This window comes from Arthrobacter sp. NPDC055585, assembly GCF_053619115.1.
In genome coordinates this window covers 1-56,584 of the sequence record NZ_JBSHIT010000012.1, presented here as the reverse complement: position 1 = coordinate 56,584, position 56,584 = coordinate 1, and the positions used below count along the sequence as shown (strand labels likewise).

Here is a 56,584-nt window from a genome sequence, read left to right as displayed (position 1 = left end):
CACGAAGGTCCGCCCGGCATCGCCGCCGGTCAGGGTGCTGGTGAAACCGCGGCGGTTCAGGTGGTAGCCGGCTGAAAGTCCTGCCTGTCCGGCACCGATGACGACGACGCCGGCCCGGCGGACCGGGTGGTGCCCCGTATTGGTGCCGTGCTGCGGCGGAGCGGAATGCATTCGCGGGCCTCCTGGGCTATCAGTATCACTGCGTAAATGCCTGGATGCATGGGTTCATTCCCTCCGTAGGGGCTGCCGGGCTTCGGCGGCCGTCAGCGTGCCGGCATTCCTAAATGGGTGCGCAGTGCCGCAGCAGCATCCTCCAGGTTGGCGAGCTGCTCAGGCGTAAACGCGTCGATGAAGATTTCCTTGATTGCAGCGAGGTGGGGGATGGTGCTGCCCCGATAGGCGCGGGCACCCTCCTCGGTAAGGATGACGAGTGAACCCCGCGCATCCTCCGGGCTCGGTTCTCGGCGCAGCAGGCCCCGTTTCTCCATTCGTCCCAGCTGGCCGGAGACCCGGCTGCGCTCCCACTCCAGATGTGCGGCCAGCTGCGAGGAACGCATCGACTTCCCCTCAGCCTCGCTGAGGGCGATCAGAACCCGGTAATCGCCGCCCGAAAGCCCGGAGTCCCTGCGCATCCGTGACTCGATGCGGGAGCGGGCGATTTCGACGGCCTCGTGATGGGCGCGCCAGACGGCAAGTTCCCCGCTGGTGGGGAGCTTTCTGCGCTTCCCTGCATCCATCGAATCTCCTAAGTAGTTGACATGTGAATCATATAGGAGATGATTCACATGTCAACTACATTTCGAATCCCTACCGCGTACTGTGTCTTGGAACCGGTCCTTCCGGCCGGCGAACAGCAGCAGACCGCAGCAAAGGACAGTCCCATGACTCAGGAACTCACCGACAGCACCGGAGCATCAGTAACCGTCACAGCCGCACCAGAAGGGCCTCTGGGGGCCTACATTGTGTCCGTGGACGGAGTACGTGCGGGAAGAGCTGACTTCCTCGATCCCTCCGGTGCGAAAGACGAACGCATCGTTTTCCACACCGAGGTGGATGAACAGTTCGCCGGACGCGGCCTTGCCGGTCTGCTGCTCCGCGAGGTGCTGGCGGACGTCACCCGCAGGAATCTCACCCTCGTTCCCGTCTGCCCGCTGTTCGGCCGGCATTTGAAGAAACACGGCGACGAATTCCGGGCCGGCGGCGGTGTGTTCCGGCTGCCGACTCCGGCAGACTTCGCCCTGGTGGCCCAGGCAGCCCGGGGCGGCGAGTGAGCGCCGGCTCACGAACACAGGAGGGGGAGCGGTAATGCGTTCAGTCGTACACGACTACCTGACGGAGGTGCTGGCCGGCCTCGCAGCGGACGCCTCGGGAGAACTTGCGGGATACATTCCCGAACTTGCCGGAGCGGATCCCAACCGTCTGGGGGCAGTCTTCGCCACGGTCGACGGCGAGGTCTACGGCGCCGGAGATGCCGACGTCGAATTCACCATCCAGTCAATCTCCAAGCCATTCGCCTACGCCCTTGCGCTCTCAGACCGCGGCTTCGATTCAGTGCTGGCCAAGGTCGGAGTTGAACCGTCAGGAGAAGCGTTCAACGAGATCTCCCTGGAACACGAAACCGGGCGGCCGCGCAATCCCATGATCAACGCCGGAGCGATCACCACTCACTCACTGGTCGGTCCTGAGCATATGTCGCCCGACGAGCGGGTTGACCGTGGTCCGGGGACTTTCGGTGTTTGCCGGCCGCCGGCTGGAAGTCGATGAGACGGTCTGCATCTCGGAGATGGACAACGCCCACAGGAACCTGGCCAGCGCACACATGCTGCGAAGCCACAACATCCTCACCGGGGATCCGCGCTCCGTTGTTGAGGGGTACATCCGCCAGTGTTCCGTGCTGGTCACGGCGCGGGACCTGGCCGTGATGGCCGCGACGCTGGCCAACCAGGGCGTCAATCCTCTCACCGGCGAGCGGGTCGTTGATGGTCCGGTGGTCCGGCAGGTGCTCAGCGTCATGTCTACCTGCGGGATGTACGACGCCGCCGGGGACTGGGCAACCCAGGTCGGCATCCCTGCCAAGAGCGGGGTGGCCGGCGGCATGATCGGCTCCCTTCCCGGCCAGCTTGGCATTGCCACGTTTTCCCCCGGCTGGATGGGCACGGCAACAGTGTGCGCGGAGTGTCACTGTTTGAACGGTTCTCCTCTGACATGGGGCTGCATGTCATGGAGGTCCCGCCGGCCGCGCTCGCCGTCGTACGGTCAAGCCACGTTCTTGGGCAGGGAACCTCCGCAGTCCGCGTTCTCCAGGCCCAGGGCGGGATCCGCTTCGCCGGAGCTGAGCGAATTGTCCGGGAGTTTGTGGGTACAGATATCGGAGAGAGCACAGTGGTACTTGATTTTGCGCTGGTTTCCTCAATCGATGACGTGGCACGGCGTATGCTGCTCGAACTCGCACGCCGGCTTATGCTCGAAGGCCGCGGGGTCTATTTCGTGGACCCGGAAATGATCATCCCGGATCCTGACCGCGGCGACGGCGTCCTTGTTCCCGTCATAACGGATGCTGAACTCCTCGTCGAGGGGCCGGTGCGTAACGGAAACGGGATGTTTGCTGTGGACCCGTAGACTCTGCCGGGACGCGGAAAGGGGTTCGAGATGCCGTGGAGCACACGTGAACTGGCAGACCTGGCGGGTACCACGGTGAACACTGTCCGCCATTATCACCGGTTGGGGCTGCTTGAGCAGCCGGACCGCCGTTACAACGGCTACAAGCAGTACGAGGTGCGGCATCTGGTGAGCCTGCTGCGGATACGGCGGCTCGCGGTGCTGGGCATTCCGCTCTCCCAGCTGCACAGTGTCACGGAGGCGGCCCAGGGATCGCCGGAGGTGCTGCGTGAGGTGGACGCCGAACTGAAGGCACGCATCGAATCTCTCGAGCAGGCACGCACACACATCGCGGCCATCATCCAGCATCAGGTTCCGGCGGACGTCCCGGCGGGATTCGAAGCGGTTGCTGCCCGCCTGTCGGAGAGCGACCGTTCGATCGTTCACCTTATGACCCGGTTCTATGACGATGACGCGCTGGAAGACATCCGGGAAATGTCCGCGGATGAAACGGATGACACGGGTCCGGATATTGAGAACCTGCCCGCCGACGCCGATGAGCAGACACGGGAGGCGCTGGCCCAGAGGGTCGCGGAAGTCATAGTGAAGCACCTCGCCAACTATCCCTGGCTAAGGGATCCCGCCGGCCACCTGCCCAGGGGAAGCCAGGTCAGCATGCAGACTTTCGGGGATGCGCTGACTGAGCTGTACAACGACGCCCAGCTGGACGTGCTGTTCCGCGCAAACAGGATCGCGGAAGAAATGATGGGGGCCATGGCAGACCAAAGCGAGGAGCGGATTCCCGGAACACCTGGCTGAACTTCGGCTCTTCCCCGGCATGGGCAGAATTAGTCGCCTCCGCCGAACAGGCCACCGTCAAGCAGCCAGTTATAGCGCAGCCGCAGTGCCCGTTCCGTGCTGGCGGCCAGGCCGCCCAGCAGAAGTGTCGTGTTCGCCCATGCGGGAAGCAGAATCGGACTGGCGAACGTGCCGAGGCTCTCCGCCAGCGGCGGAAATTCGGTGACCGTCTGCAGAAGCTGCGGCACGCCGAGCGCGAGGCTCACGAGGAGCACCAGTGCGGACGCCGCCCCGATAAGCCGGCTCAGTCCTGGCCGCGTCCGGTCTAGGTGGGCGCGGCGCCCCTCGGCGGACGAGGCATCCGGCGTCAGCTGCTGTACGGTGCCGTCATGGGCGAGGTAGTCAGCCTGCCTCAGTCCATAGGTGCTCACAGCCACGCGGATGGTCCCTCCCGGGAGGGGGAATGAGACAGGCGGCCGAAGGCGGGCCCTGCGCATGCCATCGCGGTAGAGCTGTACATACACCTCGCCCTCTTCATCGCCTCCGTGCCGGACATCGACGGACCATGTCTCGGGGATTCCGTTCAGGCCCTGGACCCGAAGATGGAAAAGGGAGCGGGAAAACGCCTGCCACCAGCGAAACGGCTGCAGTGCGTCAGCGTCGCCCGGTTTCACTTGTTCCAACATGTCTGCCTCCCAAACCGAGTCCGCCCTGGATGGGCGGTACCTGATTCAGACAGCAGACACTATGTTCCCGGAACAGGGTCAACCCCTGCTTCACCTGCCGCTGCAGCGAGCTACGCGACTACCAGGTCCTGCCCATCGGGCTTATGGTTGGCGAGCGCCGTGCTTTGGACCGCCGGGTCTTCGTAGGTGTTCCAGTAGTAGGTCATCGTCTTGGCGGAAAAGAGTCCGGTGTAGATCGTTTTCTCGAAGGCACCGTCCCCCATGGCTGCGCTGCCCTCCACCATGGCAACCTGCTGCAGCGTGTGGAAGGCACGGCTGACGTTGTCCGCCTCGGTTGTCTTCTGCGGATAGTGCGCGTGGACATAGGCTGCCCGCACGAAGCGCGACGGCGAGTAGTAGTCCCCGGGAATGCCGCGCATCAGCGAGCCCGAACCGAACGGGGTCAGGTGCGCCTGGTTGAGAACGACTTCCTGGGGGAACTCGGGGGACAGGTTGAGGTAATTGCGCAGGTTCTCGTGGTGCCAGTTAAAACCGGGCTGGTTGGTGAGCACATCGACGTCGTCGTGGAAGACCTCCATGCCCGCGCTGGTGTACTCCACCACGATGGCACGCTTCGCGTCACCGATGATCCAGTGCAGCATTGAGCTCGGGTACTTGTCATTGATGGGCCGGTCCACGATGGCGACGCTGCCCAGCGCTGCCTCGACTTCGTCCACACTGGCGAACTGCGAAGCCACCCAGAGCGGGAACTCGAACGCGGGAACATTGACCGCACCCGTGACCTGGTCCGGTGCGTAGTGGGCGTATCCCGGGAAGTTCAGTCCGGCTACGGCCAGCCCAACGTCGTTGCCGCAGTCGAAGTACAGCGGCGTGTCTTCCTCCACAATCCCCATGCCGATGACAGCGTGTTTGATTTCCTGTACGGCGCCAAACGGTGATTTCGGCGTGTATCCGGTGGGTGTCACCACCACCCGTTCGCCGTAACCGTTGGTCCAGTCCAGGTTGCGGGCGAGATAAAGGTTGCCGCTGCCGTCTGTGTACCTGATACCTGTGCACATGTTGATGCTCCCTGTTCCTGGGAAGTCGCTGTTCCTCCCGCGGTCTTCAGGTTAGGCCTGTGACGCGGGTCTGCGGCAGGTGCCCCGGCCAAACGGGAAGCTGCGTGCACAGATCGGTTCGGGAGCCTGCGGACGGTTGCCTCGCCCGCGTCTTTTTTTGGGGGGTTGACTTGGTTCCGGGAACACAGTTTCTACTGCTTCCACTACCCGAGGGACAGGCCCTCGTGCAGGAGACAAGGAACCAGTTCGATGAACCCCACCCAGGAACTCGTCCACAACTTTCAGGAGCTTCTAGGCCAGGTGCCTGAGCTCCTTCAGCCCTTCATCCTCATGCTCGCAGCCGCTATTCCGTTCCTTGAGGGTGAAGCAGGCGCAATAATCGGCGTCGTCGGCGGGCTGAATCCCGTCCTCGCGGCCGTCGCGGCCGCCATCGGCAACTTTGCCAGCGTGGCGCTGGTGGTGTTTGTTACCTCGCGGGCGCGGACCGCCGTCACCACCCGGGTTGACGCCCGGGCCGAGGCAGCAGCTGCGGCAGCGGGCGGCACGACGCTTGTTGCGGCCCGTACCGCCAAGCCGGAGTCCAAGGGGCGCATCCGCTTCAAGCGCTGGCTTGTCCGCTTCGGTGTCCCGGGAGCAAGCATCCTGGGCCCGCTGGCCATTCCCACGCAGTTCACGGCGTCGATCCTCGTCGCAGGCGGAACCTCCCGCCGCTGGGTCCTGCTCTGGCAGGGCGTGGCGATCATTATTTGGACCACCATTTCCACGGTTCTCATCTGGAGTGCGCTCACGTTCGTCGTAGGGGTCTAGGACCCCATGGCGGCCACATCGCCGGCCACCGCGTTCATCCGGTCCTCGAACTGGTGTCCCCCGGAGTCATGGCGGCGGATCACCGCACCAGGCAGCAGCCCTTCGAACCGTTCAAGGTGTTCGAAGGGCACTGTGCGGTCGTCGCGGCAGTGGTGCAGGAACACCGGCAGACCCGGAGGCAACGTGAAATCCTCAGGCAGCGCATATTCAGCCTGCCAGCCCTCCGATCCCCAGAACGGGGTTGCCAGCAGCACCATCCCCCGGGGCAGGGGGTCCGGGCGTGCAGCTGCGAGACGAAGCAGGGCCATAGACGCTCCGAACGAATGCCCGACGATCACAGTCTCCGGCTCCATTGCCTCATCGATACCGCTCAGCCAGGAACCGGCAGTCATGTCTTCGTCAGGGAAACGGGGCATCGCCACCGGGACCCGCAGCCGGGAACGCAGTTCCTCCGCGATCGGCTGATCATCCGTCCATCCGCCTGCTCCATGCAGAAACAGAACTTCCACTGCCTGCCACCGCCTTCCTGTTGATCTCCCTCCACTCTCCCGCAGCGGCAGGGCTGCCAACAGGGGAGAACCCAAGTGTCCGCGTTCGGGCTGTGCCTGCCCGAACGGATGCGTCTGCTGCTGACGGGGAGGAACCGGCGCTGCTAGCGTTCATCCTCCGGCGGGAGTTCTCCTGCCGGTTCCGGCCTGCAGGGACAGGAGCCCGACATGCCCGCAGAACAGCTGAACGTGATCATTCACGGGGCCGGGGGAGCGATCGGCGGGGCCGTGGCAGAGGAATTCGCCCGCCGCGGAGCGCGGCTGTTCCTCGCCGGGCATGGTGAGTCCTCCGTACACGCCACGGCGGATAAAGTCCGGGCGCTGGGCGGGGACGCGCACACCAGCCGGGTTGATGCCTACAGCCGGGTTGAAGTGGACGCACACACCAACGCGGTGGCCGATACCGCGGGACGAATCGACGTGATGTTCAACGCTGTGGAGATTCCCCGGGTCCAGGGTATTCCGCTGGTGGAGATGGACGCAGACGACGTCGTTGCTCCCGCCGCCGCATGGCTGCGTACCCAGTTCCTCACCGCCCGGTCCGCCGCCGGCTACATGGTGCCTCAGGGCAGCGGGACCATTCTGATGCTCTCAGCGTCTCCCGCCAGACTGGCACTTGCCGGTGTCGGGGGCTTCGCCGCGGCCTGCGCCGCCGTCGAAGCACTGACCCGTACCTTTGCCGCTGAAACCGGAGCAGCCGGAGTCCGGACGGTCTGCCTGCGTCCGCACCGGATCCGGGAGACGATCGGCAGCACACCGGACCTGCCCATGGAGCTGGAGGAGTTCACCCGGTTCCTGGAATCCCTGACCACCAGCGGCACCCTCCCCACGCTCGGGGACGTTGCCCGGGCCGCCGTCTTCGCGGCCACGGGAGGGGCAGCCAGCATGAACGGCACGGTGCTGAACCTAACCGGCGGCATGAGCCCGGACTAAGGGCGCCCACCCTGCCCGTAGAGCCGTGCCGTTGGCTACACTGCCTGCACATGCAGGGGATCGCGGATCACTTTCCGCCGGTGAGCATTGTTGGCGGCGGTGTCATTGGACTGACGACGGCGGTGATCCTCGCCGAACGGGGACACCGGGTCGAGGTCACGGCAGCCGCATACGGGGAGGGTACGGCTTCCTATGCCGCGGCAGCGCTGATCGGGCCCGCAGTGCCGGTGTTCGGAGAGCAGGTCACAGCGTGGACGGAGACCGGGATGGCAGCGTTCAGTGCGCTGGCCCGTGGCCAGGCACCCGGTGTGCGGATGCAGACCGGCCGGCTGGTCAGCTCCATGACCGAGGAGCCGCCGGACTGGGCGGCCCGGGTGCCCGGTTTCCGCCCCTGCGGCAGGGACGAAGCAGCCGGCTACCCCACGGCCTTCTGGGCTGAGCTGCCAGTCGTGGATATGCCGCCGTACCTGCAGTACCTCCGGCACCGGGTTCAGGCTGCCGGCGGAACGCTGCGCACCGGTGAGGTAACGGATCTGACCAGCCACTCTTTGTCCGGGAGTGTAGTCGTCAACTGTGCCGGTGCCGGTGCCCGGGCGCTCGCAGAGGATCCGGACGTTAGTGCTGTGCAGGGACTAAGTGTGATGGTCCCCAACCCCGGACTGGACAGCTTCTTCTACGAAGCCGGGCCCGGGGACTGGGTGTCCTGGTTCTGCCACGGTGACCTGCTCAGCCTGGGCGGTGTTGCCCGAACGGAGGCCATTGCGGACCAGGCTGCCGCCGCGGCGGAGATTATCGCCCGGTGTGCGGCCGTGGAACCACGGCTGGCTTCCCTGCAGCAGCGGGAGGTCCGTGCCGGTGCGCGGCCGGTGCGGCCCGTGCCCCGCCTGGAGTGGGACACCTCCGGTCCAGTGCCGGTACTCCACCACTACGGCCACGGCAGCGTGGGCGTCACCGTTTCCTGGGGAGCCTCCTACGACGCGGCTGAACTGGTCGGCCGGCTGCTCAGGTGAGGACTGCGTCACAATTCATCAATTTGGACGGTGTCCAGCATTATGAACTGGTGACGAACACAGACCTTATCCCGGCAGACGGTGCCGCGGCCGCGGAACCCGTTCCCCAGCGCCGCGCGCGCATTCGAACCTACGTGGCGCTCTTCGCCGGCGTGCTCATTGCCAATGCAGCGCTCTTCGGCTGGGGCCTCGCGGAGGGGTGGTGGCATCCGCACGCCTCCAGCCTGCAGGTCATCGCCGCCATCTCGCAGATCAACATCCTGTTCTCGATCCTGCCGCGCCAGCACTGGATGGTGAACCTGCTGTCCTTCCTGGCCACCAGGGCACCCACGTCCTGGCCGCTCCGGCTGCGCTGGCGGCTGGCTCAGTACTACCACGTGGGCGGACTGCACGTGGGCGGCGCGATTGCGGGAACGCTCTGGTACGTGGTCTACGTCGCCGAGCTGGCGCCCGCTTGGGCGGACGGGGAGGCAGGGTACGACGACGCTTCCCTGGCCATTGCAATTACGGTCGCACTGGTGCTCCTCACTATCTGCGCCCTTGCCGCGCCAGGGTTCCGCACCCGCCACCATGACGTCTTTGAGGCTTCGCACCGGTTCGGCACCTGGACCGTTCTGGTCCTGGGCTGGGCGAACACGCTGATCCTCGCCCATCTGCAGACGCCGGACCGCACGTTTGGCGAGGCGCTGCTGGCGTCGCCGATTTTCTGGATGCTTGTGGTTTCCACCGGACTTGCGCTCTGGCCCTGGCTGCTGCTGCGGAAGGTGCCCATCACCACCGAGCGGCCCTCGAACCACACCATCATTGTCCGGCTGGACCACGGCTTTGTTCCGCCCGTTGGCACTACCCGGGCGATCAGCCGGCACCCGCTGCTGGGCTGGCATCCCTTTGCCTGCATTCCGGCTGCACCGGGGGAGAGCGGCTACCGGATGGTCATTTCCCGTGCAGGCGGCTGGACCAGCGAATTCATTGAAAACCCACCGCGCCATGTCTGGGTCCGCGGCATCCCGACCGTCGGCGTCGCCAATGCCAAGCGTCTTTTCAACCGTGTGCTCTACATTGCCACGGGCAGCGGCATCGGCCCCGCCCTGGGGCACCTGCTCACGGACACCCAGGGCGCCAGGCTCGTCTGGGTGACAAAGACCCCGCGCGCCACCTACGGTGACGGCCTGGTCACCGAGGTGGAGAAGGCACAGCCGGAGGCGGTCATCTGGAACACCAGCGAGCAGGGCAAGCCGGATGTTTTCGAACTGTCCTACGAAACCTTCAAAGCATCTGGTGCCGACGCCGTGATCATCGTGTCCAACAAGGCCGTGACCGGGCGCGTGGTCAGCGAATTCGAACGCCGCGGCATCCCCGCCTTCGGACCCATCTGGGATTCCTGACCCCGGCAGGCATGGAGGCACCGAATGTGAACTGGTAGCTTCGGCTTCCACGAACTGAGGAGTGCACAGTCATGGGCAGAGGGCAGCACGGACGCCGCAGCGGCACCGCTGCGGCGGTGGCAACGGCGGCCGTGCTGGCCCTGTCCGCCTGCAGTGCCGGGCCCGGACAGGAACAGCGCGCACCGGGGACGTTGGTGTCCACAGCGGCGCTCTCCGAACCGGAGACCATCAGCACCGGGCTCGCGTCGCCGTGGTCCATCGCGTTCCTGGACAGCACGCCGCTGGTCAGTGAACGGGATTCGGGCCGGATCCTGGAGCTCGACGGCGACGGGAACCAGCGTGAAGTGGGCCTGATCGACGCGCAGGGACGCGGCGAGGGCGGTCTGCTGGGCATCGCGGTCCGGGACGGCTACCTTTACAGCTACCTGACGGCAGGTGACGAGAACCGGATCGAGCGCCGTGAACTGAGCGGAGCGCCCGGGGCGCTCACCCTGGGGAAGCCCGAGCATGTGCTCTCCGGCATCCCCGCGGGTCCGGTGCACAACGGCGGACGCCTGGCCTTCGGCCCGGACGGGATGCTGTACGCAACCGCCGGCGACGCCGGGAACCGGGCCAGCGCCCAGGACACAGGATCACTGGCGGGAAAGATCCTGCGGCTGGCGCCCGACGGCGGTGTGCCCGGGGACAATCCATTCCCCGGATCGCCGGTGTACAGCTACGGGCACAGGAACCCGCAGGGCATCGCCTGGGACAGCGAAAGAACGCTCTACGCCAGCGAGTTCGGCCAGGACACCTGGGACGAACTGAACGTGATTGAACCCGGCGGCAACTACGGCTGGCCCGACGCCGAGGGGATCGCGGACCGGGAGGGGTTCGTCGACCCCGTGCAGCAGTGGGAACCCGCCGCCGCCAGCCCCAGCGGCATCGCCGTGCTGGGGAACTCGCTGTTCATCGCGAACCTGCGCGGGGAACGCCTGCGGGAAGTGCCGCTGGAAGAGACAGGCAGCGCCGTCGAACATCTGGCCGGCGAAGGCCGGCTCCGCGACGCAGTGGCCGCTCCGGACGGCAGCCTCTGGGTACTGACCGGCAACACGGACGGGAGAGGCACTCCGGGAGCGCAGGATGACCGCATCCTGCGCCTGGAGCTTCAGCCCTGACCGCTGCCCTCAACATTTCCTCGGCAAGGACGTACGATATCCGGCACCGCCATGACATCCGCCTGACCTGTAAGGGGACATCCGTGCCAGAAGTAATCGTTGCCGGCGCCGGACCGACGGGGATTTTCCTGGCCAGTGAGCTGCGCCTGCACGGCGTGGACGTGGTGGTCCTGGACCGGGAACCGGAACCGAACACCATCATCCGTGCCCTGGGCCTGCACTCCCGCAGCATCGAAATCATGGACCAGCGCGGGCTGGGGGAGCACTTTGCTGCCGCCGGGACACGGTATCCGCTGGACGGGTTCTTCGCGGGCATCCTCCGAAGCGCGCCGGAACTGGACACCACCCACCCCTACGTCCTGGGGATACCGCAGACGGAGACCGAGACCCTGCTCACCCGGCGCGCGCTCGAACTTGGGGTCCAGATCCGGCGCGGCAGTGAAGTTGCCGGCCTGGCACAGGACGATTCCGGTGTTCTGGCCACGCTGACGGACGGGACCGGGATCCGGGCCCGGTACCTCGTGGGCTGCGACGGCGGCCGCAGCACTGTCCGGTCCCTGGCCGGGATCGGTTTTCCGGGGGAGCCGAGCAGACGGGAGTTCCTGCTGGGCGAGGTCGAGCTCGCGGCGCCGCCGGAAGAAGTGGCTCAGGTTTCAGCCCGGGTCCGCGAAACCCACCGCGACTTCGGCGCCGGGCCCGTGGAAGGCGGCGCCTTCCGGGTAGTAGTTCCGGCTGAAGGCGTTGCCGAAGACCGCAGCGTGCCGCCTGCCCTGGAGGAACTGAAGCAGCAGCTGCGCACTTACGCCGGCACGGACTTTGGTGCCCATTCAGCGCGGTGGATCTCCCGTTTTGGGGACGCCGTCCGGCTGGCCGATTCCTACCGTGCCGGGAGGGTGTTCCTGGCCGGCGACGCAGCGCACGTTCATCCGCCCTTCGGCGGCCAGGGGCTGAATCTTGGCCTGCAGGACGCGCTGAACCTTGGCTGGAAGCTCGCTGCCGCCGTGAACGGCTGGGCACCCGAAGACCTGCTGGACACCTACTTCACCGAACGGCACCCGGTGGCGGCCGACGTCCTGAACATCACCCGCGCCCAGTCCGAACTGGTTTCCACCGAGCCCGGGCCGCGTGCGGTGCGCAAGCTGCTCACGGAACTGATGGAGTTCGACGCCGTCAACCGGCACCTGATCGGCAAAATCACGGCGCTGGACATCCGCTATGACTTCGGACCGGGTCCGGCCCAGCTCGGCCGCCGGCAGCGGGATATCCGGCTGGGCCAGGGCACACTCTATGATCGGATGCACACCGGACGCGGAGTCCTGCTGGCCCGGACGGGAGAGCTGCTGCTGGAAGGCTGGGAAGACCGGGTGGACCAGATCGTGGAACCGGAATGGGAACCGCAGACGCCGTCACTGCTGCTGCGACCGGACGGACATGTGGCCTGGCTGGAAAGCGAGCCTGACGACGACGGCGGGCCCTCGTCCGGCAGCCAGGCGGACCTGGTGGATGCGCTGGAGACCTGGTTCGGGCCGCCGAGCCTGCCAAGCATGGTGCAGCTGGCCAACCTGACCTGAAAAAGACTCAGCGCGGCAGAGCCCGCCCAAGATGAAGGATCCGCCATGACCGACGGAATACTCGCATTCGGGATCTCCCTCAACGTTCCCGACCCGGCCGCCTCAGCTGCCTTCCTTGCCCGGAACTTCGGGTTCCTTACCGAAATGCAGGATGAGGGTTTCGTTTCGCTGAAACATCCCGACGGCGGGCCGAACGTCGTCTTCCTGCGCACCGGCCTTCCCACCTTCAAACCCGCAGAGATTGCCGGGCGTGCGCGCGACGGCCTGCTCCTGGTGCTGGTGGTCGCTGACCTGGACGAGCGCCACGGTCGTCTGGCAGCCGCGGGCGCCGACGTCGTTACCCCGCCGGAAACCGAGCCATGGGGCGAACGCTACGCCCAGTACCGGGACCCGAACGGCCTGATCATTCAGCTGGTGCAGTGGGTCTGACGGCGGCACTGGATCCCTCCCGGGCGTCGAGCCGGAACACGCGGATACCGTCGACCACCTGTGAATCGGCGAGCGAGGGACGGGCAGCCTGCGGTCAAAGGGCAATGCCCGAGCCGGCACCGGTGAGGCGGGAAGCACGGTACGGCCGGGAGCGGATGCCGCTGCGCATGATGTTGGGCGGATCCCCTAATCAGCCCATGTCAGCTGCCGGTGGAGGACAAACGGGTGTCCGCTGGAAGCGCTGCGCGACGGGGAGGAAATCCCCTGTGCCGCAGACGCCCCATAACAGGTAGGCTAAGACAGCCGGTAAGGCACGAACGGTAAGCGAGTGTACACATGGCCAGCCGCCGCAATGGCAGCATGGCCGGTTCTTTTTGGGGAGGAAACACCATGGCGGGCGAGGAATACAACGCCGCACGAGCGGACGATCAGCGTGGCTTCAGCGCGGAGGACACGACGTCGATCAGCCTTCCGCCTCTCTCCGATGCCACGTCCATCGAACCGAAGCTCAGCGCTGACGAGCGCGCCGCCGTCGCTGCGCTTCCGTCAGGCTCTGCACTGCTGATTGCGCACACCGGACCGAACGCCGGAGCCCGTTTCCTGCTGGACCAGGATGTGACGACGGCCGGACGCCACCCCAACGCGGATGTCTTCCTGGACGATGTCACGGTTTCCCGCAAGCATGTGGAGTTCCGCCGCACCCCGGAAGGATTCCGTGTGGTGGATTCAATGAGCCTGAACGGCACCTACGTCAACAACGACCGCGTGGACAATCTGCTGCTGCGCACCGGAAACGAAGTCCAGATCGGCAAGTTCCGGCTCACCTTCTACGCTGCTCGCCCGGCTGCCGGCACGGCTTAAAGGCGGGACGCGGATGCCAGGACCAGATGCTGCGCGGCGGGCCATCGGCTCTGCCGCGGAGCGTTCGCGCCCGCTGGTACTGAACATCGGGCAGGTCCTGGCGGACCTGAGTGCCGAGTTTCCGGGGATCAGCGCCTCCAAAATCAGGTTTCTGGAGGAGAAGGGCCTGGTATCCCCGCAGCGCACCGCTGCGGGCTACCGGAAATACACCTCGCAGGACGTTGAGCGGCTGCGCTTTGTCCTGGCCCTGCAGCGCGACCAGTACCTGCCGCTGAAAGTCATCAAGGATTACCTCGATGCCGTGGACCGGGGGGAGCGTCCGGAATCGCTGCCCGGCGGCATCAGCCTGGCGCCCCGGGCAGTGTCCGACCAGCTGGCCGAGGAACTCGCGGCCCGTTCCCGTGCACGCCTGCTGTCCTTCGATGAGCTGGTGGCTGAGTCCGGTGCCTCGGCGGAGCTTGTCCGCAGCCTGATCAGTTTTGGTCTTATCAGCGCTGAAGCCCAGCAGTATGATGAACACGCCCTGAAGGTCGCCAAAGCGTGCCGCCAGCTCGAAGCCCACGGCATCGAACCACGGCACCTGCGGCCCTTCCGGGCGGCAGCGGACCGGGAAATCGGACTGGTGGAACGGGCCATTGCCCCCGTTGCCTCACGACGGGACGTTGCCTCGCAGGCACGGGCTGCCGAGACAGCCCGGGAGATCAGCGACCTCTGCCTGAGCCTGCACAGTGCCCTGGTCCACGGACAAATAGCCCGGATGGAGAGCTGACGCAGATGCAGGAAGTCGAAGTGGTGGGCGTTCGGATCGAGCTGCCCTCCAACCAGCCCCTGGTCCTGCTGAAGGAAGCTGAGGGAGAGCGGCACCTGCCGATCTGGATCGGCGCTCCCGAAGCCAGCGCCATCGCGTTTGTGCAGCAGGGGATTGTTCCGCCGCGCCCCATGACCCATGACCTGATGGTCAGCGTCATCAAAGCCCTGGGCCGCCGGGTTACCGAAGTCCGCCTCGTTTCAGTGGAAGATACCGTCTTCCACGCCGAACTGGTGTTCGACGACGGCACGAGGGTGGGCTCGCGCGCCTCCGACGCGATCGCCGTCGCACTGCGGGTACCGTGCCCGATCATGTGCGCGGAGACCGTCCTGGAGGAAGCCGGGGTCCGGATCACGGAGTCCGACGCCGATGACGATGAAGACGAGGCAGAGAACGCAGAGCAGGAACTGCGGCAGTTCCGTGAGTTCCTGGCCGACGTCGAACCCGAGGATTTTGAGCGCTGAAGAATTCGACACGCTCCAAAAAAACCGGCTACATCTTTGACCTAGCCTGCGCACGGATCTAACGTCGAAGCATAGAGTTCCCATTGCGCCAATGGGTTACCGGAGACACACTAGTGAGACCGCGGGCATACATGCCGGCAGGAACCATGTCCAGCTGCACGCTGGCGGTCCCTCTCCCTCCGGCAGCCGTGCGGCTACAGACTTCGCGGGGACCGTTACTAGGAGGAACAGTGAGTCCGAAAGGCGATGCCGGCGAACACCGCGCCGCAGCACCCGGAAAGGTTCTGCCGGCAAGTGCCCAGGGACTGCTGTTCACGGAAGACCTTCCCGTCCTCGATGAAGACGCAGGGTACCGCGGTCCCACGGCCTGCAAGGCTGCAGGCATCACCTACCGGCAGCTCGACTACTGGGCACGCACCGGACTGGTCGAGCCCGCCGTGCGCGGTGCCTCCGGCTCCGGAACCCAGCGCCTGTACAGCTTCCGGGACATCCTCGTCCTGAAGGTCGTCAAGCGGCTCCTGGACACCGGGGTTTCGCTGCAGCAGATCCGCACCGCGGTTGAGCACCTGCGCGAACGCGGAGTTGAGGATCTTGCCCAGATCACTCTGATGAGCGACGGCGCCAGCGTCTACGAGTGCACCTCCGCTGACGAGGTCATCGACCTGGTACAGGGCGGACAGGGCGTCTTTGGCATCGCTGTCGGCCGCGTCTGGCGCGAAGTTGAAGGCAGCCTCGCCCAGCTTCCCAGCGAGCACGCAGATGACCACTCCTACCCGGAGGATGAACTCAGCCGCCGCCGTGCGGCCCGCAAGATCAGCTAGTTTTCACACCTGGACAAAAGGCCGCTTCCCTTCAGGGGAAGCGGCCTTTTGCGGTTTCGAAGTCCTAGCCGGCGTGTCGGCGCATCACCCGGTTGCGTACGCTGCCGGTCTGCACCAGGTTCTTCAGAAGTGCGTCAAAGGAGCTGGCCGCCTGCTTGGCGGAATCTCCCGGCCAGTGGTGCACGGAATGGGCAGCACCCTGGATCTGCTGCCAGTTGGCATGTTCGGCAATGTTCGGTTCCATCAAAAGGTCACCGAACATCTGCTTCATTTCGGCCAGCCGGAACGTGTGTTCGTTGGAGGTGGGACGGACACGGTTGGCCACGATTCCGGCCGGTGCAAGGTTGGGGGCGAATTCCTGCCGGAACAGATCCAGGGCCCGCATGGTCCGTTCGGTTCCGGCAACGGAAAAGAGGCCCGGTTCGGCGACCAGCAGTACACGGTTGCTGGCGCTCCATGCCATCCGGGTCAGCCCGTTCAGCGACGGCGGGCAGTCGATCAGCACCAGGCCGTACCCGCTGACCTTGCCCAGCAGGGTTGAAAGCCTGCGCAGGTCGCGCTTGCCGAGGTCCGGGCGGTCATAGATGCCGGAATAGGCCGAACCCATGGCGACGTCCAGTACAGGGCGGCGGTTCGGATCACTGCCGGGCTGCTTGGCGGCGGTTTCAACCCAGCCGCTGGGAACCACGTTCGCTGCCAGATCGGCACGCCGGGCGCTGCGCAGCATGTCTCCGATACCGAGGTTGTCCCCGGGAGAGACGGCCAGGCCCGTGGTGGCATCGGCATGCGGATCCAGATCCACTACGAGGGTAGGGATGCCGGCAGCCAGAGCGGCTGATGCCAGGCCCAGCGTCACGGAGGTCTTGCCGACGCCGCCCTTCAGGCTGCTGATGCTCACTACTTGCACTTGTTGAACCAATACCTAACGTGTCGAGGGATCACGGGCGCCGGGTCCGTGCCAGGGAACCGTAATCATTCTATGTGACGCAACCCGACAGTCCCGGCAAGTGGGAGTTTGCACATTGGCGCCGTGCACTGAACTATGTTCGATGTGATGTGTCTTACGCATGCTTGCCGTTTGTGCAGGCCGTGCCGAGACTAAAAGCTAGCCCAACGGTCCGTTCCACCACCGCAACGACGCAGGAGTGCAATGTTCTCGAAGATCCTGGTAGCCAACCGTGGCGAAATTGCCATCCGTGCCTTCCGCGCGGCCTACGAACTCGGCGCCAAGACAGTCGCCGTGTTCCCGCATGAGGACCGCAACTCCATCCACCGGCAGAAGGCTGATGAGGCTTACCTGATCGGAAGCGAAGGGCACCCGGTCCGCGCCTACCTGGATGTGGATGAGATCATCCGCGTAGCCAGGGAAGCCGGCTGCGACGCGATCTACCCCGGCTACGGGTTCCTTTCCGAGAACCCCCAGCTGGCACGCGCGGCCAAGGAAGCCGGGATCACCTTCATCGGCCCGGACGCGGACATCCTGGAACTGGCCGGACACAAGGTCCACGCGCTGAACGCCGCCCGGGAGGCCGGCATCCCCGTACTGCGCTCAACGGCACCCAGCGCCGACGCCGATGAACTGCTGGCAGAAGCCGAGGAAATCGGCTTCCCCATTTTCGTCAAGGCCGTCGCAGGCGGCGGCGGGCGCGGTATGCGGCGGGTGGACACCGCCCGTGACCTGCCTGAAGCGCTGCAGGCCGCCATGCGCGAAGCGGATTCAGCCTTTGGTGATCCGACGGTCTTCCTGGAGCAGGCCGTCCTGCGGCCGCGCCACATTGAGGTGCAGATCCTCGCTGACAACGAGGGCAACGTCATCCACCTCTTCGAGCGTGACTGCTCCCTGCAGCGCCGGCACCAGAAGGTCATCGAAATCGCTCCGGCGCCGAACCTGGATGAGAACATCCGCCAGGCGCTTTACCGCGACGCCGTGACCTTCGCGAAGTCCCTGAACTACGTCAACGCGGGAACGGTGGAGTTCCTGGTGGACACCATCGGTGAGCGCGCCGGACAGCACGTCTTCATCGAAATGAACCCGCGTATCCAGGTGGAGCACACCGTCACCGAAGAGATCACCGACGTTGACCTGGTCCAGTCGCAGATGCGCATCGCCGCAGGCGAGAACCTGGCGGACCTGGGACTGGTGCAGGACGAACTGCAGATCCGCGGAGCCGCCCTTCAGTGCCGCATCACCACCGAGGATCCAGCCAACGGCTTCCGTCCCGACGTCGGAAAGATCAGTGCCTACCGCTCCGCCGGCGGCGCAGGCGTGCGCCTGGACGGCGGCACCGTCTACGCCGGCGCGGACATCAGCCCCCACTTCGACTCGATGCTGGTCAAGCTCACTTGCCGCGGCCGGAACTACCCTGCCGCCGTCAACCGTGCCCGGCGCGCACTGGCCGAGTTCCGCATCCGCGGTGTTTCCAGCAACATCTCCTTCCTGCAGGCCGTCCTGGAGGATCCCGACTTCGTGGCCGGCGACGTCGCGACGTCCTTCATCGAGGAGCGTCCGGAACTGCTGAGCGCCCGCGGACCGGCTGACCGCGGCACCAAGCTGCTGAACTGGCTGGCGGACGTGACTGTCCACAAGCCAAACGGTGACCTGCCGGCGCACATCGATCCGCGGGAGAAGCTGCCCACTGACCTTCCCGAGCCCAGGCCCGGATCCCGCCAGCGGCTCCAGGAACTCGGCCCCGAAAAGTTCGCCGCCGAGCTTCGGGCCCAGCAGGCGCTGGCCGTCACGGACACCACCTTCCGCGACGCCCACCAGTCCCTGCTCGCGACCCGCGTCCGAACCCGGGACCTGGTCGGCGCTGCTCCCGCCGTGGCTGCCCTGACACCAGAACTGCTTTCCGTTGAGGCCTGGGGCGGTGCCACGTACGACGTCGCACTCCGCTTCCTCGGCGAGGACCCCTGGGAGCGCCTGGACGCGCTGCGCCAGGCGCTGCCCAACATCTGCATCCAGATGCTGCTCCGCGGACGTAACACGGTTGGCTACACGCCGTACCCCACCGAGGTTACTGACGCGTTCGTTGAGGAGGCAGCGGCCGCCGGTGTCGATATCTTCCGTATCTTCGACGCCCTGAACGACGTCAGCCAGATGGCCCCGGCCATCGAAGCGGTCCGCCGCACCGGAACAGCCGTCGCCGAAGTGGCACTCTGCTACACGGCTGACATGCTCGATCCGCAGGAGAAGCTCTACACCCTGGACTACTACCTGGACCTCGCCCAGAAGATGGTCGACGCCGGGGCGCACATCCTGGCCATCAAGGACATGGCAGGCCTGCTCCGTCCCGCCGCAGCCGCCAAGCTGGTTGCCGCGCTGCGCGAGCGCTTTGACCTGCCGGTCCACCTGCACACCCATGACACCGCAGGCGGCCAGCTGGCAACGCTGCTCGCCGCCGCAGAAGCAGGCGTGGACGCAGTGGACGTTGCCAGCGCAACCCTGGCCGGCACCACCAGCCAGCCCTCGGCGTCGTCACTGGTGGCAGCACTTGCCCACACGGAGCGGGACACCGGCCTGGACCTGGCCGCCGTCAGCTCGCTCGAACCGTACTGGGAAGCCGTCCGCCGGGTCTACGCTCCGTTCGAGTCCGGGCTTGCCGGTCCCACCGGGCGAGTCTACCGGCACGAAATTCCCGGCGGGCAGCTTTCCAACCTGCGCCAGCAGGCGATCGCGCTGGGCCTGGGGGAGCGCTTCGAAGCGATCGAGGACATGTACACCGCGGCGGACCGCATGCTGGGCCGCCTGGTTAAGGTCACGCCGTCCTCCAAGGTGGTTGGGGACCTTGCCCTGCAGCTCGTCGGCAGCAACGTTGCACCGGATGACTTCGAAGAGAACCCGCAGAATTACGACATCCCGGATTCCGTGATCGGGTTCCTCAGCGGTGAACTGGGAGATCCCCCCGGCGGCTGGCCGGAGCCCTTCCGCACCAAGGCACTGCAGGGCCGCAAGCCCAAACCCCGCCACGTGGATCTGACCGAGGTGGACCAGCAGGGCCTGCGCGGGGACTCAGCCACCCGACGCGAGACGCTGAACCGGCTGCTCTTCGCCGGCCCCGCCCGCGAGTTCGCCACCACCCGGGAAACCTACGGCGACCTCTCCGTCCTGGACACCCGCGACTACCTCTTCGGTTTGCGCCCGGGCGTGGAGCACGTGGTGGAACTCGAAAAGGGCGTCCGGCTGATCGCCACCCTGGAAGCCGTCTCGGAGCCGGATGAAAAGGGCATGCGCACCGTCATGACCACCCTGAACGGACAGATGCGTCCGGTCATGGTGCGCGACCGCAGCGTCACCACCGATGCCAAGGTTGCTGAACGCGCCGATCCGGCCCAGCCCGGACACGTTGCTGCTCCCTTTGCCGGCGCCGTCACAGTCACCGTAGAGGAAGGCGCGCAGGTCGGTGCCGGAGAAACGGTGGCCACGATCGAGGCCATGAAGATGGAAGCGTCCATCACCGCGCCGGTGGCCGGCACGGTCAAGCGCCTGGCCGTCAGCGGTGTGCAGCAGGTGGACGGCGGGGACCTGCTGGTGGTCATCGAGCAGGCGTAAGCCACCGCACAGGAACTGAATACGCCGGAGCCGGCGCCGATAGACTGGCAGAGTGACTCACTACGATCTCGCCATCATCGGCTCCGGCTCCGGCAATTCCCTGATTACCCCCGATTGGGACAACCGCAAGGTGGCCGTTATTGACGGCGGCACCTTCGGAGGGACCTGCCTGAACGTCGGCTGTATCCCCACAAAGATGTTCGTCTATCCGGCCCAGCTGGCAGCCTCGGCGGCCGAGGCCGGACGGCTTGGAGTGGACCAGCGGGTGGAGAAAGTCCGCTGGCGCGAAATCCGGGACAGGATCTTCGGCCGGATTGACGCCATCTCCGAAGGCGGGCGGCGCTACCGGGCCGAGGAACTGGAGAACGTAACGCTCTACAGTGAATACGTCCGTTTCACCTCCCCGCACCGCCTTGAGACCGCCTCCGGCCAGGAGATCACCGCTGACCAGATTGTGGTCGCTGCAGGTTCCCGCCCGGTGCTGCCGGTCATCCCCGGCATCGACCTGCCGCAGGTGCACACCTCGGACACCGTCATGCGGGTGGATGACCTTCCCGGCCGGGTCCTGATCCTGGGCGGCGGGTATATCGCCGCAGAGTTCGGCTTTGTGTTCTCCGCCTTCGGTTCCAAGGTGACCATGGCCGTGCGCTCCGGGGCCCTGCTGCGGGCACAGGACGAAACCGTCTCCGAACGCTTCACCGCTGCGGCATCGGAGCAGTGGGACGTCCGCCTGAACACGCAGGTGCAGTCCCTGGCGGAGAACACTGACGGGTCTGTGCGCGCCGTCCTGGCGGGGCCGGACGGAACCGCGGAGCTCGACGTCGACCTTGTCCTGGTAGCCACCGGACGCGTTCCGAACACGGACCGGTTGGACCCCGCAGCCGCGGGCCTGGACGTTGAACCTGACGGCCGCCTGGTAGTGGATGAATACCAGCGGGTGCTCAGCGGCGGAAAGCCCGTTCCGGGACTGTGGGCACTGGGCGACGTGAGCGGCGCCGACCAGCTCAAGCACGTGGCCAACCTTGAAGCACGCACCGTGGCGCACAACCTGGTGCACCCCGATGACCTTCAGACTTCCTCCCACCGGTTTGTGCCCTCCGCGGTGTTCAGCCACCCGCAGATCGCCTCCGTGGGACTCACCGAAGCCCAGGCTCGCGACTACGCCCTGGCCAACGGCATCGAAATTGCCATGGCGGTGCAGGAATACGGCTCGACGGCGTACGGCTGGGCCATGGAGGACAGCACCGGTTTTGTGAAGCTCCTCGCTGACAACGCCACCGGCCGGCTGCTCGGTGCGCACATCATGGGCCATGAAGCATCCATGCTGATTCAGCCGCTGATTCAGGCGATGGCCTTCGGACTCGATGCCAACACCATGGCACGGGGCCAGTACTGGATCCATCCGGCACTCACCGAGGTTGTGGAGAACGCGCTGCTGTCCCTGGGCACCGCGCCGCAGGGCACCGCCCTGCGCCCCTAGGTCCGGCGGCAGAGTAAAAGGCGGGAGCCCCGGAGGATTCTCCGGGGCTCCCGCCTTTGGGTGTGGTGCCTGCAGTACCGGCTAGACCCGCTGTCCGGTATAGATTTCCTCGACCACGTCGGAGAAGTCCTTGAGCACCTGGGCCCGCTTGATCTTCAGGGACGGGGTGAGGTGGCCGCTGGATTCGGTGAAGTCTGTGGTGACCACTCGGAAGACCTTGATGGCCTCAGCCTGGGACACGGCCTTGTTGGCGCGGTCCACCAGCGCCTGCAGCTCGTCCTGAAGCTGCTGGGACGCGGCGGCCTCGGCCACTGTGGTGGTCGCGGGCATGCCGTGGCGTTCCAGCCAGCCGGGAAGCGCCTCTTCATCAATGGTGATCAGCGCCGAGATGAACGGACGCTGGTCGCCTACGACGACGCACTGGGAGACGATCGCATCCGCACGGATGGAGTCCTCCAGCATGGCCGGGATGACGTTCTTGCCGCTGGCGGTGACGATGATCTCCTTCTTGCGGCCGGTGATCTTCAGGAAGCCGTCGGAGTCCAGCTGCCCGATGTCGCCGGTGCGGAACCAGCCGTCGGCGAAGTTCTCCTCGGTCAGGTCCGGGCGCTTGAAGTAGCCCTTCATCACGCTGATGCCCTTGGTGAGGATTTCGCCGTCGTCCGCGATCTTGACCGCGTTGCCCGGCAGCGGTGCGCCGACGGTGCCGATCTTGATCAGCTGGGGCGTGTTCACGCTGATCGGTGCAGTGGTCTCGGTCAGGCCGTAGCCTTCCAGGACCATGACGCCGATCCCGTCGAAGAAGTGTCCCAGCCGGTCGCCCAGCGGGGCGCCGCCGGAAATCGCGTACTGGACCCGTCCGCCCATGGCGGTGCGGATCTTGGAGTAGAGCAGCTTGTCGAACAGGGCGTGGCGCAGCTTCAGTCCCACGGGGATCTTGCCCGTTTCCTTGGCCTTGGAGTATTCGATGGCGGTCTTGGCGCCGGCGTGGAAGATCTTGCCCTTACCGCCGTCCTCAGCCTTCAGCATCGAGGAGTTGTAGACCTTCTCAAAGACGCGGGGGACCACCAGCAGGAAGGTGGGCTTGTAGCTTTGCAGGTCCGGGAGGAGATTCTTCACATCCGGGGTGTGAGCAACGGTGGAGCCGGCGGCAACGGCCAGAACCGAGATGAACCGGGCGAAGACGTGTGCCAGCGGCAGGAACATGATGGTCTGGGCACCCTCCTTGGCAACCTCGGGCAGCGCTGCCGTGGAGTTGCGGGAAAGGTTGACGAAGTTGCCGTGGGTCAGCTCGCAGCCCTTGGGCTTTCCGGTGGTGCCGGAGGTGTAGATGATCGTTGCCGTGTCGGCCAGGTTCGCTGAGGAGCGGCGGGCTTCGAGCTCTTCATCGGACACGGATGCTCCGGCCTTCCGGAGCTGGTCCAGTCCGCCGCCGTCCATCTGCCAGACGTTCTTCACTGCGGAGAGGTCCTCGTCCGCCCCGGCCTGGCGCACCACGTTTTCATGGCGGGCCGCCTCGACCACGATGCCCACAGCCTCAGAATCACCCAGGATCCACGCGACCTGGGCCGGGGAGGAGGTCTCGTATACCGGCACTGACACAGCTCCGGCGAACCAGATGGCGAAGTCCACCAGCGTCCACTCGTAGCGGGTGCGGGCCATGATGCCCACGCGGTCCCCCTGTCCGATTCCGCTGGCAATCAGTCCCTTGGCAATGCGTGTGACGTCGGCCAGGAACTCGGTCGCGGAGATGTTCTGCCAGGTATCACCGGTTGAGCGCACGGCGAAGAGGGCCGGATTGGAAGGCTTGGCTGCCTGTTCCAGAAGCAGGTCCGTAGTGTTCGTCTCCGGTGCGGATTCCACCAGGACTGGAACGCTGTATTCGCGCACGATAGCTCCTTTGATATCTGTTTGGACGGCGGGTTGCCCCTTAGCCTATAACCTAGATCACATTTTATACTGGCGGGTAACTTTCGAACGCATAACTCTTGCGTGTCCGGGGGGTTGCCCTTTGCCTAGAATGGGTCTTTGATGCGTTCCCCAAACCCAGCTCCCGTCCCCCTTCCGCCTGCTGCGCGGTGGCCGCGCCGACCCGATCCGCTGCGTCCGCGGCGGCCCGTCAGGCTTTCGTCTCCAATGCGCAGGCGTGGCCTGGCCATCGGAATCGACATCGGCGGGACAAAGGTGGCGGCCGGGCTGGTAGATGCCAGCGGTCGGGTGCTGGAAGTCCTGCGACGGTCCACTCCCGGCCAGGATCCGCGCGAAGTTGAGAACGTCATTGTTGAACTGGTGCGCGAGCTTTCCGCCCACAAGCACGTCTGGTCCGTGGGCATTGGCGCTGCGGGGTGGATGGACCTTGCCGGCAGCACGGTGCTGTTCAGTCCGCATCTGGCCTGGCGCAACGAACCGCTGCAGGAGAACCTTGAACGGCTGCTGCGCCGCCGGGTGTACCTGGCGAACGACGCCGACGGCGCGGCCTGGGCGGAATGGCGCTTCGGCGCGGGCAGGGGAGAGAGCAGGCTTGTCTGCATCACCCTGGGCACCGGAATCGGCGGCGCCATGATCATGGATGGACGGCTGGAACGCGGGCGCTTTGGCGTGGCCGGCGAGTTCGGGCACCAGATCATCATGCCGCTGGGCCAGCGCTGCGAGTGCGGCAACCGCGGCTGCTGGGAACAGTACGCCTCCGGCAATGCGCTGGGCCGCGAGGCCCGGGAACTTGCGGCGGCCAACTCGCCGGTGGCACAGGAGATCCTGCGGAGCGTCCAGGGAAACATTCCGGATATCACCGGGGCCGTAGTTACCCGGCTGGCCCTGGAAGGGGACCGCACCGCCATTGAACTGGTCGGCGAGGTTGGCGAATGGCTGGGACTGGGGCTTTCCAATCTGGCTGCAGCGCTGGATCCGGGGATGTTCGTCATTGGCGGCGGACTCAGCGACGCCGGGGAGCTGCTGCTGGAACCGGCCCGCCGTGCCTATGCCCGCAATCTCACCGGCCGCGGATTCCGGCCGGAAGCCCGGATCGAAAAGGCAGCGCTGGGACCGGCTGCGGGGCTGATCGGAGCCGCGGATCTTTCCCGGGTGGCTGCCCGGCGGTGATGCTGCGCTGCGGTTAGACCGCAGCGCCGTCGTCGCCCTCATCCCTGGACTGGGGGAGGCGGAAAAGCAGGTAACCGGCACAGGTGACGAAAATGGCCACGATCCCCAGTACCACCGGCATCGGAGCACCGCGCCAGAGCATGGCAAACAGGAGCAGCAGCAGCGGGCCTCCTGCTGCGCCCAGCCAGGCGAGGATAACCAGCGGCTCACCGCTGCCCAGCGGCGGCGGTTCTTCGGGTATGAAGGACCCGTCTGACTCGTCCTCTTCGGGACTGTAGTCCCGGGGCCCCGGTTCCGCGGGAGGTCGCTGGCCGCGGTGCAGCGGCTGGTTCTCGAAAATGGCGCGTGTGCGGTCCGCAGCGGAGAGCGGCCCTGCTGCCGGGGGGATGCCCGGGCCCGGTGCGGTGTGCGGCGCCTGGCTGCCTTCATCCTTCGGAGCCGGAGGCTGCTGCCGGGGATCGGTCTCCGGGGTTTCCTGTAGCCGCGCCACCAGGTCAAGCCAGGTGGCCTCGTCAGTGGATTCGTTGCGGTCCGGTTCGCGGTCACTCATGCTGTGGCACCTGCACTCACCCGTTGGATGAACTCGTGGGAACGGTCAAAGATCAGTTGTGCGTCATGGTCCATGGTGGCCACGTGGTAGCTGTTTGTCAGCGGGACCACCTCCAAATCGGTGCTGCCTACCAGCTTGCGGAGCAGATCCATGCTGGATTCGGGAACCACCGGGTCCACGGTGGAGCGGAAGGCGATGACGGGCGAGTTTACCCGGGGCAGATGCTCCGCAGTGTCCTTGAAAAGCTTGAGCAGCTGCGCCACGGCCCCCACGGGGGTGCGCGCGTAGGCCCCTTCGTCCTGCCCGGGCAGCCTGATGCTGTTCCCGATCGCCGGAACCGAGGGCATAACGTACTTGAGCAGGTGAGCGTAGCGTGCCCGCGGATCCGCAACCGTCAGGCCCGGATTAACGACGGCGACTCCCGCCACCGGCTGCCGTGCGGCCAGGCGCAGGGCCAGCGCCCCGCCCATTGAGAGACCGGCCGCCACCACGTTCTCGGTTCTGGCAGCGAGCTCGGTGTACGCGTCCTCGTACCCCTGGTACCAGCGCTGCCATGGTGTCCGGGCCAGTTCCTGCCAGGTGGTGCCGTGTCCGGGAAGCAGCGGCAGGCTCACGGCATACCCGGCACCGGCCAGATACCGTGCCCAGCCCAGCATGCTCACGGTGGAACCGGTAAACCCATGGCTGAGCAGTACGCCGGTCGATGCGTTTGGGCCGTCGCCGGCGCTTGAAAACGGTGCCGGGCCCCCAGGGGAAGTCATGACTCTATGGTTGCATTAGGCGGGCAATTTTCCACCCCGCAGGAAACAAAGTCTGCTGTGTCAGCCGGGGCGGAAATTCTACGCTGCCGCTGCGGCGCTTACAGTAGTAGTAAGGGGAGCCAAACGGGTTCCCTGTTTGTCTTGAAATGTCTTGTCCGGACGGGAGAGCTGGCCGCGTGTTCTATTGGGTGATGAAGACGATTTTCATCGGACCGGTGGTGAACCTCCTGTTCAGGCCGTGGGTCAAGGGCATGGACAACGTTCCCGCCACGGGGCCGGCGATTCTCGTCAGCAACCATCTCTCCTTCTCAGACTCGATCTTCCTGCCGCTCGCCGTGCCGCGGCCGGTGAGCTTCCTGGCGAAGTCGGAGTACTTTACCGGCCGTGGAATCAAAGGCAAGCTCACCGCTGCCTTTTTCCGCATGACCAACCAGCTGCCTATTGACCGCTCCGGCGGCGCTGCCTCCGAGGCCGCACTGCGTGCCGGAGTGAAGGTGCTTGAAAGCGGCAACCTGCTGGGCATTTATCCGGAAGGAACCCGCAGCCCGGACGGACGGCTGTACCGCGGCAAAACCGGCGTTGCCAAGATGGCGCTGCAGACCGGCGTCCCCGTTATTCCGGTAGCGATGATCGGCACGGACAAGGTCCAGCCGATTGGACGCAGGATTCCCAACATCCGCCGCATCGGGATCATTGTTGGTGAACCCCTGGATTTTTCCCGCTACGCCGGTATGGAAAACGACCGCTTTGTGCAGCGCTCGGTGACCGACGAGATCATGTATGAACTTATGCGGCTCTCCGGCCAGGAGTACGTGGACGTCTACGCCAGTACCGTCAAGGACAAGATGGCCGCAGCCCGTAAGGCCTCCAAGACGGCAGAAGCGCGCAGCGCCGCCGTCCGGGCGCCGCATGCCGGCACTCCGGAACCCGGAGTTGGTCCCGGATCCGGAAAGCGCAGCAGCACCAAGGAACCCGGAGAGGTAACCGTTATCGGCGCTCCGGACCCGGCAGTGCAGAACAACACCGCAGCAACGAAGGACCCGGCCGGGCCGGAACCCCGCTCCGGGGATGACGCCACTGCCGGCGGAGCGCAGGAGACGCAGCGCGGCGCCTGAGGTATGGCCGGATGCACACTGCGTAACGGGACACATTGGATCGCAGCTTGCGGGCCCCGGGAAGTAGGGTTAAGGCGTGACCCAAAAACCTGCTGACCTAGATCCCAGTTTCCCGCCGTCCTCCGGAGCCGCCGTCTATCCCGGACTGGATGATTGGCGGTCCCTGCCGATTTCCCAGCAGCCCACCTGGCACGAGGATCCGGGCTATGCCGCCGCCGTGGCGGAGCTGTCCATGGTTCCGCCGCTGGTGTTCGCCGGGGAAGTCGACATCCTGCGTGAGCGCCTGGCCCAGGCTGCCCAGGGAAAGGCCTTCCTGCTGCAGGGCGGAGACTGCGCGGAAACCTTCGAGGCCGCGACTGCAGACAAGATCAGTGCCCGCGTCCGCACCATCCTGCAGATGTCCGTAGTGCTGACCTATGGCGCTTCGCTTCCGGTGATCAAAATGGGCCGTATGGCCGGCCAGTTTGCGAAGCCCCGTTCCTCCAATGACGAGACGCGGAACGGCGTTACGCTTCCGGCCTACCGCGGGGACATGGTCAACGGCTTCGACTTCACCGCGGAGTCCCGCCGGCATGATCCGGCACGCATGGTCCGGGCGTACCACACCTCGGCTTCGACGCTGAACCTCATTCGTGCCTTCACCCAGGGAGGCTTTGCCGACCTGCGCCTGGTCCACCACTGGAACCGCGGTTTCACAGCCAACCCGGCGCATTCACGCTACGAGTCCCTCGCCCGGGACATCGACCGTGCCGTGCGCTTTATGGACGTCTGCGGAGCAGACTTCGAAGCGCTCAAGCGTGTTGAGTTCTTTGCCAGCCACGAGGCCCTGCTGCTGGATTACGAGCGCGCCCTGACCCGCATCGATTCGCGTACCGGCAAGCCGTACGACACCTCTGCCCACTTCCTCTGGATCGGTGAGCGGACCCGGGACCTCGATTCAGCGCATGTGGACTTCCTGTCCCGTGTCCGGAACCCGATCGGCGTGAAGCTGGGGCCCAACAGCACTGCAGAGGACGCCCTGGCCCTGATCGAGAAGCTGGACCCGAACCGCGAGCCGGGCCGCCTGACGTTCATCACCCGAATGGGCGCAGCGAACATCCGCGAGAAGCTGCCCACGCTGGTGGAGAAGGTAACAGCCTCCGGTGCGCAGGTCCTGTGGGTGACGGACCCGATGCACGGGAACACCGTCACATCGCCCAACGGCTACAAGACCCGCAATTTCGACGACGTCATGGACGAGGTGCGCGGCTTCTTCGAAGTCCACAATGAGCTGGGAACGTTCCCCGGCGGCCTGCACGTTGAAATGACCGGCGACGACGTCTCCGAGTGCCTGGGCGGAGCCGATCCGGTGGACCAGGAAGCATTTGTGGAAGGCTACGAGTCCGTCTGCGATCCGCGGCTGAACCACATGCAGTCCCTGGAGATGGCGTTCCTGGTGGCGGGTGCCCTCGCCGAAAAGAACTGATCCACGAACAGCGCTGCGTGCCGGACTCCCGGCCCGCAGCGCTGTTTTTGTTCTGTGCGGTGAGCGCCCCTAGACCACGGTCAGCGTAATGACGGATCCTTCGGGTGCCGTCCCGTCAGTAGGATCCTGCGCCCGGACGGTACCGAAGAACCCGCCGAGGATTTCATTGACCTCAACCCTGAATCCGAGCTTCTCCAGCTCCTGCCGAGCGGTATCGGCCTGCTTGCCCACGTAGCTGGGCACCTGGACCATGCGCGGGCCGTCGGAGATGGTCAGGGTAACCGTTCCGCCGCGTTCCAGCAGGCCGGACGCGGGATTCTGTGCGGCAACGGACCCCTTGGCTACCTCTGTGCTGTTCACGCGTTCAGGGGACACTGTGGCAACGAGCCCGGCCTCTTCAATCAGCCGCACGGCTTCCTGCTCCGTCTTTCCCGCCACCGCGGGTACCTCCACAGGGGCAGGACCCTTGGAGACTTGCAGGTCCACGGGAGCGCCCCGGCGCAGGTCGGTGTCGGCCGCCGGAACCTGCGCAATCACCTGGCCGGCGGGAACGTCTTCGCTGAATTCCTCGGTTACGGCACCTGTGGCGAGTCCGGCGTCGGAGATTTTCTCCTCAGCGTCCTTCAGGGGCCGCTGGATCACGTTCGGAACGCTGAACAGTTCCGGTCCGCGGGAGACCAGCAGGGTCACCGGCTGAAACCGCCGGACCTGCTGTGCGGCCGCAGGATCGGTTCCCACCACCAGCCCTGCGGCAACCACCTCGTCATATACCTCGTTAGTGGTGTAGCGCAGCCCCTCTTCGCTCAGCCGTCCCCCCGCTGCATCCACTGAGGTGTTGCTGACCTCGGGGATGGACACCAGAGCCCCGGGGCCGGCGCCGAAGAACCAGCCGGCGAAGGCTGCGGCGGCGATGAGTACGGTGAGCAGGAGCGCCAGCAGGACCCCGCGGCGGCGGGGGCGGCCGGAGCGCAGGGAGACCTCCGGGCGCTGCGCAGCCCGGCTTGCCTCTTTCTGGTTCGCCTTGAAGTCCCGCCGCGCCTGGCGGCGGCCTGCCCGTCCGGAAAGCTCCGGATAGTCTCCGTCGTCCCCGCCCGGCTCACCGGGATCGGCGTCGTCGTAGGCTTCGTCGTCTGAATGGGCGCCGGGCGCGTAGGCCGGCGGGTTCTGCGCCCGTCCCATCACGGTTGTTGGATTCTGGGTCCGGGCCAGGACTTCAGTCGCGTTGGGCTCCGCGCGCCTGATCACCTCGGTGGCTCCGGAAGGCGGAGGCGGAATCACAGTGGTCCGTTCTCCGTGCCCCGGCTGGGCAGGTGGCAGCGCGCCGGGGGCGTGGAAGTCCAGCTGTTCATCAGTGAGGGACGTGCGGATGTGCCGCAGTTCCCCCAGGAGCGCCCGGCCGTCCACGGGACGGCCTTCGGGATCCTGGGAGGTACACCAGAGAACCAGCTCATCAAGGTCCTCGGAAAGGCCGGGGCAGGCCGCGGAGGGGGCCGGCACCGAGGAATGCACATGGGCGAAGGCCACCTGGATGGGAACCTCGCCGGTAAACGGCTGGGATCCGGTGAGCATTTCGTAGAGCATGATGCCGGCCGAATAGATGTCGCTGCGGGCATCGGCTCCGGCTCCGGTGACGAGCTCAGGGGCCAGATAGGCCACCGTTCCCACCAGGGTTCCGGTGTTGGTGCTGGTGGTCACCGCCCGCGCCAGGCCGAAGTCCGCGATCTTGATGGCGCCGCTGCTGGCCAGCAGCACGTTCTCGGGTTTGACGTCGCGGTGCACCAGCCCGGCCTCGTGGGCGGCAGCCAGGCCGTCCACCACCGCGTCCATCATGGCCAGCGCCAGGCGCGGGGTGAGCCGGTGGCGTTCGTTCAGGACGTCGCGCAGCGTCCGCCCGGGAACGTATTCCATCACCAGGTAGGACAGGGATTCGGTGACACCCTGGTCCAGGACCCCAACGACGTGCGGGTGGGAGAGCCGGGCAGCGGATTTCGCTTCACGCTCGAACCGGTCCAGGAATCCGCGGTCTGCTGCCAGGTGCGGATAGAGCACCTTCAGGGCAACGTCGCGGTCCAAACGGGTGTCTGTGGCCAGGTAGACCGTGGACATTCCGCCGCGGGCAATGCGGGAACGCACCAGGTAGCGGTTGTCTACCAGGGTCTCCAGAAGTGGGTCAGTCACGGGCTCATGCACCCTTTGATCCTATAAGCGGAAACAGGAGGGAGGCGGATCGACACCCGATCCGCCTCCCGTTCTCAGTTGCCTGGATGCGGGCTAGAAGCCTGCGCGGTGGGCCAGGACCGAGGCCACATAGGCCTCGGTGTCCGGGTACATGCCCTGTGTGGTCACGGAGTACTGGCCCTGGTAGTAGGAGGCAATTGCCACCTCGAGGCTCGGGCTGGTGCGCACCAGTGCACGGATGATGGCCACGCCGGCGGTCACGTTGTCATGCGGGTCCAGCAGGTTGAGCTCCCGGCCCACCAGATCAGACGCCCACTCGCCGGAGGACGGAATAACCTGCATGGTGCCGATCGCGTTGGCGGGGGAGACAGCGCGCTGGTCAAAGCCGGACTCCTGCAGCGCGAAGGCCTGGGCCAGTGCCGGATCAACGCCCATGGCGGCGGCAGTTTCGGCAACCAGCTGCTGCATCTGCGCCCGCGTCGGAACTGCCATTGAGTTCAGGGTCTGCTTGTTCAGGTTGGCGTCTGCAACAACGTGCTGCGGGTAGGTGTAGTGCAGGAACGTGCTGGGAACCAGGTCCGTCGGTGCAGCAGCAGCCGGCGCAGCGGGAGTCGAGGACGCAGTGGTGATCGTCGAGGAACCCCCAAGGGAGAGGTTCTGTCCCGGGCGAATGACGGAGCTCATGCTGAGGTTGTTGGCCTCCAGCACGGATTGCAGGCTCACTCCGTGGCGGGCAGCGATGGAGCCCAGGGTGTCGCCGGGTACAACGGTGTAAGTTCCGGTCTGCGGAGCGGCCGGAGCTGCGGGAGCCGGAGCGGAAGACGCCGTCGTCACGCCGGAGCTGCTGCCCAGGGTGAGCTTCTCGCCCGGGTAGATCACGGATGACATGCTCAGCTCGTTTGCCTCGAGCACGGAGGACAGGCTGACCCCGTGCTTGGCCGCGATTGCGCTGAGGGTGTCTCCCGGCTTCACGGTGTAGGTGCCGGCTGCAGGTGCCTGCGCCGCCGGGGCCTTGGCGCCGCCGGTGAGCTTGAGCTCCTTGCCGGCGTAGATCACCGAGGCGGGCGTGAGGTTGTTGATCCGCAGCACCTCGTTCAGGTCCAGGCCGTAACGGGCAGCGATTGAGCTGACGGTGTCGCCGGGAACAATGCGGTGCGTCGCGGGAACCGCGGACTCTGCTGCGACGGTCGCCGGGATCTGGGCTGCAAGCTGCGATGCGGGGATGACGGCGCCGTTGAGGTTCTTCATGGCCTGCAGCGGAAGCTGGGGGAACAGTGCCTTGGCCGGAGTCTGCGGCACTGTTGCCTGAGCGGGCTCGGCGAGGGCCAGAGAGGACATCATGACAGCCGGAATCGCCGCCGTCGTGACAGCGACGCTCAGTTTGCGGGGCATGCCGGTGGCTGCGGAACGCGGCCTGACAGTGGGCTGCACGGTCATACGGGTTGTTTCCTCATCTGTTGGCGGTGCGGCTCCTGCCGCAGTCAGTGGGACAAAAAACAAGTAGTGAAACGGGTGTTACACAAGTGATTAATGTGACTAATGCGAATTTACACGAGAAATGGCCGATGGCGATACCCGATCGGGAACATCTGACGCTTATTGGAGGGGCGAAAAGGGCACCGACTGGCCCGGATTGCCGCAGCCGTGGCAATCTTGGGAACGTGAATGAACTCGAGGAACTGGTTTCCGACTGGCTGACCCTGCCCGACGTGGCTGAACAACTAGATGTAACAATCAGCAAGGTGCACAGCCTGCTGGAAGAACGCGCGCTGCTGGCAGTACGGCTCGGAGAGCGCAAAATCCGCAGCATCCCCGCGGTCTTTATTAACGACGGCGCCATCCTGGACAGCCTGAAAGGGACCATCTCGGTCCTCACGGACGCAGGTTTCTCTGATGAGGAAATGCTGCGCTGGCTGTTCACCGCTGATGAGACCCTGCCCGGCCGCCCGGTGGACGCGCTGAAGGAAGGCCGCAAGACGGAAATCCGCCGGCGCGCCCAGGCGCTGGCCTGGTAACAGTGCCCTAAGCAGTACGTGTCACGGCCGCATGGGCCAGTGACTCGAGCGCCGAGCGGGTCTGCTCATCCACCGCCAGTGCGGCCAGGGTGTCAAAGGCCTGCTCGGTGTGCTCGGCAATGAGGGCCTCGGTTGTGGCCAGGGCCCCGCTTTCTTCAATTGCGTTCCGCAGCGACGCCACCGCGTCATCGTCCAGGTCAGGCCTGCCGAGATTGTCTGTGATCTCCTTCCGGAGAGCAGCAGATCCGGCGCTCAGCGCGTAGGCAATGAGCACCGTTCGCTTTCCTTCGCGCAGGTCATCGCCGGCCGGTTTGCCGGTAATCTCCGGGTCCCCGAACACGCCCAGCACGTCGTCGCGCAGCTGGAATGCCTCGCCCAGCGGCAGCGAAAAGGCCGAGTAGGCCGCAAGGAGCTCCTCATCGGCCCCGGCCAGTGCGCCGCCGATGGCCAGCGGGTGCTCGATGCTGTATTTGGCCGACTTGAAGCGCAGGATGTTCCGCGCCCGCAGCACTGCCCGGTCAGGTTCGTGGCCCGGACCAACCACTTCTTCCAGGATGTCCAGGTACTGGCCGGCCATGACCTCTGTCCGCATGCGGTTGAATACCGCCCTCGCCCGGGTGTTGTACGCGGCGCGTTCGCCCACGGAGGTAAACGCTTCCTCGCTGAGCGCCAGGCAGAGGTCGCCGGCCAGAATCGCCGCGGAAGACCCGAAGTGGCTGCCGTCCAGGAACCATTGGGCCTCCGCATGCCGGTTGCTGAAATGCCGGTGCACGCTGGGGGCACCGCGCCGGGTGTCGGAGCGGTCAATGATGTCATCGTGGATCAGTGCTGCGCTCTGGAACAGTTCCAGTGCCAGTCCCGAGCGGACGGCTGCCTCCCCGAGAACCTCGCCTCCGGCACCCCGCCAGCCCCAGTAGTTCAGCAGCGCCCGGAGCCGTTTTCCTCCCTTGGCCAGGGAATGGACCGCGCCCAGCAGGGGAACGGATTCAGCCGAGACTTCTTCCAGGACCTCGCGCTGGCTGCCAAGGAACTGCTCAAGGTCAGCGGACAGTGCCGACCGGTAGGCGGCCTGTTCATCGGCCGCAGACGCGGTGGACTTGCCGGTCTCCTTGTTTGCCCCGGGGGTAGCGGGTGCCTGGCTCATCAGCGTTCCTATCCGGCGGTCTCTGCGGTGCCGGGGAGAACGTTTGCCCCGACTGTATAGATTGAGCTGCCGTTCCGGGTAGTAACGGAGACGTTTGCGGTCTCCGTCTCGGAACCGGTGGTGCGGGCGAAGTCCTTGGCCGGCGTGGCATCCACGGCATCGCCTTCCAGGGCAGTGAAGCCAAGGCTTTCAAAGTGGGTCGTGTAGAAAGCGAGGATCTCCTCCGGCGAGGCGGAGGATGAGGCAGTCAACGACGCCGTCAGCAGCTGGCCGTCGTCTTCGAAGCTCGAGGCGGTGGGCTCGGATCCGGCGAAGACCGGCACGAGGGCTTCGGGGAATCCCTCGGCGATGGCCGACGACGGCGACGGGCTGGCCGACGCGCTCGTCCGGGCAGCTGAGGGAGAGGCAGAACCTGCGGTGCTGGAGGAGGGCGAAGCAGACGGGGAAGAGTCCGTGGAACTGCATCCGGCGACGGCTGCCAGAACAGCTGCGCTGCAGGCAAGGGCAAGGATTTTCTTCATGGGAATCCGCATCGACGAAGGGTCAGGGCCTGTTTCCAGTCTAGGGGAGCGCCCGGGTGTCCGCGGGCCTGCTTAGTATGAGGACGTGGGTACAGCAACGGAGGCAGCGGGTGAAAACCGGGACTGCACCATCATGCACGTGGACATGGATGCTTTTTACGTCGCCGTGGAACTGCTCCGCCGGCCGGACCTTGCCGGCAAACCGGTAATCGTGGGAGGACTCGGCGGCAGGTCCGTGGTTCTCTCCGCCTCCTACGAGGCGCGGAAGTTCGGCGTCCGGTCTGCGATGCCCATGGTGACTGCCCGCCGGCTGTGTCCGCAGGCACAGATCCTGGAACCGCACCAGAATATCTACCGGCAGGTTTCCGCCCGGATTATGGCCATCTTCGAATCCATCACGCCGCTCGTAGAGCCGCTCAGCGTTGATGAGGCATTCCTGGACATTGCCGGTTCCATGCGGCGCCTGGGGCCTCCCCGCAGGATCGCTGAACTGATTCGCAGCCGTGTCTCACAGGAGCTGGGGATTACCGCCAGCGTCGGAATTGCCTCCACCAAGTTCGTCGCCAAGATTGCCTCCACCAGGTCCAAGCCGAACGGACTGCTCCTGGTTCCCCGGGACGAGACCATTTCCTTCCTGCATGCCCTTGACGTCTCAGCGCTCTGGGGCGTCGGAGCCAAAACGCGTGAAGCCCTGGCGAGAGTCGGCATTAACACAGTCTCCGACGTCGCGCACACACCCCCGGCGGTGCTGCAGAGGCTCCTCGGCGCCACCGGCCGGCACGTTTACGACCTTTCCTGGGGGCGCGACCCCCGTGCCGTTACCCCGGTCCGTGAGGAAAAGAGCATAGGTGCGGAAGAAACCTTTGCCCGGGACGTGGATGAGGACGAGGTCCTGGAGACCGAGCTGCTCCGGCTGGCGCACCGCACGGCGGCCAGAATGCGCGCGGCAGGACTGCAGAGCAGGTCGGTCTCGCTGAAGCTGCGATATGCGGATTTCTCCACGCTCACCCGCTCGCGCACCCTCAGGGAGCCGGTGGACAGCGCACAGCTGCTCTACGAAGCCGTCCGCGGCCTGCTGGCGGGGCTGGGCAGGCGTCCCATGAGCGTCCGCCTGATCGGCCTGCGTGCCGAAAACCTCGAAACGGCAGACGGCGCCGCGCAGCAGCTGACCCTGGACGGCAGGGATGACAACTGGCGCTCCGCCGAGGATGCGCTGGACCGGATCAACCGGAGGTTCGGGGAGTCGGGCATCATGCCGGCCCGGCTGCTTGGACGGGAGAAGAACAGGCAGCAGGACGAGCCAGGCTGAGCTTTCCCTGAGAGCGTTCAATGGCTCCGGGCTGTGGCTTTCCCCGGACCCGTTTGCAATCTATCCTTGAGGTTAAGTGCAGATCAGCGTCGACACCACCGTGTGAACAGCCCGGATCAACCGGGAACAACCACTACGCCGGGTTCGTTGCTTGGTTTACAGGGCACATTTGGACCGCAAGGAGACAGTAATGGCACTCTCAGAACACGAGCAGCGCTTGCTTGATCAGCTGGAGCAGCAATTACACGCTGAGGACCCGAAATTCGCCAATTCCATGGCGTCCTCCTCGGGCCGTGGCATGTCTACCAGGCGTATCGTGCTGGGCGCGCTCGTGGCAGTTGCCGGAATAGCCGTTCTGATCCTGGGCATAACGCTGGACAGCCCGCTGAATATTCTGGTGGGCATCCTGGGCTTTATGGTGATGGGCGCCGGAATGTACTACGCCACCACCAAGGGAAAACAGGCGGAAGCGCGGGTTCCCGCCGGCCGGAAAGAACGTGCAGCTGCGCCGCGCGGTTTTATGTCCAACCTCGAAAACAAATGGGATGAGCGCAAGAGGGACCAGCCTTAGCGCCCCCAGGCTCCACTTTCCTCCCCGCCAGGGCGGGGAGGAAAGTGCAGAAAGACCCGCTTCGGCGGGTCTTTCTTCGTTTAACCGTGCACCGGGGCCGGTTTTCCCTCCACCGCGGTCCCACCTGCCCCCTCCCGCGCAGTTGTTGGGAAGGAAGGGTGCGACGCGCCGGAAAACGTTATCGAATTGCGTTGACTGTGGAGGGAAGTGGAGTAAAGTGGGGGGCGTAAGAGGGTAGGGCGGTGCAGGAGGGGTGTAACTCCCGAATCTGACAGGTGGTGGGCGATGTTCCTCGGAACTCACTCACCGCGCCTTGATGAAAAGGGCAGGCTCATTCTTCCCGCCAAGTTCCGTGACGAGCTGGCCGACGGGCTGGTTCTGACCCGGGGCCAGGAACGCTGCATCTACGTCTTCAGCCAGAAGGAATTCGAGAAAGTCCACGAGCAGATGAGGCAGGCCCCACTGTCTTCACGCCAGGCCCGTGACTACATTCGGGTTTTTCTGTCCGGAGCCTCTGACGAAGTTCCAGACAAGCAGGGCCGCGTCACCATTCCGCCGGCACTGCGCTCGTATGCCGGGCTCGGACGTGAACTCGCCGTTATTGGCGCGGGCACCCGGGCGGAGATCTGGGACGCCACGGCATGGCAGGAATACCTGGAAGAACAGGAAAACGCGTTTTCGGAAACCGACGAAGACACGATGCCCGGCATCTTCTAGCCGTTGCACAGCACGCAGTAAAGCACCAGGCAGGAAAATTCGAACCCGGAACGCCGGCGGGATCTTGAACGAGATCTCCAGCCGCCCCATGGACTTCACCTGGCTCACCTTCCCCGGAGCCAGGCGTACCGTGAGGCGCGGATGGGGATCTGGTCCAAGAACCCGCTGCACCGGACAAGCAGCGGAAGGAGAGACCAATGAGCGAAGAACGTCCCACGCAGGACCGCCATGTGCCCGTACTGCGGGACCGCTGCATCAATCTGCTCGCTCCGGCAATCGAAGCGGCGGAGGCAGCCGGGCGGACAGCAGTCGTAGTGGACGCCACCCTCGGAATGGGCGGCCACACGGAGGCCATGCTGGAGCGCTTCCCGAAGCTGCACGTCATTGGCATTGACCGTGACACCCAGGCGCTGGCGCTGGCAGGGGAGAGGCTCGCAGCCTTCCAGGACCGCACCGACCTGGTGCATGCCGTCTACGACGAAATAGCCGACGTGGTCGACGACCTCGGTTTCGACTCCATTGACGGCGCGCTCTTTGACCTGGGTGTGTCCTCCATGCAGCTTGACGAGCGTGAGCGCGGCTTCGCCTACTCCTACGATGCGCCGCTGGACATGCGGATGGACACCAGTCGCGGCCGCACCGCCGCCGAAATCGTCAATACCTACGACGAAGCGGAACTCGTATCAATCATCCGCCGCTGGGGCGAAGAGAAATTCGCGGGACGCATTGCGTCCTCGATCGTATCCACCCGGGCGCGCAAACCCTTCGAAACCACGGGCGAGCTGGTTGAGGCGATTCGGGCAGTGGTGCCCGCTGCTGCGGCCCGAACCGGCGGACACCCTGCCAAGCGGACCTTCCAGGCCCTGCGCATCGAGGTCAATGAGGAGCTGGATGTCCTGGAACGGGCCATTCCCGCCGCGCTGTCCGTCCTCGGCGTCGGCGGCCGGATTGTGGTGATGTCCTATCACAGCCTTGAGGACCGGATAGTGAAGGACATCTTTGCCGCCGGCTCGCGTTCTTCGGCTCCCAAAGGCTTCCCGGTGGAACTTGAAGAACACAAAGCCCAGCTCAAGCGCCTGACCAAGGGGACGGAAGTTCCTACCGAGGCGGAGATAGCAGAAAACCCGCGTGCGGCTTCGGCCAAGCTGCGGGCAGTCGAACGGATTCGCGCAACCATGGACGGGGCACGCTGATGACTGAACGATCGGGACGGCGCCGCCCGGCGGTTCCAGCCCAGGCTGCCCGCGGGGCGCAGTCCGTCCAGGGCAACCTGGCACGCGCACTTCCGCACGAAGCTCCGGAGCAGCCTGCTCCGCGCCGCCGGACACCTCTTGCCCTGGTGCCCGCTGCTGCCCGCCGCCGCCGCGTCCCCGTGGCGGCGCTGTGCTTTGCCGTGCTTGCCGCAGGCCTGGCCGCCGTCCTGATGCTGAATATTTCAGTTTCCAGCGGCCAGTACCAGCTGGTACAGCTGCAGAACCAGCGGACCGAGCTGATCCAGAAGAACGAGGCACTCACCCAGCAGGTGGAGCACAACCAGGCACCCCAGGTGCTGGCCGGTGCTGCCGCTGAACTGGGCATGGTGGTCTCGCCGACATTCGGTACGATCGACCTGCAGACCCTCGCCGTGACCGGCGATCCGGAACCGGCGAAGGAAGGAACCGGTCCCGGAACCCTGGTGGAGCTGCCCCAGGTGCTGACCCGGCCGATAACTCCGGTACAGCCTGCGGCTGAAGAACCGGCTGAAAACGCCCGGGCCGCTGAACAGCAGGACAACGCACCCGCCGCTGCGGACCCGGCCCCGGCGCCGGCTCCGGCGGAAGCGGAACCAGACTTGAACGGCGGCACGATTCCGGCGCCCAGCCAGAGAAGCGGCCAGTAAACCAACCAGCACCGGCGAGGACACGTTGTGGCAAAAGCAGGACAGGCTCCGGCACAGGAGAACCACAGGGTATCCCTCGTCACCGGCCGGCTCCGGGCAGGGCTGATCTTTGTCCTGATTCTCCTGACTGTGCTCGGTGTTCGCCTGTTCCAGGTGCAGGCGGTGGACCCGGAAGGCATGGCGGACGCCGCCGTTGCCAACCGGCTGGTTACCGTTGGTGTTCCCGCCCTTCGCGGCGGCATCCTGGATAACGAAGGAAACTACCTTGCGCGCAGTGTCGAGCGCTTCGACATTGTGGTGGACCAGCGGCTCTCAGCTGCCTACGACGACGAGGAGTACCAGCGCCGCAGCGCCGGGGGTGACCTCGAAACGGTCACCTTCGATGCTGCCCTCGAGGAACTCTCGGTGATCCTTGACCAGGACACACAGACCCTGCGGCAGTCCATCCTGGGGGAGAAGGGCTTCAACTTCGTAGCCAAGACCGTGACCCCGGAGATCCGTGACAAGGTCCTGGCCGTGAAATTCCCGGGCGTCTACGCAGACCGCACCACGCTGCGCACCTACCCCTCCGGCCCGGTAGCCGGCTCGATCGTCGGATTCCTGGGCACCGAGGGCGCCCAGGAAGGGCTGGAACTGACCCAGGATTCCATCCTTGCCGGCGAGCCCGGCAGCAAGACCTACGAGATCGGCGGGGACGGCATCCGCATCCCCTATGCCACCAACGAGGACGTCCCGGTCCAGGACGGGGACTCCATCCGCCTGACCATTGACCAGGACCTGCAGTGGTTCGCCCAGCAGACCATTGCCTCCCAGGTCCGGGACTACAACGCAGACTGGGGCAACGTCGTCGTCGTTGAGGTTGAGACGGGCAACGTGCTGGCCATGGCCGAGTCCACCACCGTGGACCCGAACAACCCAGGAGCCACCGAAGCGGAGTCCCGCAAGGCACGCTCCGTCACGGACTCTTTTGAGCCGGGCTCCACCACCAAGGTCATCACCATGGCCGCTGCGATCGAAGAGGGGATCATTACCCCCACGTCGCAGTTCCAGATCGACAACACCTATTCGATTGACGGGCAGACCTTCAAGGACGCCTTCGAACACGGCACGGTTCAGATGACAGCAGCGGGCGTGCTGGCGAAGTCCATGAACACCGGCACGGTCATGGTGGGGCAGCAGTTGTCGCCCCAGCAGCGCTACGACTGGCTGCGCAAATTCGGCATCGGCACCGAGCTGGGCACGGGCCTGAACGGGGAAACCTCGGGGCTGCTGGCCCCGCCGGAAAGCTGGGACACCCGCCAGCAGTACACCGTGCTGTTCGGCCAGGGCCTGACGCAGACTGCACTCCACACCGCCATGGTCTACCAGACGATCGCCAACGACGGCGTCCGGCTTCCGCCGCGCCTGGTGGACGCACGCATTGACGCCGACGGCACTGAACATCCGGCGGAGCAGGAACCGGGCACACGCGTGGTCTCGGAAAAGACAGCCATTGAAGTCCAGCACATGCTGGAGACCACCACGGTGGAAGGCTCCGGTGCCTCCGGGGCGCTGGAGAAATACCGGGTCGGTTCAAAGACCGGTACCGCGGAGGCCCCCAGCCCGAGCGGCGGATATGACGGGTACACCGTCTCCTATGCTGGTATTGCACCCATGGACGATCCCAAGTACGTCGCTGTGGTGACCCTTCAGCGGCCCAAGGGAGACCTCTACTACATCGAGCCCGGAAAGACCTTCCAGAAGGTCATGGAACAGGTCCTGACCACCAACAACGTAGCCCCCTCCGAAGGGGAGCCGGTTACGTACCCCATCGAGTACTAAAGCTGGAGCAGTGCAGTGCCACATAGCAACCATCAGCGCGCCCAAAGCAGCATGCGCCCGGAACGGGTGCGTCCCGTCACCCTGGCGGCGGCAGCCGCGGCGCTTCCCCCGGGTTCCCCGGCCATCACGGCGGCGCCCGGAACCGGCAGCGGTGCGTGGGATACGGAGCTGACCGGAGTCAGCATTAACTCCAGGCAGATACTCCCCGGGGACCTTTACCTTGCCCTGCCCGGAGCGCGCCACCACGGGGCAGGGTTCGCCTCTGACGCGGCTGCCGCCGGAGCGGCTGCCATTCTGACCGACGCCGAGGGACTGGCCCAGCTGCCCGGGACCGGGCTGCCGGTGTTCCTTGCCGAGGACATCCGCCGGCTGGTGGGACCGCTGGCGGCCGCCGTCTTCAACAGCCAGCCGCAGGACGGCACGGCCCCTGTGCTTTTCGGCGTCACCGGCACGAACGGCAAGACCACCACCACCTACTTCATTACCTCCCTGCTGCAGGCGCTGGGCCGCACCACGGGTTTGATCGGCACGATCGAAATCCTGGCCGGCGGAGAGGCGATTCCCAGCGTCCTGACCACGCCGGAATCGCCGCAGGTGCACGGTCTGCTGGCCCTGATGCGTGAGCGTGGACTGGACGCGGCCGCCATGGAGGTGTCCTCGCACGCCATCTCCTACCGGCGCGTGGACGGCGTCGTCTTTGACGTCGCCGGGTTCACCAACCTTACCCAGGACCACCTTGACCTCCACGGGTCCATGGAGGACTACTTCGCCGCGAAGGCAGATCTGTTCCGTGCCGGACGCAGCCGCCGCGCCGTCGTCACCGTGGATGACGACTGGGGCCGCCGCATGGCGGAAGTCGCCGGAGACCGCGGCACCACGCTGGCCACGGCCGGCGGTGCGGACGACGCCGACTGGCAGGTCCGCGCGGTACGCCGCGAAGGCCTTGGGCACAGTTTTGAACTCCACCCGCCGCAGGGTACTGCGCTGCGGGTGCGGACCGGGCTGCCCGGAACCTTCAACATCTCCAATGCCGCCCTGGCTTTGGCCATGGTGCTCGAATCAGGAGCCGATCCCGCCAGGGTGCAGCAGGCCCTGGACGAACACGATCCCTTCACTGTTGAAGTCCCCGGCCGGATGCAGCTGCTCTGTGAGTCCCCGGCGGCCATTGTTGACTTTGCCCACAACCCGGATGCGCTCCAGCGCACGCTTGAATCAGTCCGCCGGCCGCAGGGACGGGTCATAGTCGTCTTCGGCGCCACAGGGGAACGGGATGCGACGAAGCGGCCGCTGATGGGAGAGATCGCTGCCCGTTTGGCCGATGTTGTGATCGTCACTGACGATGACCCGCACGACGAGGACGACGCCGCGATCCGAGCCGATGTGCTCCGCGGCGCCCGCCGTGCCGCTGAAGGCCCGGACGCCGGCACGGAGGGCCCGCTGGTCCTTGAAGTGGCGCCGCGGGCAGCAGCGATTGCCCGCGCCGTCGAGCTCGCCCGCCCGGAAGACACCATCCTGGTGGCAGGGCGGGGCCATGAGGTCTGGCAGGAGGTCAAGGGAGTCAACGTGGCCCTCGATGACCGGGTTGAACTTCGCGCTGCGCTGGCCAAGGCCGGATTCACAGTGCCTACTTACGACGGGGTAGAGTCCTAATTCGTCATGATTGAACTTAATGCAGCCGAAATTGCGGCAATTACGGGTGGCGAGCTGGTGGGGGCAGCAGCAGCAGACCCGGCCATTCCAGTGACGTCAGCCACGACCGATTCCCGCGAAGCCGGTCCGGCGTCCCTGTTCATTGCCAAGCCCGGAGAGTTCTCCGACGGCCATCTCTTTGTGGCCCGGGCGTTCGAAGCCGGGGCCGCGCTGGCCCTGACCGAACGTCCCGTGACCGGGGAAGACGGAACACCGTTCCCGGGCATCGTGGTTCCGGACGCCGTGGCCGCCATGGGCCAGCTCGCCGCGGAAATCGTCCGCCGGCTCCGGGCCGAAGGGCCGCTGACCGTTATCGGCATCACCGGCTCGGCGGGCAAGACCACCACCAAGGACCTCCTGGCAGGTCTGCTCGGCGCCCACGGCACCACCGTGGCGCCGGTCGGCTCCTACAACGGTGAAGTGGGTGTGCCGCTGACCATTTTCAACGCCGGGCACGGCACCCGCTACCTCGTCGTGGAAATGGGTGCCACCGGCGTCGGACACATCACCTACCTGGCGGACATGGTCCGTCCGGACATCGGTGTTGTCCTCTGCGTCGGCACTGCCCACGCAGGTGAGTTTGGCGGGGTGGAGAACATTGCCCGCGCCAAGGGCGAAATGGTGGAAGCCCTTTCCCCGGCCGGCACAGCTGTGCTCAACGGCGACGACATCCGCGTAGCTGCCATGGACAAGCGCACCACCGCGAACGTGCTCTCCTTCACCTCTTCCTCCGACGAACTGCCCGGAAACCATTCCACGCTGCGTGCCGTGGACGCCCGGACAGATGAGCAGGGCCGTCCGGTCTTTACGCTTGAATTCCCGAACGGTGAACAGCACCGGGTCGAATCGGGACTGATCGGTGCCCACCACACAGCCAACCTGCTGGCCGCCGCCAGCGCCGCACTGGCTGCCGGAATCGCTCCGGCAGACATCGCTGCCGGCCTCTCCGGCCAGAAGGCCGCCAGCCGCTGGCGCATGGAGCGGACCGACCGGCCCGACGGCGTCACCGTGATCAATGACGCCTACAACGCCAATCCCGAATCCATGCGTGCTGCGCTGCGCACCCTTGCCGAACTCGGCAAGGGCCGGCGTACCTGGGCCGTGCTGGGGGAGATGCTCGAGCTGGGCGATGAATCCGTCACCGAGCACGACGCCATTGGCCGCTACGTGGTCCGCCTCAATATTTCCAAGCTCATCGTGGTGGGAACCGGTACCCGTGCCATGCACACCGGAGCCGTGATGGAAGGTTCCTGGGGGGACGAATCCACCTTCGTTCAAACCCCAGAAGAAGCCGAGGCCATCCTTGAAGCCTCCCTTCAGCCCGGCGACATTGTCCTGTTCAAATCTTCAAACGGAGCCGGACTGCGGTTCCTCGGTGATCGGATTGCCTTGAAAACCCTTTCCGCAGCGGGCAGCGCCCAGGACGAGACCATCCGGGGTGAAGCACTGTGATTTCGCTCCTGATTGGCTGCTCACTGGCACTGGTGCTGGCCTTCGCCGGCACCCCGCTGTTCATCCGTTTCCTGGTCAAAAAGGGCTACGGACAGTTCGTCCGCGATGACGGCCCGACGTCGCACCACACCAAGCGCGGAACGCCCACCATGGGCGGCGCCGTCATTGTTGCCTCCGTGGTGGCCTCCTACTTCATCACGCACCTGATCTCCTACGCGATCAACCCCACCACCTTCGGGCCCTCAGCCTCGGGCCTGCTGGTGCTCTTCCTGATGGTCGGCATGGGCCTGGTTGGCTTCATTGACGACTACACGAAGATCTCCCGGCAGCGGTCTCTGGGACTGAACGCCAAGGCGAAAATCATCCTGCAGGCGATCGTGGGCATTGTCTTTGCCGTCCTGGCCCTGCAGTTCCCGAACAACGCCGGCCTGACACCGGCGTCCACCAACATCTCGTTCGTCCGTGACACGGCGATCGACCTGGCGTTTGCCGGAACGATCATCGGCGCGATCCTGTTCATCCTCTGGTCCAGCGTGATCATCACCGCCGCAACCAACGGTGTGAACCTGGCAGACGGCCTCGACGGCCTGGCAGCCGGTGCCTCCATTCTGGTGTTCGGTGCGTATTTCCTCATCGGCATCTGGCAGTTCAACCAGTCCTGCCTGGCCAACCCGGGCGAAACCGGAGTCTGCTACGAAGTGCGCGACCCCATGGATCTGGCCCTGCTCGCCGGCGCGATGGCCGGTGCACTGGTCGGTTTCCTCTGGTGGAACACGTCCCCGGCGAAGATCTTCATGGGAGACACCGGTTCGCTGGCGATCGGCGGCGCGATTGCCGCGTTCGCGATCCTCTCCCGGACCGAGATCCTGCTGGTGATCCTGGCCGGCCTGTTCGTTATCATCTCTGCCTCAGTGATCATCCAGGTGGGCTACTTCAAGCTCAGCGGCGGCAAACGCGTGTTCAAGATGGCACCGCTGCAGCACCACTTCGAACTCAAGGGCTGGGCCGAAGTCACGGTGGTGGTCCGCTTCTGGATCATCGGCGGACTCTGCGTCGCCCTTGCCCTGGGACTCTTCTACGCCGATTGGGTGGCCGGACAGTGAGCATTCCTTCAAACGCATCAAATCCCCGCCTCGAAACGCTGACCACCTGGGATTCCGACTGGCGCGGACTGCGCGTCCTCGTGGCCGGAATCGGCCTGTCCGGTTTCTCCGCAGCGGACACGCTGATTGAGCTTGGTGCCCGTGTGGTGGTGGTGGACGGCCTGGACTCCGAGGAGAACCGGGGCAAAGCCGACACCCTCAGGATTGTCGGAGCAGCAGACGTCCGCCTCGGCGCCGACGCGGTGGCCGGGCTGTCAGACGTGGACGGGGAACCGGCTGAGCTGGTTGTCACGTCCCCGGGCTTCCGTCCCTCCCATCCGCTGCTCGCAGCTGCAGCGGACGCCGGCATCCCCATCTGGGGCGACGTCGAACTGGCCTGGCGGGTACGGATCCGCGAGGGCCGTCCCACGGCCCCGTGGCTGGCGATCACCGGAACCAACGGCAAGACCACCACGGTGGGCATGACCGAGTCCATGCTGCGGGCCGCAGGGCTGCGCGCCGTCGCTGCCGGGAACGTCGGCACACCGATCCTGGACGCCATCCGGGACCCGCAGGGCTGGGACGCGATCGCCGTCGAGCTCTCCAGTTTCCAGCTGCACTGGACGTACTCCATGTCGCCCCTGGCCAGCGTCTGCCTGAACATTGCCGAAGACCACGTGGACTGGCACGGCAGCTTCGAGGCCTACAAGGCTGATAAGGCCAAGGTCTACGAAAACACCCAGGTTGCCTGCGTCTACAACGCCGAACAGGCCGAGACCGAGCATATGGTCGAGGAAGCCGACGTCATTGAAGGCTGCCGCGCCGTCGGCTTCACCACGGGCACGCCGACCATCAGCATGGTGGGGATCGTCGAGGGACTCCTGGTGGACCGGGCCTTCATCGAAGAGCGCCGCAATTCGGCTGCCGAACTTGCGTCCCTGGATGATCTGGGTGACAGCGCACCCCGCCACCTTGCTGCCGATGCCCTCGCTGCTGCCGCCCTGGTGCGTGCCTTCGGCGTCGAGCCGGTTGCCGTCCGGGACGGGCTGCGCAACTACGCCCCCGGCGGGCACCGGATTGAACCGGTGGCCAAGCTCAATGACATCCTCTGGGTCAACGACTCAAAGGCCACCAATCCGCATGCCGCCGCAGCCTCCCTGGCAGCCTTCGGGCACGTCGTCTGGATTGCCGGCGGACTGTCCAAGGGCGTCACCTATGACGACCTCGTGGCCTCCCACGCCCAGCGCCTGAGCGCCGTTGTGCTCATCGGTGCGGATTCCTCGCAGCTGCGCTCCGCGTTGGCCCGACACGCACCCGATGTGCCGGTAATTGAGGCTTCCCAGGCGGACACTGGAGAGGAAGGAACGCCCACCGGCGAAGCCGTCATGGTCCAGGCCGTGGCTGCCGCAGCCGCCGTGGCGAAGAGCGGGGACACGGTCCTCATGGCGCCGGCATCGGCATCCATGGATCAGTTCCGGTCCTACGCCCACCGGGGCGAGGCGTTCATCGAAGCTGTCCGCGGATACGTGGAAGGGCAGGCGCAGACCACCAAGGAGCCGTAGATGGTGACCACGCCCACGGGCAAGGGACGCAAGCCGACGGCGCGCAGGCGCCCGGCAGGCACGCAGCCGGTACAGGCAGCAGCCAAACCCGTCACCACCGCCGGCCGCGCTGCGGCCGGCACACGCACCTCCACCGGCGGTCCCGCTGCCGGTGAGGGCGTGCCGTCGAAGAAGCGGGGCCTGCGGCTGGGGGAGAGGTTCACCGCCTTTATGGTGCTGCTCGAAGGCAGCGGCGCCAAAGCCACCGGTTCCAGCTACTACATGATCCTTGGTGCCACGCTGGCGCTGACGGCGATCGGGCTCATGATGGTGCTCTCAGCCTCCTCCGTGGAGGCCATCGCCGCTGCGGCCGGCTCTGCAGCCGGGGCCGCCACCACCTTTGACCTGTTCATCAAGCAGGTTATGTTCGCAGCGATCGGCGTCGGGCTGATGCTTCTGCTCTCCCGTTTCGGTCCGCGCTTCTACCGCGCCATCGCCTGGCTGGCCCTGGCCGCCGCCGTCGTCCTGCTGGTCCTGGTGCTTTTCATCGGCGTGGAGGTCAACGGCAACAAGAACTGGCTCGCGTTTGGCCCGGTGACCGGCCAGCCCTCCGAGGCCGCGAAGCTCGCCATGGCCATCTGGTTCGCCGCCGTGCTCTCCCGGAAGGGAGCGCTGATTGCCGACTGGAAGCATGCGCTCATTCCCGTGCTTCCCGGAGGTGGCCTGCTGATCGGCCTGGTGCTGCTGGGCCACGACCTTGGCACTGTGATCATCATGGGCCTGATCATGCTCGCGGCCCTGTTTTTCGCCGGCGCCCGGCTTAAGCTGCTGGGGCTGCTCAGCCTCGCGGCGGCGGCAGCCGCGGTGCTCTTCTCCGTGGCCAGCGGAAACCGGACCAGCCGCATCAGTGCCTGGCTGCAGCTGGACTGCTCTGCCGGACTGTGTGACCAGGCCAATGCAGGCATGTACGCACTTGCGTCCGGCGGCTGGTTCGGGGTGGGCATCGGCCAGAGCCGGCAGAAGTGGAACTGGATCCCGGAAGCCCACAACGACTTCATCTTCGCCATCATCGGTGAAGAGTTCGGCCTGCTTGGCACGCTGGTGGTGCTGGTGCTGTTCGGTATCCTTGCAGTGGCCACGGTCCGGGTGACCATGCGCCACACCCAGCCGTTCATCCGGATTGTCTGCGGCTGCATCCTGGTCTGGATTACCGGCCAGGCTGCAGTGAACATCGCCATGGTCACCGGGCTGCTGCCCGTGATCGGCGTTCCGCTGCCGTTTATCTCCTACGGCGGTTCGTCGCTGACGTTCACGCTGGCTGCCGTGGGAGTCCTCTTGTCCTTTGCACGCACTATCCCTGAAAGGGAACCCGCAGCTCCATGACGCAGTCCCCACTTTCCGTAGTACTCGCCGGCGGCGGCACAGCCGGGCACATCAGCCCGCTGCTGGCCATAGCCGGTGCCGTTAGGCGGCTGCGGCCCGATGCCCGCATCAAAGTGGTGGGCACCTCTGCCGGTATGGAAACCAGGCTGGTGCCGGCCGCCGGGTATGAGCTGGCCGTGATCGACCGCGTCCCCATGCCGCGCCGGCCGAGCGGCGACCTCGCCCGCCTTCCGGCCCGCCTGGCGCGCGCCGTACGGCAGGCAGGCGAAATCCTGGACGAAGCTGCCGCCGACGTCGTTGTGGGCGTGGGCGGCTACGTCTCCACTCCCGTGTACCTGGCAGCCCGCAAGCGGCGCATCCCCGTGGTGGTGCATGAAGCCAACGCCCGCCCCGGGCTGGCCAACCGGGTTGGTGCCAAAAACGCAGCCGTAGTGGGCGTCGCTTTTGAAGAGACCAAGCTGCCCGGCGCCCGCTGGGTGGGTATGCCGATGCGCCGGGAAATCTCCGGCCTGGACCGCGATGCAGCCCGGCACGATGCCCGTGCTGCCCTGGGCCTGGAGCAGGACCTGCCCACTCTGGTAGTGACCGGAGGTTCTTCGGGCGCCGCGAGCATTAACGCCGCGGTCACGGCTGCCCTTCCCGCGCTTGCCGCGGCAGGTATCCAGACCCTGCACGTCACCGGACGCGGCAAGGCTGCCGCGGACGCTGAGGGCAGGACCCTCACCGCGCCGCTGTACCGGCAGGTGGAGTACGTCGACGGCATGGAACTCGCCTACGCCGCGGCAGACCTGCTGCTGGCCCGCTCCGGTGCCGGGACAGTCAGCGAGATTTCCGCCGTCGGGCTTCCCGCCGTGCTTGTCCCGCTGCCGCACGGGAACGGCGAGCAGGCACTGAATGCCGCGGGACTGGTGCAGGCAGGCGGGGCCCTGCTGGTCCGGGACTCACAGTTCACCCCGGAGTGGATCAGCGCCAACCTGATTCCGCTCCTGCAGGATTCCCTGGCACTGAAGAACATGGCGGAAGCTTCCGCCGCCCGCGGCATCCGCGACGCCGATGCCCAAATGGCTGAACTCATCCTTGAGGCAGCGGAACGGAAAGACGCATGAGCCGGTTGAACCTCAAAGACCTGGGCCGGGTCCACTTCATCGGCCTGGGCGGTGCCGGCATGTCCGCCGTTGCCCGCGTGATGCTGGGGCGCGGGATCGGGGTGTCCGGCTCCGATGCCCGCGACTCGGCCGGCCTGCGTGCGCTGGAGGCTCTCGGAGCCACGGTGCACATTGGCCACGACGCAGCCAACCTTGGCAGTGCCTCCACGGTGGTCATCTCCACGGCCATCCGTGCATCGAATCCTGAGCTGGCCGCCGCAGAGGCCGCCGGGCTGCGCATCATCCACCGTTCCCAGGCGCTTGCCGCAGCGATGGAAGGTTCAGAGGTGGTGGCCGTTGCCGGCACCCACGGGAAGACCACCACAACGGCGATGATCACTGTGCTGCTCCGCGAAGCGGGCCTGGACCCCTCCTTCGCCATTGGCGGAGACGTGGCCGCCCTGGGCGTCAACGCCGAAGCCGGATCAGGGAAAATCTTCGTCGCTGAAGCTGACGAGTCCGACGGTTCCTTCCTGAACTACGCACCGAAAATCTCGGTCATCACCAACGTTGAGGCCGACCACCTGGACCACTACGGCACCGCTGAGGCCGTGTTCGCTTCGTTCGACCGGTTTGTGGAACTGCTCCCTGAGGACGGTTTGCTGGTGGCCTGTGCGGATGACCCCGGGGTCCGGGACCTCCTGGCACGCAACAGCGGCACACCGGTGCGCACCTACGGCTACGCGCAGGAGGCCGACGTACGAATTTCCGGCACGGAGGCAGCAGGCCGCAGCAGCACCAGCACGCTGCACTTCCGGGAAGGGAACCAGGAACGGCAGCAGCTGCTCGAACTCCAGGTGCCCGGGCGGCACAACGTACTGAACGCCGCCGCTGCCTTCGCCGCAGCCCTGGCGCTGGGAGTGGAACCGGAGACCGCCGCCCGCGGGCTGGGAACCTTCTCCGGCGCCGCCCGCCGGTTCGAGCCCAAGGGCGAAGCCCGCGGAGTGCGCGTCTTCGATGACTACGCCCACCATCCCACTGAAGTAGCCGCTGCCCTGCAGGCCGCCCGTGCAGTTGCCGGTTCCAACGCAGTGCACGTACTGTTCCAGCCGCACCTCTTTAGCCGGACCCGCAACTTCGCGGCCGAATTTGCCCAGGCGCTGGACCTGGCCGATTCCGTGACAGTGCTGCCCATCTATCCGGCTCGTGAGGATCCGATCCCCGGTGTCACCAGCGAGCTGATCACCTCGAAGCTGAAAACCCCGGTAACCGTTGCAGCCCACGCCCAGGATGCGGTGCTGAACATCGCCGCGCACGCTGCAGCGGGGGACATCATCCTCACCGTCGGTGCAGGCGACGTCACCCAGTACGGTCCGGCCCTCGTGGAAGCGCTCAGCGGCCCTGAGCCGGGCGGGAGCAATCCGGATGCCGGGTAGGAAACCCCGCCAGCCTCCGGCCGCAGCAGGCGCGGGTTCCAAGACTCCCGGCGCCGCCCGGCGCGGGGAGGCGGGACAGCCTGTCCGGGCCACAGCCAATTCGGCCAAGGTGGAGCTGCTGCAGTCACCCGGCGCGCAGATTCATGAACTGCGGCCCGGATCCGCTGCCCATCCGGACACGGTCATCTCCGCCACCAGGGACGCTTTCGACCCGTCCAGTCTGCCGGAGCCGGACGACGCCCGGCCCGCCGCAGCGGACGGGCAGAGCCCCGACGCCAGCATTCTGGCCTTCCCGGAGCCGCCGGCCAAACGCCGCCGGCGCTACCTGCTGGCCGGGACCGGCGCGGCAGCCCTGCTCCTTGCTGCCCTGTTTTTTGTGGTTTTCTTCTCGCCCGCCCTGGCGCTGAAGAATATCCAGCTAGAAGGCAATTCGCTGCTGCCGCCCCAGGAAGCTGAAACGGCACTCGCCCCGCTGCTTGGCACGCCCCTTGCCCTGATCTCCGACTCAGATGCCGCCGAACTGCTGGCGGACCGTCCGGAGATTGAGGGCGTGGAGGTGACGGCGGTGCCGCCGTCGGACCTGATTGTCACCGTCACCGAGCGGGTTCCGGTGGCCGTACTGCAGAACGGCAGGGAATTTGTCCTCATCGACGAAGAGGGGCGCCAGCTCAAGGCGGTGGCCGAACGCGGCGAGGCCGCACTGCCGCTGATCGACGGCGGGACCGAAGCGGTCAACAGCACCGTATTCTCTACCGTGACACAGGTGCTCGCGGCCCTGCCGCCGAACGTCCTGGCACAGCTTGACCACGCCTCGGCTGAGACCGTCGACTCGGTTGAACTCAAGCTCACCAGCGGCCAGACGGTATTCTGGGGAAGCGCGGAAGCGAACGCGGCGAAGGCGCGGGCCCTGGAAGCCCTGCTGCTGATGCCCGCCGCAGATCCTCCGGTTTCGGTGTTCGACGTGAGCACACCGAACCGGCCGGTGACGCGGTGAGTGCCACGGCGGCAAAGACCGGCGAAGTTTCTCACCGACACGCGCGGAACGGTAATTGCGCAAGCATCCGGCGCCCCATAGCGTCGGGAGTAGAGCATTACTTGACATAACTATAACCCTCAAGTGGAGGGTTAAGGTTGTTCGGTTGAAGGTTTCGGCCGGGTCAGACCCGGCCACATTGATCAGTTGCACAGATTCGAACAAGGGACACAGGACGTGGCAGCACCGCAGAATTACTTGGCCGTCATCAAGGTCGTCGGCATCGGCGGCGGCGGCGTGAATGCCGTAAACCGAATGATCGACGTCGGACTCCGCGGAGTCGAATTCATCGCCATCAATACAGACGCGCAGGCGCTGCTGATGAGCGACGCCGACGTGAAGCTTGACGTTGGACGTGAACTGACCCGTGGCCTGGGCGCCGGAGCCGATCCGGAGGTTGGCCGCAAGGCGGCAGAAGACCACGCCGAGGAAATCGAAGAGGTGCTGCGCGGAGCGGACATGGTCTTCGTGACCGCAGGCGAGGGCGGCGGAACCGGTACCGGCGGTGCCCCCGTGGTGGCCCGGATTGCCCGTTCGCTCGGCGCCCTGACCATCGGCGTCGTCACCCGTCCGTTCACCTTCGAAGGCCGCCGCCGTTCCAACCAGGCGGAGTCCGGCATCGATACGCTGCGCGACGAAGTCGACACGCTGATCGTGATCCCGAACGACCGCCTGCTCTCCATCAGCGACCGGAACGTATCCATGCTGGATGCTTTCCGCTCCGCTGACCAGGTTCTGCTCTCCGGTGTCCAGGGCATCACCGACCTGATCACCACCCCGGGCCTGATCAACCTTGACTTCGCCGACGTGAAGTCCGTGATGCAGGGTGCCGGCTCGGCGCTGATGGGCATCGGTTCCGCCCGCGGCGAGGACCGTGCCGTCAAGGCCGCAGAGCTGGCCATCGCCTCCCCGCTTCTCGAAGCCTCGATTGACGGCGCGCACGGCGTGCTGCTGTCCATCCAGGGCGGCTCGGACCTCGGCCTGTTCGAGATCAACGAAGCAGCCCGCCTGGTGCAGGAAGTTGCCCACCCCGAAGCCAACATCATCTTCGGTGCCGTCATTGACGACGCCCTGGGTGATGAAGCACGCGTCACCGTGATCGCTGCCGGCTTCGACCAGGTTGACGTCACGTCCCAGCCTGCCTCGGCCAAGCCTGCTGAACCGCTGTCCCCGCCGGCTGCTGCCGCCGGTGCCGGTGCTGCCGGTGCCGCGACGTCGGCGTGGGCCCAGCGTCCCCAGACCGTACCGGCCGACGCCGGGTTCGACGTCGACCTCCCGGCCGTTGTTGAGCCTGACCTCAGCGCGGGACGCCAGGACGACCTGGACGTTCCTGATTTCCTCAAGTAAGACCAGTACCGGCGCGGGGTTGTTCGATCGTATGTTTTGGTGGGAAGGGCAGGGCCCTGAAGGGCTCCGTGTAGCTTTCACTGATACATCGGCGGGCAACCTCGCGCTGCACGTTGGGGACGATCCAGCTGCCGTCCGCGGCCGCCGGGCCGCTCTGGAGCAGCGGATGGGCGCAGAGCCCGGGACACTGCGCTTTATGGAACAGGTGCACTCCGCGGACGTCGCCGTGGTGGCTCCCGGGCCTGCCTCCGGCGAGGTGCCGGTAGCTGATGTCCTGCTGAGCACCGACGGAACGGTTCCGCTGGCCGTGATGGTGGCCGACTGCCTGCCCGTGCTGTTCGCGGCGCCGGGGCCAACCGGGGTCATCACCGCTGCCGCACACGCCGGACGGCGCGGCCTGCTGGACGGAATCCTGGCCAACACGGTTGCCGCAATGCGCACCGCAGGTGCTGCCTCGATCCAGGCCTGGATCGGTCCCGGTGTCTGCGGGCAGTGCTACGAGGTCCCCGCCGAAATGCTCGCCGAAGCATCCCATTTCCCCGGAACGGCCTCACAGACCAGCTGGGGAACCCCGGCGCTCGACCTGCCCGCCGCTGCATTTTCACAGCTTCAGGGACTCAACGTAAGCGTTGAAACGATTCCGGGATGCACCATGGAAGAACCGGATCTGTTCTCCCACCGCCGGGACGCACCCACCGGACGGTTCGCCGGGCTGATCTGGCAGCCGCGGTAGCGTCCGGCACATTCGATCTACAGCAGTAACACGAGGGACCATGAGCACCACAGCCACTGACCGCACAGAAGACCTGCGGCACCGTCTGGACCAGGTTCGGCGGCGGATCTCCGACGCGGCAGCAGCCAGCGGGCGGAGAGAACCGAACCTCATCGTGGTCACGAAGTATTTCCCGGCGTCCGACGCCGCTGCCCTGGCGAAGCTGGGTGTGCGCGACGTGGGTGAGAACAAGGCACAGGAGGCTGAGGCCAAGGCTGCGGAACTTGCCGGTTCCGGGCTGCGCTGGCACTTCATCGGACAGCTGCAGACGAACAAGGCCAAGTCCGTGGTCAAGTATGCCTCCGCCGTGCACTCAGTGGACCGGGCCGGGCTGGTGGCAGCGCTTGCCAAAGCCATGGCCGCGGAAAACCGGCGCCGGACGGAGGCGGGGGAACCGGAGCGGGATCCGCTCCGGTGCTACCTCCAGCTGGATCTGCGCAGCGGAGACAACCTGGAACCGGGACGCGGGGGAGCCCGTCCGGAGGACATGCTGGAACTGGCAGCCGCCGTGGCAGTGGAACCCTCCCTGCAGCTGGCCGGCCTGATGGCGGTGGCTCCCCTCGGCGAAGACCCCGCCGCAGCGTTTGCCCGGCTGCAGGAGTTCTCCGGCGAACTCACTGCCCGTTACCCCGACGCCTCCGGCATCTCAGCCGGCATGAGCCAGGACCTGGAAGCAGCGGTCGCCCACGGCGCGACACACCTGCGGATTGGATCGGATGTTCTCGGTCCCCGCCCTGCTGTGGGGTAGCGTCAAACATGGCAGGGGCAACACTGCAAAAACACCGGATACCACAGGGTATTCCTTGGGTAACACTGGATAACGCGGGACGCTGAAGGACTGAAGGAGCAACCATGGCTGGCGCAATGCGCAGGACGATGATCTACCTTGGGCTCGCCGATGGCGACGAGCTGTACGAGGACGAGCAGAAGCCTGTCCGCGAGGCACCTGCCCGGGACGAAGAGCGCGCACCGGAGAATGAGCGGAACGACCGTGAACCGGCCGCACCCGCCCAGACCGAGCGCAAAACCACGGCGGTAGAGGAATACCGTGCTCCCGTGACCCCCATCAAACGCGCCCCCTCATCGGCAAAGGAAGACGTGGCAGGCTTGCGGCAGATCACCACCGTCCATCCCCGTTCCTACAACGACGCCAAGATCATCGGCGAGAGTTTCCGCGACGGAATCCCGGTCATCATGAATGTCACGGATATGGGAGAAGCCGACGCCAAGCGTCTGGTGGACTTCTCCGCGGGACTTGTGTTCGGGTTGCGCGGTACCATCGAACGAGTGACCAACAAGGTCTTCCTGCTCTCGCCGTCCTACGTCGAGGTGCTGGGGGATGACAAGAAGGTCAGCGAGTCCCAGTCCACATTCTTCAACCAGAGCTAGCCGCCGCCCCACGGGGGCGGAGCAGGCAGCCGTTCTCCTACGGCGGAAACGAAAACACGCGTGAGTATTATTTTTGCCCTGCTGTACCTGGTGCTGATGCTCTTTCAGCTCGCCCTGATTCTTCGCATCGTCTATGACGCCGTGCAGATGTTTGCACGACAGTGGCGGCCCAAGGGCCCGGCGCTGGTGCTGGCAACAGGTGTCTACGGAGCCACAGACCCGCCAATCCGGGCCCTGCGGAGGATTATCCCCCCGCTGCGGCTGGGTGGGGTCTCGCTGGACCTTGCGTTCCTGGTCCTGTTCATCGTGGTCAGCATTCTTATGCAGATCGTCTGGGCAGCGGCACTTCGCTAGCCCGCGGAGGAGCCGGTTCGATATCGGTTCGCAAAAGATATAATGTGAAAAAATATCATTGAATGATCCCTGATTTTATGTTCGAGATTCTGTAACTAGGCTCACTGCCGCACGGCAGGCCGGCCTGATAACCAGTATGAGGTGACCAGATGGCCCTGACGCCAGAAGATGTAGTCAATAAGCGGTTCCAGCCGACTAAGTTCCGTGAAGGCTACGACCAGGACGAGGTGGATGACTTCCTCGACGAGATCGTCGTTGAACTCCGCCGGCTGAATGCCGAGAATGAGGACCTGCGCCGGCAGCTCGCCGAGGCAGTCGCCGATGCACCTGCTGCTGGCACCCAGGTTCCCGCACCGGTTTCGGCCGCCGCCAAGACCGAGCAGGTTTCCCAGCCGGTCAAGGAAGAGAAGAAGCCTGAACCCGCTCCGGCACCGGCTCCGAAGGCTGAAGAGCCCAAGGCCGAGGCCCCGCGGGCTGCTGAGCCCGCACCCGCCGCATCCAACACGGCTGAATCTGCGGCAGGCATCCTGGCCATGGCTCAGAAGATGCATGACGACTACGTGAGCGCCGGCGTCGAGCAGCGCGACAAGATCATTGCCGAGGCACAGATCGAAGCCAGCGGACTGGTCACCGAAGCCCAGGAAAAGAGCCGCAAGATCCTCAGCTCCCTCGAGCAGCAGAAGGCTCTCCTGGAGCGCAAGGTGGAGCAGCTTCGCGGCTTCGAGCGGGATTACCGTACCCGCCTCAAGGCTTACATCGAGGGCCAGCTGCGCGACCTCGATTCCCGCGGCTCGGTAGCCTCGGAGACCGCAGACGCCTAAGCGTTTGCAGCTAGTCGTTTCCGCCTGGACGGATTGAAATCAGGATTAGACTGGTAACAGAGCCATGGGCCGGCGGCCGGGATCTCCCGGCC

54 protein-coding genes and 1 pseudogene (1 of these 55 cut by a window edge) are annotated in these 56,584 nt (G+C 65.8%); 42 read left to right on the top strand and 13 right to left on the bottom strand.

The genetic code is table 11. The features are described from left to right. Positions 1-171 carry the beginning of an NAD(P)-binding domain-containing protein gene (locus ACWGQ2_RS17305; protein ID WP_452019478.1) on the bottom strand. The gene continues 1,035 nt to the left of window position 1, outside the view, so only the first 171 of its 1,206 coding nucleotides appear in the window; it begins with the start codon at positions 169-171; its stop codon lies beyond the left edge, outside the window. A 92-nt stretch (positions 172-263) separates the two neighbouring features. Continuing rightward, a complete protein-coding gene (locus tag ACWGQ2_RS17300) occupies positions 264-737 on the bottom strand; it encodes a MarR family winged helix-turn-helix transcriptional regulator (RefSeq protein ID WP_452019477.1) in 474 nt (157 codons plus the stop codon). Positions 738-881: 144 nt separating this feature from the next. Here ACWGQ2_RS17300 and ACWGQ2_RS17295 point away from each other — a divergent pair, with 144 nt between their 5' ends. From ACWGQ2_RS17295 to ACWGQ2_RS17275, 5 genes and pseudogenes are all read left to right on the top strand, one after another. Continuing rightward, complete coding sequence (locus ACWGQ2_RS17295) at positions 882-1,271, top strand: GNAT family N-acetyltransferase (protein WP_452019476.1); 390 nt, start codon at positions 882-884, stop codon at positions 1,269-1,271. A gap of 34 nt (positions 1,272-1,305) precedes the next feature. Then, positions 1,306-1,764 carry a glutaminase gene (locus tag ACWGQ2_RS17290; protein ID WP_452019475.1) on the top strand — a complete coding sequence of 153 codons (459 nt, stop codon included), beginning with the start codon at positions 1,306-1,308 and terminating at the stop codon, positions 1,762-1,764. Continuing rightward, positions 1,715-2,083, top strand: a pseudogene (locus tag ACWGQ2_RS17285) (glutaminase); the annotation flags it as partial. The gene ACWGQ2_RS17290 and the pseudogene ACWGQ2_RS17285, both read left to right, overlap by 50 nt. A gap of 92 nt (positions 2,084-2,175) precedes the next feature. After that, the gene (locus ACWGQ2_RS17280; protein ID WP_452019511.1) at positions 2,176-2,619 is read left to right on the top strand and encodes a hypothetical protein; all 444 of its coding nucleotides are present in this window, start codon (positions 2,176-2,178) and stop codon (positions 2,617-2,619) included. A 30-nt stretch (positions 2,620-2,649) separates the two neighbouring features. Next, complete coding sequence (locus tag ACWGQ2_RS17275) at positions 2,650-3,417, top strand: helix-turn-helix domain-containing protein (protein WP_452019474.1); 768 nt, start codon at positions 2,650-2,652, stop codon at positions 3,415-3,417. Between the two features lie 29 nt (positions 3,418-3,446). Here ACWGQ2_RS17275 and ACWGQ2_RS17270 read toward each other — a convergent pair whose 3' ends face one another. Together ACWGQ2_RS17270 and bsh are read right to left on the bottom strand one after the other, a co-directional pair. Next, the gene (locus tag ACWGQ2_RS17270) at positions 3,447-4,082 is read right to left on the bottom strand and encodes a hypothetical protein (RefSeq protein WP_452019473.1); all 636 of its coding nucleotides are present in this window, start codon (positions 4,080-4,082) and stop codon (positions 3,447-3,449) included. A 110-nt stretch (positions 4,083-4,192) separates the two neighbouring features. After that, the gene (gene bsh, locus ACWGQ2_RS17265; RefSeq protein WP_452019472.1) at positions 4,193-5,140 is read right to left on the bottom strand and encodes a choloylglycine hydrolase; all 948 of its coding nucleotides are present in this window, start codon (positions 5,138-5,140) and stop codon (positions 4,193-4,195) included. Between the two features lie 249 nt (positions 5,141-5,389). Between bsh and ACWGQ2_RS17260 the strand changes: the two genes are divergently transcribed. Next, positions 5,390-5,947, top strand: coding sequence for a small multidrug efflux protein (locus ACWGQ2_RS17260; RefSeq protein ID WP_452019471.1), 558 nt, complete (start codon positions 5,390-5,392; stop codon positions 5,945-5,947). On the opposite strand, the gene ACWGQ2_RS17255 is transcribed toward ACWGQ2_RS17260, so the two are convergent. Further along, complete coding sequence (locus ACWGQ2_RS17255) at positions 5,944-6,456, bottom strand: alpha/beta fold hydrolase (RefSeq protein WP_452019470.1); 513 nt, start codon at positions 6,454-6,456, stop codon at positions 5,944-5,946. The genes ACWGQ2_RS17260 and ACWGQ2_RS17255 overlap by 4 nt on opposite strands. Positions 6,457-6,663: 207 nt before the next feature. Here ACWGQ2_RS17255 and ACWGQ2_RS17250 point away from each other — a divergent pair, with 207 nt between their 5' ends. The 10 genes from ACWGQ2_RS17250 to ACWGQ2_RS17205 all read left to right on the top strand — a co-directional run bounded on the left by ACWGQ2_RS17250 (position 6,664) and on the right by ACWGQ2_RS17205 (position 15,934). Next, positions 6,664-7,428 carry an SDR family NAD(P)-dependent oxidoreductase gene (locus tag ACWGQ2_RS17250; protein WP_452019469.1) on the top strand — a complete coding sequence of 255 codons (765 nt, stop codon included), beginning with the start codon at positions 6,664-6,666 and terminating at the stop codon, positions 7,426-7,428. Positions 7,429-7,478: 50 nt separating this feature from the next. Beyond that, on the top strand, positions 7,479-8,438 hold the full coding sequence (locus ACWGQ2_RS17245; RefSeq protein WP_452019468.1) for an FAD-dependent oxidoreductase: 960 nt from the start codon (positions 7,479-7,481) through the stop codon (positions 8,436-8,438). A gap of 50 nt (positions 8,439-8,488) precedes the next feature. After that, positions 8,489-9,823, top strand: a complete 1,335-nt coding sequence (locus ACWGQ2_RS17240) for a hypothetical protein (RefSeq protein WP_452019467.1) — start codon at positions 8,489-8,491, stop codon at positions 9,821-9,823. A 71-nt stretch (positions 9,824-9,894) separates the two neighbouring features. Beyond that, complete coding sequence (locus ACWGQ2_RS17235; RefSeq protein ID WP_452019466.1) at positions 9,895-10,980, top strand: PQQ-dependent sugar dehydrogenase; 1,086 nt, start codon at positions 9,895-9,897, stop codon at positions 10,978-10,980. A gap of 83 nt (positions 10,981-11,063) precedes the next feature. After that, the gene (locus ACWGQ2_RS17230) at positions 11,064-12,551 is read left to right on the top strand and encodes an FAD-dependent monooxygenase (protein WP_452019465.1); all 1,488 of its coding nucleotides are present in this window, start codon (positions 11,064-11,066) and stop codon (positions 12,549-12,551) included. A gap of 45 nt (positions 12,552-12,596) precedes the next feature. Continuing rightward, positions 12,597-12,980: a VOC family protein gene (locus ACWGQ2_RS17225; RefSeq protein WP_452019464.1), complete on the top strand. Its 384-nt coding sequence runs from the start codon at positions 12,597-12,599 to the stop codon at positions 12,978-12,980. A gap of 390 nt (positions 12,981-13,370) precedes the next feature. After that, positions 13,371-13,841, top strand: coding sequence for an FHA domain-containing protein (locus ACWGQ2_RS17220; RefSeq protein ID WP_452019462.1), 471 nt, complete (start codon positions 13,371-13,373; stop codon positions 13,839-13,841). Between the two features lie 13 nt (positions 13,842-13,854). Beyond that, positions 13,855-14,610, top strand: coding sequence for a transcriptional regulator FtsR (ftsR, locus tag ACWGQ2_RS17215; protein ID WP_452019460.1), 756 nt, complete (start codon positions 13,855-13,857; stop codon positions 14,608-14,610). A gap of 5 nt (positions 14,611-14,615) precedes the next feature. Then, the gene (locus ACWGQ2_RS17210; RefSeq protein WP_452019458.1) at positions 14,616-15,113 is read left to right on the top strand and encodes a bifunctional nuclease family protein; all 498 of its coding nucleotides are present in this window, start codon (positions 14,616-14,618) and stop codon (positions 15,111-15,113) included. A 230-nt stretch (positions 15,114-15,343) separates the two neighbouring features. Beyond that, complete coding sequence (locus ACWGQ2_RS17205) at positions 15,344-15,934, top strand: MerR family transcriptional regulator (RefSeq protein ID WP_452019456.1); 591 nt, start codon at positions 15,344-15,346, stop codon at positions 15,932-15,934. Positions 15,935-15,998: 64 nt separating this feature from the next. On the opposite strand, the gene ACWGQ2_RS17200 is transcribed toward ACWGQ2_RS17205, so the two are convergent. Continuing rightward, positions 15,999-16,841: a ParA family protein gene (locus ACWGQ2_RS17200; protein ID WP_452019454.1), complete on the bottom strand. Its 843-nt coding sequence runs from the start codon at positions 16,839-16,841 to the stop codon at positions 15,999-16,001. A gap of 243 nt (positions 16,842-17,084) precedes the next feature. Between ACWGQ2_RS17200 and ACWGQ2_RS17195 the strand changes: the two genes are divergently transcribed. Then, positions 17,085-20,483: a pyruvate carboxylase gene (locus ACWGQ2_RS17195; protein WP_452019452.1), complete on the top strand. Its 3,399-nt coding sequence runs from the start codon at positions 17,085-17,087 to the stop codon at positions 20,481-20,483. Positions 20,484-20,535: 52 nt separating this feature from the next. Continuing rightward, positions 20,536-21,963 (top strand): mycothione reductase, encoded by a 1,428-nt coding sequence (locus ACWGQ2_RS17190; RefSeq protein ID WP_452019450.1) that lies wholly within the window; start codon positions 20,536-20,538, stop codon positions 21,961-21,963. Between the two features lie 81 nt (positions 21,964-22,044). Here the strand turns inward: ACWGQ2_RS17190 and ACWGQ2_RS17185 are convergent, their stop codons facing one another. Next, a complete protein-coding gene (locus ACWGQ2_RS17185) occupies positions 22,045-23,853 on the bottom strand; it encodes an AMP-dependent synthetase/ligase (protein ID WP_452019448.1) in 1,809 nt (602 codons plus the stop codon). A gap of 141 nt (positions 23,854-23,994) precedes the next feature. Between ACWGQ2_RS17185 and ACWGQ2_RS17180 the strand changes: the two genes are divergently transcribed. Next, positions 23,995-25,062 (top strand): ROK family glucokinase, encoded by a 1,068-nt coding sequence (locus ACWGQ2_RS17180; RefSeq protein ID WP_452019446.1) that lies wholly within the window; start codon positions 23,995-23,997, stop codon positions 25,060-25,062. Positions 25,063-25,075: 13 nt separating this feature from the next. Here ACWGQ2_RS17180 and ACWGQ2_RS17175 read toward each other — a convergent pair whose 3' ends face one another. Both ACWGQ2_RS17175 and ACWGQ2_RS17170 read right to left on the bottom strand, forming a co-directional pair. After that, a complete protein-coding gene (locus ACWGQ2_RS17175) occupies positions 25,076-25,612 on the bottom strand; it encodes a hypothetical protein (protein ID WP_452019444.1) in 537 nt (178 codons plus the stop codon). Further along, positions 25,609-26,373: an alpha/beta hydrolase gene (locus ACWGQ2_RS17170; protein ID WP_452019442.1), complete on the bottom strand. Its 765-nt coding sequence runs from the start codon at positions 26,371-26,373 to the stop codon at positions 25,609-25,611. Before ACWGQ2_RS17170 ends, ACWGQ2_RS17175 begins: the two co-directional genes overlap by 4 nt. 176 nt (positions 26,374-26,549) lie before the next feature. Here ACWGQ2_RS17170 and ACWGQ2_RS17165 point away from each other — a divergent pair, with 176 nt between their 5' ends. Both ACWGQ2_RS17165 and ACWGQ2_RS17160 read left to right on the top strand, forming a co-directional pair. Further along, positions 26,550-27,488, top strand: coding sequence for a lysophospholipid acyltransferase family protein (locus ACWGQ2_RS17165; protein WP_452019440.1), 939 nt, complete (start codon positions 26,550-26,552; stop codon positions 27,486-27,488). Positions 27,489-27,564: 76 nt separating this feature from the next. Then, the gene (locus ACWGQ2_RS17160; protein ID WP_452019438.1) at positions 27,565-28,953 is read left to right on the top strand and encodes a class II 3-deoxy-7-phosphoheptulonate synthase; all 1,389 of its coding nucleotides are present in this window, start codon (positions 27,565-27,567) and stop codon (positions 28,951-28,953) included. A 69-nt stretch (positions 28,954-29,022) separates the two neighbouring features. Here the strand turns inward: ACWGQ2_RS17160 and pknB are convergent, their stop codons facing one another. Both pknB and ACWGQ2_RS17150 read right to left on the bottom strand, forming a co-directional pair. Continuing rightward, a complete protein-coding gene (pknB, locus tag ACWGQ2_RS17155) occupies positions 29,023-31,131 on the bottom strand; it encodes a Stk1 family PASTA domain-containing Ser/Thr kinase (RefSeq protein WP_452019436.1) in 2,109 nt (702 codons plus the stop codon). 93 nt (positions 31,132-31,224) lie between these two features. Beyond that, the gene (locus tag ACWGQ2_RS17150) at positions 31,225-32,568 is read right to left on the bottom strand and encodes a LysM peptidoglycan-binding domain-containing protein (protein WP_452019434.1); all 1,344 of its coding nucleotides are present in this window, start codon (positions 32,566-32,568) and stop codon (positions 31,225-31,227) included. A gap of 224 nt (positions 32,569-32,792) precedes the next feature. Between ACWGQ2_RS17150 and ACWGQ2_RS17145 the strand changes: the two genes are divergently transcribed. Continuing rightward, positions 32,793-33,146, top strand: coding sequence for an Rv2175c family DNA-binding protein (locus tag ACWGQ2_RS17145; protein ID WP_452019432.1), 354 nt, complete (start codon positions 32,793-32,795; stop codon positions 33,144-33,146). 7 nt (positions 33,147-33,153) lie between these two features. Here ACWGQ2_RS17145 and ACWGQ2_RS17140 read toward each other — a convergent pair whose 3' ends face one another. Then, on the bottom strand, positions 33,154-34,290 hold the full coding sequence (locus ACWGQ2_RS17140; RefSeq protein ID WP_452019430.1) for a polyprenyl synthetase family protein: 1,137 nt from the start codon (positions 34,288-34,290) through the stop codon (positions 33,154-33,156). 8 nt (positions 34,291-34,298) lie between these two features. Then, complete coding sequence (locus ACWGQ2_RS17135; protein ID WP_452019428.1) at positions 34,299-34,823, bottom strand: hypothetical protein; 525 nt, start codon at positions 34,821-34,823, stop codon at positions 34,299-34,301. Positions 34,824-34,896: 73 nt separating this feature from the next. Between ACWGQ2_RS17135 and dinB the strand changes: the two genes are divergently transcribed. From dinB to ACWGQ2_RS17035, 20 genes are all read left to right on the top strand, one after another. Further along, entirely contained in the window at positions 34,897-36,120 is a 1,224-nt protein-coding gene (gene dinB, locus ACWGQ2_RS17130; RefSeq protein WP_452019426.1) for a DNA polymerase IV, read from the top strand. A gap of 190 nt (positions 36,121-36,310) precedes the next feature. Beyond that, positions 36,311-36,691 (top strand): DUF3040 domain-containing protein, encoded by a 381-nt coding sequence (locus tag ACWGQ2_RS17125; protein WP_452019424.1) that lies wholly within the window; start codon positions 36,311-36,313, stop codon positions 36,689-36,691. A gap of 285 nt (positions 36,692-36,976) precedes the next feature. Next, positions 36,977-37,408 (top strand): division/cell wall cluster transcriptional repressor MraZ, encoded by a 432-nt coding sequence (gene mraZ, locus ACWGQ2_RS17120; protein WP_325789954.1) that lies wholly within the window; start codon positions 36,977-36,979, stop codon positions 37,406-37,408. A gap of 197 nt (positions 37,409-37,605) precedes the next feature. Further along, positions 37,606-38,601: a 16S rRNA (cytosine(1402)-N(4))-methyltransferase RsmH gene (rsmH, locus tag ACWGQ2_RS17115; protein ID WP_452019422.1), complete on the top strand. Its 996-nt coding sequence runs from the start codon at positions 37,606-37,608 to the stop codon at positions 38,599-38,601. Further along, positions 38,601-39,287, top strand: a complete 687-nt coding sequence (locus ACWGQ2_RS17110) for a hypothetical protein (RefSeq protein WP_452019420.1) — start codon at positions 38,601-38,603, stop codon at positions 39,285-39,287. The genes rsmH and ACWGQ2_RS17110 overlap by 1 nt, the downstream gene beginning before the upstream one ends. 27 nt (positions 39,288-39,314) lie before the next feature. Further along, positions 39,315-41,108 (top strand): peptidoglycan D,D-transpeptidase FtsI family protein, encoded by a 1,794-nt coding sequence (locus tag ACWGQ2_RS17105; RefSeq protein WP_452019418.1) that lies wholly within the window; start codon positions 39,315-39,317, stop codon positions 41,106-41,108. A gap of 51 nt (positions 41,109-41,159) precedes the next feature. Further along, positions 41,160-42,758 carry a UDP-N-acetylmuramoyl-L-alanyl-D-glutamate--2,6-diaminopimelate ligase gene (locus ACWGQ2_RS17100; protein ID WP_452019508.1) on the top strand — a complete coding sequence of 533 codons (1,599 nt, stop codon included), beginning with the start codon at positions 41,160-41,162 and terminating at the stop codon, positions 42,756-42,758. 6 nt (positions 42,759-42,764) lie between these two features. Beyond that, positions 42,765-44,249, top strand: coding sequence for a UDP-N-acetylmuramoyl-tripeptide--D-alanyl-D-alanine ligase (locus tag ACWGQ2_RS17095; RefSeq protein ID WP_452019416.1), 1,485 nt, complete (start codon positions 42,765-42,767; stop codon positions 44,247-44,249). Next, positions 44,246-45,352, top strand: coding sequence for a phospho-N-acetylmuramoyl-pentapeptide-transferase (gene mraY / locus ACWGQ2_RS17090; protein ID WP_452019414.1), 1,107 nt, complete (start codon positions 44,246-44,248; stop codon positions 45,350-45,352). Before ACWGQ2_RS17095 ends, mraY begins: the two co-directional genes overlap by 4 nt. Beyond that, a complete protein-coding gene (gene murD, locus ACWGQ2_RS17085; protein WP_452019412.1) occupies positions 45,349-46,893 on the top strand; it encodes a UDP-N-acetylmuramoyl-L-alanine--D-glutamate ligase in 1,545 nt (514 codons plus the stop codon). The genes mraY and murD overlap by 4 nt, the downstream gene beginning before the upstream one ends. Further along, positions 46,894-48,255: a putative lipid II flippase FtsW gene (ftsW, locus tag ACWGQ2_RS17080; RefSeq protein WP_452019410.1), complete on the top strand. Its 1,362-nt coding sequence runs from the start codon at positions 46,894-46,896 to the stop codon at positions 48,253-48,255. Next, positions 48,252-49,361: an undecaprenyldiphospho-muramoylpentapeptide beta-N-acetylglucosaminyltransferase gene (murG, locus tag ACWGQ2_RS17075; protein WP_452019408.1), complete on the top strand. Its 1,110-nt coding sequence runs from the start codon at positions 48,252-48,254 to the stop codon at positions 49,359-49,361. Before ftsW ends, murG begins: the two co-directional genes overlap by 4 nt. Then, positions 49,358-50,776, top strand: coding sequence for a UDP-N-acetylmuramate--L-alanine ligase (gene murC / locus ACWGQ2_RS17070; RefSeq protein ID WP_452019406.1), 1,419 nt, complete (start codon positions 49,358-49,360; stop codon positions 50,774-50,776). The genes murG and murC overlap by 4 nt, the downstream gene beginning before the upstream one ends. Continuing rightward, entirely contained in the window at positions 50,766-51,770 is a 1,005-nt protein-coding gene (locus ACWGQ2_RS17065) for a cell division protein FtsQ/DivIB (protein ID WP_452019404.1), read from the top strand. The genes murC and ACWGQ2_RS17065 overlap by 11 nt, the downstream gene beginning before the upstream one ends. Before the next feature lie 216 nt (positions 51,771-51,986). Further along, positions 51,987-53,156 carry a cell division protein FtsZ gene (ftsZ, locus tag ACWGQ2_RS17060; protein ID WP_422399826.1) on the top strand — a complete coding sequence of 390 codons (1,170 nt, stop codon included), beginning with the start codon at positions 51,987-51,989 and terminating at the stop codon, positions 53,154-53,156. Positions 53,157-53,187: 31 nt separating this feature from the next. Next, positions 53,188-53,889, top strand: coding sequence for a polyphenol oxidase family protein (locus ACWGQ2_RS17055; protein ID WP_452019402.1), 702 nt, complete (start codon positions 53,188-53,190; stop codon positions 53,887-53,889). A gap of 40 nt (positions 53,890-53,929) precedes the next feature. Further along, entirely contained in the window at positions 53,930-54,676 is a 747-nt protein-coding gene (locus tag ACWGQ2_RS17050; RefSeq protein ID WP_452019400.1) for a YggS family pyridoxal phosphate-dependent enzyme, read from the top strand. 104 nt (positions 54,677-54,780) lie between these two features. Further along, positions 54,781-55,317, top strand: a complete 537-nt coding sequence (locus ACWGQ2_RS17045; RefSeq protein WP_452019398.1) for a cell division protein SepF — start codon at positions 54,781-54,783, stop codon at positions 55,315-55,317. Between the two features lie 60 nt (positions 55,318-55,377). Further along, positions 55,378-55,671, top strand: coding sequence for a YggT family protein (locus ACWGQ2_RS17040; protein ID WP_452019396.1), 294 nt, complete (start codon positions 55,378-55,380; stop codon positions 55,669-55,671). A 149-nt stretch (positions 55,672-55,820) separates the two neighbouring features. Continuing rightward, positions 55,821-56,492 (top strand): DivIVA domain-containing protein, encoded by a 672-nt coding sequence (locus ACWGQ2_RS17035; protein WP_452019394.1) that lies wholly within the window; start codon positions 55,821-55,823, stop codon positions 56,490-56,492. The last annotated feature ends 92 nt before the right edge of the window (positions 56,493-56,584 follow it).

Excerpts from the sequence above, each read along its gene's own strand:
- ACWGQ2_RS17275 (WP_452019474.1), top strand. The coding sequence starts at position 2,650 with ATGCCGTGGAGCACACGTGAACTGGCAGACCTGGCGGGTACCACGGTG.
- ACWGQ2_RS17045 (WP_452019398.1), top strand. The coding sequence starts at position 54,781 with ATGGCTGGCGCAATGCGCAGGACGATGATCTACCTTGGGCTCGCCGAT.
- ACWGQ2_RS17095 (WP_452019416.1), top strand. The coding sequence starts at position 42,765 with ATGATTGAACTTAATGCAGCCGAAATTGCGGCAATTACGGGTGGCGAG.
- ACWGQ2_RS17300 (WP_452019477.1), bottom strand. The coding sequence starts at position 737 with ATGGATGCAGGGAAGCGCAGAAAGCTCCCCACCAGCGGGGAACTTGCC.
- ACWGQ2_RS17140 (WP_452019430.1), bottom strand. The coding sequence starts at position 34,290 with ATGAGCCAGGCACCCGCTACCCCCGGGGCAAACAAGGAGACCGGCAAG.
- ACWGQ2_RS17260 (WP_452019471.1), top strand. The coding sequence starts at position 5,390 with ATGAACCCCACCCAGGAACTCGTCCACAACTTTCAGGAGCTTCTAGGC.
- ACWGQ2_RS17125 (WP_452019424.1), top strand. The coding sequence starts at position 36,311 with ATGGCACTCTCAGAACACGAGCAGCGCTTGCTTGATCAGCTGGAGCAG.
- ACWGQ2_RS17210 (WP_452019458.1), top strand. The coding sequence starts at position 14,616 with ATGCAGGAAGTCGAAGTGGTGGGCGTTCGGATCGAGCTGCCCTCCAAC.
- ACWGQ2_RS17245 (WP_452019468.1), top strand. The coding sequence starts at position 7,479 with ATGCAGGGGATCGCGGATCACTTTCCGCCGGTGAGCATTGTTGGCGGC.
- ACWGQ2_RS17135 (WP_452019428.1), bottom strand. The coding sequence starts at position 34,823 with ATGCGGATTCCCATGAAGAAAATCCTTGCCCTTGCCTGCAGCGCAGCT.
- ACWGQ2_RS17295 (WP_452019476.1), top strand. The coding sequence starts at position 882 with ATGACTCAGGAACTCACCGACAGCACCGGAGCATCAGTAACCGTCACA.
- murG (WP_452019408.1), top strand. The coding sequence starts at position 48,252 with ATGACGCAGTCCCCACTTTCCGTAGTACTCGCCGGCGGCGGCACAGCC.
- mraZ (WP_325789954.1), top strand. The coding sequence starts at position 36,977 with ATGTTCCTCGGAACTCACTCACCGCGCCTTGATGAAAAGGGCAGGCTC.
- ACWGQ2_RS17220 (WP_452019462.1), top strand. The coding sequence starts at position 13,371 with ATGGCGGGCGAGGAATACAACGCCGCACGAGCGGACGATCAGCGTGGC.
- bsh (WP_452019472.1), bottom strand. The coding sequence starts at position 5,140 with ATGTGCACAGGTATCAGGTACACAGACGGCAGCGGCAACCTTTATCTC.
- ACWGQ2_RS17180 (WP_452019446.1), top strand. The coding sequence starts at position 23,995 with ATGCGTTCCCCAAACCCAGCTCCCGTCCCCCTTCCGCCTGCTGCGCGG.
- ACWGQ2_RS17250 (WP_452019469.1), top strand. The coding sequence starts at position 6,664 with ATGCCCGCAGAACAGCTGAACGTGATCATTCACGGGGCCGGGGGAGCG.
- ACWGQ2_RS17175 (WP_452019444.1), bottom strand. The coding sequence starts at position 25,612 with ATGAGTGACCGCGAACCGGACCGCAACGAATCCACTGACGAGGCCACC.
- ACWGQ2_RS17270 (WP_452019473.1), bottom strand. The coding sequence starts at position 4,082 with ATGTTGGAACAAGTGAAACCGGGCGACGCTGACGCACTGCAGCCGTTT.
- ACWGQ2_RS17110 (WP_452019420.1), top strand. The coding sequence starts at position 38,601 with ATGACTGAACGATCGGGACGGCGCCGCCCGGCGGTTCCAGCCCAGGCT.
- ACWGQ2_RS17065 (WP_452019404.1), top strand. The coding sequence starts at position 50,766 with ATGCCGGGTAGGAAACCCCGCCAGCCTCCGGCCGCAGCAGGCGCGGGT.
- ACWGQ2_RS17100 (WP_452019508.1), top strand. The coding sequence starts at position 41,160 with ATGCGCCCGGAACGGGTGCGTCCCGTCACCCTGGCGGCGGCAGCCGCG.
- ftsR (WP_452019460.1), top strand. The coding sequence starts at position 13,855 with ATGCCAGGACCAGATGCTGCGCGGCGGGCCATCGGCTCTGCCGCGGAG.
- rsmH (WP_452019422.1), top strand. The coding sequence starts at position 37,606 with ATGAGCGAAGAACGTCCCACGCAGGACCGCCATGTGCCCGTACTGCGG.
- murC (WP_452019406.1), top strand. The coding sequence starts at position 49,358 with ATGAGCCGGTTGAACCTCAAAGACCTGGGCCGGGTCCACTTCATCGGC.
- ACWGQ2_RS17170 (WP_452019442.1), bottom strand. The coding sequence starts at position 26,373 with ATGACTTCCCCTGGGGGCCCGGCACCGTTTTCAAGCGCCGGCGACGGC.
- ACWGQ2_RS17035 (WP_452019394.1), top strand. The coding sequence starts at position 55,821 with ATGGCCCTGACGCCAGAAGATGTAGTCAATAAGCGGTTCCAGCCGACT.
- ftsW (WP_452019410.1), top strand. The coding sequence starts at position 46,894 with ATGGTGACCACGCCCACGGGCAAGGGACGCAAGCCGACGGCGCGCAGG.
- ACWGQ2_RS17050 (WP_452019400.1), top strand. The coding sequence starts at position 53,930 with ATGAGCACCACAGCCACTGACCGCACAGAAGACCTGCGGCACCGTCTG.
- ACWGQ2_RS17290 (WP_452019475.1), top strand. The coding sequence starts at position 1,306 with ATGCGTTCAGTCGTACACGACTACCTGACGGAGGTGCTGGCCGGCCTC.
- ACWGQ2_RS17225 (WP_452019464.1), top strand. The coding sequence starts at position 12,597 with ATGACCGACGGAATACTCGCATTCGGGATCTCCCTCAACGTTCCCGAC.
- ACWGQ2_RS17055 (WP_452019402.1), top strand. The coding sequence starts at position 53,188 with ATGTTTTGGTGGGAAGGGCAGGGCCCTGAAGGGCTCCGTGTAGCTTTC.
- ACWGQ2_RS17235 (WP_452019466.1), top strand. The coding sequence starts at position 9,895 with ATGGGCAGAGGGCAGCACGGACGCCGCAGCGGCACCGCTGCGGCGGTG.
- ACWGQ2_RS17150 (WP_452019434.1), bottom strand. The coding sequence starts at position 32,568 with ATGACCGTGCAGCCCACTGTCAGGCCGCGTTCCGCAGCCACCGGCATG.
- ACWGQ2_RS17195 (WP_452019452.1), top strand. The coding sequence starts at position 17,085 with ATGTTCTCGAAGATCCTGGTAGCCAACCGTGGCGAAATTGCCATCCGT.